Raw genomic sequence first — 44112 nt, 5'->3', positions numbered from 1 at the left:
AATCAGAGAGGACTGAAGTCCTGACTACAAACTTTATAACCGGTTCGTAGTGAGGAATTTAGTCCTTTTCAAATCAGAGAGGACTGAAGTCCTGACTACAAACTTTATAACCGGTTCGTAGTGAGGAATTTAGTCCTTTTCAAATCAGAGAGGACTGAAGTCCTCACTACAAACTTTATAACCGGTTCGTAGTGAGGACTTTAGTCCTTTTCAAATCAGAGAGGACTGAAGTCCTGACTACAAACTTTATAACCGGTTCGTAGTGAGGAATTTAGTCCTTTTCAAATCAGAGAGGACTGAAGTCCTGACTACAAACTTTATAACCGGTTCGTAGTGAGGACTTTAGTCCTTTTCAAATCAGAGAGGACTGAAGTCCTCACTACAAACTTTATAACCGGTTCGTAGTGAGGACTTTAGTCCTTTTCAAATCAGAGAGGACTGAAGTCCTCACTACAAACTTTATAACAGGTTCGATCGTGAGGACTTCAGTCCTCTTCAAATCAGAGAGGACTGAAGTCCTCACTACAAACTTTATAACACGTTCGATCGTTCGGACTTCAGTCCTCTTCAAATCAGAGAGGACTGAAGTCCTCACTACAAACTTTATAAGGGTTATTTTATGATATAATCTGCGACAATCGCAAATTGGGAATTAGCTACACTTCAATAAACTCAACTGTAGTTAATATGCTTAATTCCCCATTCGTGCATAGTATCAATAATCGGTTTGAGACTTTCGCCCAAAGGCGTGAGCGAATATTCAACTTTCGGCGGAACTTGCAGGTAAATTTCTCGGTGAACAATCCCATCTGACTCCATCTCCCGCAACTGCTGCGTCAGCATCTTTTGAGTAATGCCGTTGACAGCTCGTTGCAGCTCGTTAAAACGCTTCACTCCTTGAAAGAGCTCCCGGAGGATTAAGACTTTCCAGCGCCCGCCAATCACCTCTAAAGTTCTTTCTACCGGGCAATTTGCGCGCTCAATAGTTCCTTCTTTAGCTTGCATAGTATCTTTTTGGTAACTACCGCACTTTGAAGTGCGTACTTCCCATAATAGCTTGACTTGGTTTAAAGTAGAAACATCGGAGAAATACCCGAAGTTATTCCCAAATCTAAAATCTAAAATCGAAGGAGGATTGAGAAAATGATTGCAGTCAGAAAAAGTGAAGCAAGAGGACACGCTAATCATGGTTGGCTCGACAGTTATCACACATTTTCCTTTGCCAACTATTACGATCGCAATTATATGAATTTTCGCTCGTTGCGGGTAATCAACGAGGATGTCGTTAACCCCGGCAAAGGTTTCGGCACTCACGGGCACAGCGACATGGAAATCATTACCTATGTACTGGAAGGAGCGTTAGAACACAAAGACAGTTTAGGTACCGGCGCAGTAATCAAACCCGGTGAAGTGCAGCGAATGAGTGCAGGTACGGGCATCCAACACAGCGAGTTCAATCCCTCGCAAACTGACCGAGTTCATTTGCTGCAAATCTGGCTGTTGCCCGATACCAATGGCTTAGAGCCGAGTTACGAACAGCGGGATTTTCCCCTAACAGAAAGGCGCGGGAAACTGCGATTAGTGGCGGCGCGAGATGCGAGAGATGGTGCGGTAAAAGTGCATCAAGATGTCGATTTGTATGCAGCAGTTTTGGATAAAAACTCGCGGGTTTCTCATGTTTTGCAGCCAAATCGCCATGCTTGGATACAAGTTGCTCGCGGTGCTGTTTTGCTCAACGGCTTGACTTTAGAAAAGGGTGACGGTGCGGCGGTTAGTGATGAGGCTGAGTTGGTTATTGAAGCGGCACAAGATGCGGAGTTTTTGCTGTTCGATCTCGCATAAAATTTAAGGCGAAATCCCCGAACTTTTTGAGAAGCCGGGGATTTTAGTCGCTGACATCTGACAGCTAATAAATTGATTTCAAGAATTAACGGAAATATTCTTTTTAGGTCGCCCGCCTTTTTTGCCATTTTGCCTTGCTGCTGCTGATTTAGAGGTTGAAGTTGTCTTTCCTCCCTTCCTACCTAATTCAGCCATCCAAGATTTTGTCCCAAAAATACCTGCGATAAGTTCGGGAATGCCAAAATCAACATCTAAGGTTTCCCAGTGTACGCTGCTACCGGAAGGCGGCAGCCAAACATCAGCAAGTTGTTCTGGCGAAGCATTTTCTAAGCCTTGTGCCAGTTGTGGAGGAAAAGCAAAAATAGCACCGCTTTTCAGTTTGATCGTAATTAAATCTTCAGACCGATCGTACTTTACAGATTCGGCACGGGGCTCTGTCGCCTCGGCTTGTTTCCATGCTTCTTTGGCTTTGGCTATTTGCTCTACAAGATTTTCTTCCGTTAATTCTAGATCCCAATTTTTAAATGCCATGTATTTCTTTCCATTTGCTTAAGAGCATTTCTTGATTGATAGCTATAAGTTTAAGTGCATTTAGGATGTCTTTCTTCTTTATTAGATCGTGAGCATAAACTAAAGTAGGAGGTGCCTCTTCACTGCCAATATTAATCTTGAGTTCCATCTGATTAGCGTCATTTTTTCTACCTTTAAAGACGTGGACATGAGCGGGGATATGGTCGTTAGTATATATGTAAACAAATAAATTATTTTTGATGTCTTCTATAACTTTGCCCATAGTTTTATCGTGAATTGTAAAAAATTTTATTATATTACTACAATAACCCAAGCGTTTGGTTTTGTCAAGTGCACCCTAGTATTGATATTTTGCACCTGCCGTTACAGCCCGCAAGGGACTTAAGTCCCTTGCTCAAAGCTGAAGTCCTCTTCAGAAGACTGAAGAAGTTTATGTTACATTGACACAATCATGAACTACAGCAGAACAATTCCGGCTATTTTGAGTGCTACGATCGCCCTAAGCGCGATCGCCCTCATCCCACTCACCTCACCTCCCATCGCCCTAGCCTTAACCGCCGACGCAGTTAAAACCGTCGCCAAACAAATCACGGTACGCATCCAAGGTACAAAAGGCGGTTCCGGAGTAATTTTAGAAAAACAAGGTAGCACGTACTATATACTCACCAACTGGCACGTAGTCGATAAACCTGGCGATTACGAGGTTGTAACTCCCGACGGTAAAGCTCACTCTGTATCATACGGCCTGGTGCGGCGAATGCCCGGTGCGGATGTCGCGATCGTCCCTATCAGCAGCCCTCAAAGCTATCCCCTCGCCCAATTAGCTAATTCCCCAGCAACTCCCGGAAAAAGAGCCTATGTGGCTGGTTGGCCAATATCCGGCGGTTCCCTGAGACAACCGATTTTCATCGCTACGGAAGGTCAATTTACCGGCCGCCAAACTCCATTAAATGGCTATACTTTGGTATACAACAACTTAGTTAGGGCGGGAATGAGCGGCGGCCCAGTGCTTGATGATGGGGGAAAAGTTGTCGCAATTAACGGCATTGTCAAGTTAGAAGACAATTCGGATAAAATCGTGGCGGCGGGAGTAGAAATCAATAATATCATGAAATGGCGATCGACTATTTCGCTACCAGTCCTTCCCCAATCGCCAACAGCCGCCAATCCGAAAACTCCTGTCAATAATCCGCCTCAGAAGCCCGGAAGTGCGATCGCCTTTGCCACCACAAATACCCTCAAAGCCCCTTCAGAAGTTGTTAGTTCCCTTGCCCTAGCTTCCACTGCTTTTACCACAGGAAATAGTAACGGCACAATCTCTGTTTGGAACTTCCCCAGCGGGCAATTAAAAACTACGCTGCAAGGACACGCGGAAGCCGTAAATTCCCTGGCATCGAGTGCGGATGGAAACGTGTTAGCTAGCGGCAGCGATGACAAAACGGTAAAAATTTGGAATTTGGAAACAGGCGCGGTTGTCCGCACTTTGAGCGGGCATTCCGGTGCTGTTTCGAGTGTTGCCATCAGTCCCGACGGTCAATTTATTGCGAGCGGCAGTTGGGACAAAACGATTAAGATTTGGAATGCGAAAACAGGGGCATTGCTGCGGACTTTAACCGGGCATTCTGGATTAGTGAATGCTGTAGCAATTAGTCCCGATCGCCAAACTTTAGCTAGCGGCAGCAAAGATGGTTCAATTAGGTTGTGGAATTTAACTACAGGTCAAGCAATTCGCACGATTAGCGGCAAAAATTTGTCTGTTTTGTCCCTAGCGTTTACTCCCGATGGCAAAACTTTGGCCGCCGGCAACAGCAACGGCACCGTTGGTTTGTGGAATGTCGGAAACGGTCAATTAATTCGGCGTTTGAGCGGACACACCGATGGAGTTTGGTCGCTAGCAATCAGTCGGGATGGGAGTATACTGGTTACTGGGAGTTGGGATAAGAGCGTAAAACTGTGGGATGTGCGATCGGGCGAATTGAGAGGTAATTTGAGCGGACATTCTGGCTATGTTACTGCTGTCGGAATTAGCGCCGATTCAAAGACTATTGTGAGTGCGGGTTGGTTGGGGGAAATTAAGATTTGGAAAAGAAGTTAAGATTTTTTTAATTAACCGCAGAGGGGCAGTGAATCGGCTATTCAAGCAGTTCGTAGTGCGGACTTCAGTCCGCTTTCCGGTGGCGGACTGAAGTCCGCACTACGAACGAACTAAATTACAGTCAACTGAACAGGGATAATGTCAATAGCCGATCGCGCGCGCAGTTTCGGTGCGACTGGGATTAAGCGTTACGGCTTAAAGCTTTCAGGGTTCACCCAATACAACAGAAGAGCTTTTATCAATGCTATAATTGGGCTGACACTTGCACTCTACTGCACTCAACACCAAAACCACGATCGCGATCGCCCTTGAATTTGCATTCAGCACAATGTTCAGGCATACTGCATAATTAAAAAGCTTTATTTTTAGTCCATAACCCCAAACCATGAGAAGTTACTACTGCGGCGAACTGCGAAGCGAACACATCGGAGAGACTGTCACCCTTTACGGCTGGGTGGATCGCCGCCGCGATCATGGCGGGGTGATTTTTCTCGATGTGCGCGATCGATCGGGTATTGTGCAAATTGTCAGCGATCCGCAGCGCACCCCCGACTCCTATCACGGCGCTGAGGCTTTGCGCGGCGAATACGTGGTGAAAATTATCGGTAGAGTCACCAGCCGCCCGGAAGATTCCCTCAACCCTAAATTGCCTACGGGTGAAGTAGAAATTTATGCTGATGAGATTGAATTGTTGAATGCGGTTCGCAAACAGTTACCGTTTCAGGTGGCGACGGCGGAAAATGAAAATGTGCGGGAAGATTTGCGCCTGAAATATCGGTATTTGGACTTGCGGCGCGATCGTATGAGTCGCAATTTACAACTTCGCCACCAAGTTGTCAAAGCCATGCGCCGCCACCTGGAAGATGCGGAAGGTTTCATGGAAATTGAAACCCCAATTTTAACTCGTGCAACTCCCGAAGGTGCGAGAGATTATTTAGTTCCCAGCCGCGTCAATCCCGGTACGTGGTATGCTTTACCGCAATCACCACAGTTGTTCAAACAATTGTTAATGGTGTCTGGTTTTGACAGATATTATCAAATTGCCCGCTGCTTCCGCGATGAAGATTTGCGCGCCGACAGACAACCGGAATTCACGCAATTGGACATGGAAATGAGTTTCATGTCTGTGGAAGAAGTCATCAAATTAAATGAAGGTTTAGTCTGCAATATTTTCAAAAGTGTGAAAGGCGTCGAATTACCTTGTCCTTTCCCGCGCTTGACTTACGCCGAAGCGATGGATCGCTACGGTAGCGACAAACCGGATACTCGCTTCGGTTTGGAATTAGTCGATGTTTCCGATTTGATGAAAGACTCGGGATTTAAGGTGTTTTCCGGTGCGATCGCTGCGGGCGGAATCGTGAAAGTTTTGCCGATTCCCGGCGGGAATGAGGCTTTTTCTAACGAGCGAATTAAAAAAGGCGATGTGTTTAAAGAAGCCACCGAAGCCGGTGCAAAAGGCTTGGCTTTCATTCGCGTGCGGGAAAATGGGGAAATTGATACGATCGGCGCAATTAAGGATAATTTAACTGAGGCGCAAAAACAGGAATTGCTCGATCGCACCGGCGCGCAACCCGGATATTTGTTATTATTCGCAGCAGCCGAGGCGCCAACTGTCAATAAGATTTTGGATAGATTGCGTTTGTTCGTCGGTAACGACTTGGGATTGATTGACAAAGACAAGATGAATCTGCTGTGGGTGACGGATTTCCCGATGTTTGAATGGAACGCCGACGAGAAGCGTTTGGAAGCATTGCACCACCCGTTTACAGCGCCGCATCCCGACGATATTGCCGATTTAAAAACAGCCAGAGCTCAAGCCTACGATTTGGTATTAAACGGTACAGAAGTCGGCGGCGGTTCCCTGCGGATTTACCAGCGGGAAGTTCAGGAAAAGGTGTTCGAGGCGATCGGCTTATCCACAGAAGAAGCTTACAACAAATTCGGCTTTTTGTTGGATGCCTTTGAGTACGGAACACCTCCCCACGGCGGCATAGCCTACGGTTTGGATCGGTTGGTAATGCTGTTAGCCGGCGAGGAGTCGATTCGCGATGTCATGGCATTTCCGAAGACGCAGCAAGCGGGTTGTTTGCTGACAAATGCGCCGTCTAGCGTGGATGAGAAGCAGTTGAAGGAGTTGCAAGTGCGATCGACCTATGTACCTAAATCATAGGCTGATAAAACACCTTCAATGAATAGTGGATGGGTGGCGAGAAACCGGGTTTTTCCAGAATATAGCCGTTATCAGAAAGATGAGGTACGTTGTTGGGCTTCAGCCCTCTTAGTTTAAGCGGTTATGTAAGCTGTCAGTTATACCCGATCTTTTTGAGAAAAGCTATACTTCGCCACAAACCAAAGAAACTGCGAAAAACCCGGTTTCTTTGGTTTGCGGGCAATCAGAAACCGGGTTTTTCCCAGAATACTCGTCACACATCGTAGAAACTGCGAAAAACCCGGTTTCTTTGGTTTACGAATGGCCAGATAACCCAGGTTACGGCAAGGCAGCGGGGATATTTAAATGGTTATTCAAACATCTATTGCCGATCGGAAGCCAAATATCGAGCAAATTATTTCAGTCATTACCAAACCGATGATCGGAGAAATTTGTCATCAGGTTATATTTAGTTATGGGGATGAATTACGGCTAGATTTCGGTGAGATGTCTGCCTACACTCACCCAAAATTAGCACATCTATCCAAAGGTAGTTGGCAATTTGGCACGAGGGCAACACCTTGGGTTTTCAAGCAAGGCGATCGCATTTTAACTTCTTCCTTGCCAGTAGATATAGATGGAGAAATAGATGAGGTAGAAATAGATGCTGTCAAAAAAGTTTTGCAGCAATTGGAAAATAAAGAATTGATTGATTTTGCGATCGATGCTGATAATATTAGTCTCACTCTAGTTTTTGAGGGCGATTATCAACTAATTTTACAGGCAGATTTGCAAGATGATTCTGGACTTCCCTATTGGGAATTGTTCATGCCAACAGAACAAGTTTTGACGGTTGGGCCTGGATTCTTTTGGGAATGTAAATCAAGTGTTATTTGAGAATTTGGAAGATTCGATCGCGACTGACTGTTTCAGTATTTTCACCTTCTTTAATAGCATTTTCCATCCCTATATCTTCTAGGGTTTCTGTAAAAACAGTTGATTTACTGTTTAATACTTCTTTTTCCAGTTCTTGACATAACTGCAATTTTTCTGGATAAGGCAGTTGTTTGACTAGGGCTAAAATTTGTTCAAAGTTTAGGGAAAGTTGATAGTTAGCTAGAGTCATTGTTCGTTATGTTGAGGGCTTGTCAATATTTTATCTCAAATCGCGGGTGGCCAGAAACCGGGTTTTTTCGAGAATACTTCGCCACACCTCGTAGAATCTGCGAAAAACCCGGTTTCTTTGCTTCTCGCGAGTGCCCAGAAACCGGGTTTTTTCGAGAACACTTCGCCACACATCGTAGAATCTGCGAAAAACCCGGTTTCTTAGATTTACGGGTGCCCAGAAACCGGGTTTTTGCGAGAATACTTCGCCACACCTCGTAAAAACTGCGAAAAACCCGGTTTCTTTGCTTGTCGCGGGGCCAGAAACCGGGTTTTTTCGAGAATTATTCGCTGCGCCTCGTAGAAGTTGCCAAAAACCCGGTTTCTTCAAGACTCTAAATGAACTCTTTCGAGCCAATTTACAACACTTTGAACCAAATCCGAGTCATGGGGCGAGAAGGTTTGCAGGGGTGGGTGAGGCGTGTCTGCGATGAGACAGATTGTACCGTCGAAGCGGGTAAGCGCATTGAGGAAAGTAGGGCTCAAACCTTGGGCGGCGGGGGATGTGGGGCCTTCGTAAAAGATGAGGATGAGGTGTTTGTCGCTGTCGCGGCAGAGTTGATTCCAGTAGGATTTGAGTTGGGCGAGTTTTTCGGGTTCGCGGTTGGGATGTTGGGGAAAGTTTTTGTCGAGGAATTGTCCGTAGATATCGAGGGCGGGGTTATCGGAGTCGATGAATTTGCTGGTGTCGATGCAAATTAGCTGTACGGATTCGATTAATTGTGTGTCTGCAAGTCTGGCATCAAGGATGTTGGGTAAGTCTGCTAAATTGAGGCTTTGGGTGAAGGGGGTTGAACCGACTCCTGTTGTTTCTGGGACTTCTGGATGGGGTGTGGTGAGTTGATGGTGCCATGCTTGATAGAAAGTTGGGTAAGGCAGATTTTGGGCGCAGTTCCAGATGATTTCAAAGCTGTTTTCGTAGAGGGCATAATTGGTTTCATAGGTTGAATCGTCCTGGAATTGTTGCAAAGCTGAGACAACTGAAGGCATCTGGTCATTTTGCACAATTTTATTCAAAATGTCAGCGACTGTCCCAGGGGTATTATACTCATCATTAGTCGTTGAGATAATTCTGATTAAAGCAGCGAGTGCCTCTGGGTTCCCTCTAGCAGCAATTTCACCCAAAAGTTCAGGTACTCTCAAACGGATATGTGCATCATCAGTAACTGAAAAAATTTCGATTAAAGCAGCGATAGCCTCGGGGTTTCCTGTGGCAATTTCACCCAAAATTTCAGGAATATTCCAACAAATATATTTATCATTAGTCTCTGAAAAAATTCCAATTAAAGCAGCGAGAAACTCTGAGTTTCCTGTCGCAATTTTACGCAAATTATAAGCCACGTTCAGACGGGTATCGTAATCATTATTGGTTGAAAAGATTTCGATTAAAGCAGCGATCGCCTCTGAGTTGCCTGTGGCAATTTTACTCAAAATGTTAGCGACTTTCCGACGGGTATCCTCATCATTAGTCATTGATATAATTCTGATTAAAGCAGCGATCGCCTCTGGGTTTCCTGTGGTGATTTCACCCAAAATGTCAGCGACATTCCAACGAATATATTCATCAGTCGTCGCTGACCTAATGCTGATCAAAGCAGCAATCGCCTCTGGGTTTCCTGTCGCAATTATACCCAAAACGTCAACGACTCTCCGACGGATATCTTCATCATTAGTCGCTGAGAGAATTCCGATTAAAACATCTATGGCTTGTGGGTTTCCTGTCGCAATTTTACTCAAAGTTTCAGCGACTTGCCGACGGGTATCCTTATCATTAGTTGTTGAAATAATTCCGATTAAAGCAGCGATAACTTCCGGGTTTCCTGTCGCATTTTCACCTAAAGTTTCAGCGACTTCCCAACGGATATACTTATCATTAGTTGTTGAGACAATTCCGATTAAAGCATCGATTACCTCTGTGTTTTTTGTGGCAATTTTACCCAAGATTTCAGCAACAATTTTACGGGTATACCAATCATTAGCAGCTGATAAAATTCCAATTAAAGCATCGATTACCTCTGGGTTTTCTGTGGTTAGTTTACCCAAAATTTTAGCAACCATCTGACGGGTATACTCATAATTAGTCCCTAACATAATTTCGATCAAAGCAGCTATCGCCTCTGAGTTTCCTGGGTCAATTTTACCCAAACTTTCAGCGACCTTCTGACGGGTAAACTCATTAGTAGTAGCTAATAGAATTTCGATTAAAGCAGCGATCGCATCTGGGTTGCCTGAGTCGATTTGACCCAAACTGTCAGCCACACTCCAACGGGTATCCTCATCATTAGTCGCTGAGAGAATTTTGATTAAAGCACTGATCGCTTCTCGGTTGCCTGGGTCAATTTTACCCAAAATTTCAGCGACACTCCGACGGAAAAACTCATCATTAGTAGCTGAGAGACTTCCGATTAAAGCAGTGATTACCTCTGGATTGCCTGGGTCAATTTTACCTAAAATTTCAGCGACACTCGGACCGAAAAACTTATCTTGAGTATTATTTTTCAGTAAATCAATGAGTTGGTTGACCACGATACTATAGTTAGTCTGTAACAGTGCTGCTCTTGCTCCCTCTGCAAGTGGATCGAGTAATGTCTGCCACTTTTGTTTTTCACTGTTAAAATAACCAAAACCCCACTTAATAATTGTTGCTACTATTTCATCAGCCCGCGAACAACCTTTAAACTCACCTATCCCCGCAGCAGCTAGAAAATATGCTCGATATCCATAAAAATCATCGCACCCATCCTCAAACTCTAACAACTCCTCAATAAACTCCTCCTTCTGCTTCCTATTCACACCCTCCAGCCCCAACCACAGCAAAATCACCTGCTTCCACTGCGCTTCAAAAATCCGATATTCCTTCCCCACCACCGGAAAATCAACATGATTCCGAGGTAAAAAATAATCCCAATCGTCCACCGCCAAGGCCGCAAAATACTCCTGAAACGTCGCATGATAAAACCCATAAACAGATTCTTCCGGTTCATCAAAATCCCTGCCAACCCGATTCAACCATCCCAGAGATAACGCCAATGATAATAAAGACGTTTCATCGCTTCGATCTCCCAAATACTCACTAACTAACCGATAGGACAAGCGAAAACGACTCGATTTTCCATCAATTGCAGCTTTTGCTAATTCTCCTAACCCTTCATGTAAAAGTCTCTGACACTCACCATGACTTTTGCCACATAGCTTTGCATAGATTTTGATAATCTGCTCTTTCCAGCCATAGAAATACTTAATAAAACTGGCATATAATTTAGCCTGAGTATCCGGTAAAGTTCCGTCTCTCGAACTCCAAATTTGACACAACATCCACAACCGCAACGGATTCTGAATCAACTCTTTCAGACGGGAATTCTCCAACTCTGCTAATTCCGCCTCCAAACTTTCCCCCGTCGCAGCATCCCCCATCTCCGCAAACCAACGGCGAATATACTCCGTCACTTGTTCCGCATTAAACTCCAAATTGCGAAACACATCAAACCCCGAAAAAGCATTTTTATCCGCCTCCCAAACATTCACCCGACAAGTCACCACCACCCGCGCCGCCTGCACCCATGTCCTTAACAAATCTTTCCCCAACTGCTGCATTCCTTGAGTGTCGGCCATTTCATCCACACCATCCAGCAACAACCAAACCCGACTCATTTGTGGTTCTAAATCACCGCGCGTCACTCCTCCCGGACACCCATACAACCACACTTTTTCCAAATGCTCGCAGATACTTTGCGCGCCTAATTCAGCTAAATCTATCCAAACCGGCAACCCCAAATCTTGCTCTAAAATCCAATCGGCAATCTTCTGCAACCGCGTGGTTTTCCCCGCACCCGGTTCGCCAATAATCGCTATTTTTCGCCCTTGACTGATGTCGCTTTTCCCTTGTCGCAACACATCCTCAAAAAACCGTTCTTCAGCAATGGGAATCAGTTTTTCTGTTTCCTTTTCCTTTTCTTCCTGCTGATTCCTGGGCTGAGGTTTGGGTTTTTGGCGTTCGACAATGGCTAAGGGAACATAAACGCCATCCAGTTGCGGAGTCATCCCGCTGGCGTTGGTGAAGAGGTTGGTGGTGAGTTCTTTTTGTAATGCGAGGTTTTGGCGGCAAATTTCTTGCCAGTTTATGGTTTCTTCTTTAGGTTTAGGAGTTTCATGGGATACCTCGAATGTGACTGACCCAAATTTAACCTTCCACTTTTCCTCAATTACTTCTAAATTCTTTTTAGACTTAGTTTGATGATCCAGTATCAGGTGAAATTTCCAAAAACCTTGATTTCTTGGACTATCTTTGAGTTCAAGTATACCTAAGTCTTTCAGACAGTCGAAAACATCCTGGATTGCCTCTCCTCTTCTCTGGGCGTAATCGACATTCTTTTCATCCTTGGGTTGAGAAAGTTCTAACGCCTTTCCAAAACATTCCACCAAAGCCCATAAATCATCCTTAGTTATCCCTTTGTCAACAGTTTGGGTTCTGTTGTTGCGTTTTTGCTGAATTTTCCCGGATACCAGCAACTCATCTTCCTTTACCCATTCCACGTTGAAGGTAGCTTTCAGCTTATCTCCCGGCACGGCAATTTCCCCATCCGCGAGGGCGAGTAACGCCTCAACCAGTGTTAAGACGTTGTTTTTTGTGGTGGCGTTTTTCCCGTATTTTCGTGCCATCGCTACCTTTTGAATAAAATTTATCCTCGCTTGGGCAACTTTGCCCGAACGAGTCGGTTTGCCCAAGCGTATAACGTTGATTATACAAGGGTTTGAGAATTTTTGGGGTTTGCTTGCGTGGGGAAAAGCCCAAAAAAATAATTTACCTCATAAGCACAAAACGAGGTGAATTATGGCTACCCAGGAAGATAGAATCAAGCAACGCGAAGCATTGGAAGATATCCATGATAACTTTGTGCAACCGCATATCGATCGGTTGATTGAAGTCAACGCGCAGCCTTCACCCAATATTGATGTTGCGCTTCCTGGGTTTTGCTACGTGTCGGGATGGTTGGTTTTGGTTGTATTTTATTGTTTTTGGACGCGCTATCGGATGTCATTGGAATAGCCTGTATTATTCGGCGGTTGAAACCGCGTCTACAGAAACGAAGTCTGCCTCCGCAGACTAAGATCTAAAATGATAGTCGTGGAGGCAGAAACTGGTTTTTTTCCGAAATATTGCATTAGAGTTGCTTCTGTTTTTCGGCTTGTTTAGCTTTAGCTTCAGACCATTTTTGGTATTTAGCCGTATTAGCCGATATCATTTGACACATTTCTCTAGCTTTCTGTTCGGTGTCTCTGGTTAATTCCAAAATTTCTAGCAATTCCGTGTCATCTAGTTCTTTTTGTGTCATTGTAAATTCTCCAAACGGGCTTTAACACTACTGACTCTTATTTTAGTTTCCAGCACTCGGCCTAGCTCCATTGCCAAGTCTTCCCCCACCTCTTCTATTCTATCATTTGTCAGGACTTCAACTGCTGATAGATATTCTATGCGTTCCTGAATCTGTATTTTCGACGTGTTTGCGAAAAATATACAGGTGTTTAAAAATCCCGAAAGCTGAATCACGGTAAAATTGTTTGGAAAGCTCTCTAGGATAGCTCTACAAATATTTAGTCCCTCACCTGCTTCCTGCTCAATTTGAGTTAGCTCCTGCTTTATACGCTCAACTAGAACGGTTATTTCTGAGGGAATTGACATATGATACGACTTACTATTGATTGTAGTCTTTTTCAAAAAAAAGAAGTTATTTCAGCTTGACAAATAGCGATCGCCCTTCAAGACACAAAAAGCCGATCGCACTTAACGCAAAAAGTGCGATCGACCTTAAAGACTATTCTTTCCAGTAACGAGTTAAAATCCGCATCACTTCACCCGCTAGAGGCGAAGGTAAAGGCGGGCTCCATTCCCCAACTTGTGCAAAACCTAAAACGTGCAGCAGATTAACGATGCTTTCTACCGCTTTCGGAACGCCGCAAATGAGCAAACGAATCGGTTGTTTGCCTTGAGGTACGTCGGGAACTTCTTCCCGAAGCAGCTCGGGAACAGATTTTGGCTGTGATATCATATGGTTTCTCCTGAATATGGGAGTTCAAGCCCCCACCGAACGATCGTGAGTCTGAGCGGTGGGGGCTTGGTTTTTGGTTGTTAGATTAGTATAGCACAAGCTAGATTGCGGTGTGCTACTTTGGCTCAAAAAAGCTCTAAAAAATTTGCAGTCAGCTAAAATGACATGGTGAACACGCTACCCCCAAACAATGTGAGTCCAGCAAAATCTCCTAGAGTTGCTTTTTACCCCCCGCCTGAAGTTAAGGAGAAGTTAGAGAAACTGGCGAGTATTGAGCGTCGTTCGATTTCCCAAATGGCACTACTTTTGGTGGAGGAAGGGCTCGAAAGAGCACAGAAGGAAGGTAAGTTCAATGAATCCAAAGACGATTAAACCGCTAACTCTACCCTCACTGCCACTTGCCGATCGCTCTCAATTGCCTGTGTGTCCTGCCGTATACTTTGTTTGGGACGGCAATCCAAAAGAGTGTCAAGGTTGCAGAATGGTAACATCAGCTTGCAAAGTTATGAGTACCAGTTGAGCATCCGAAGTGATCCGTTGGAAATTGGCAGTTTTGACATACTCCCCGGCTTAAAAGCGCGGAGATTCTTTACGCTTCACTGACTGATGCAACCGAAATTGTCTTACTCTGTCTCTGCGTACATTTAGAGTCGTGGCAATGCCCTATCCCGACTTTTACTATATTTCTGGCGGCATTCAAATCCCTATCTGCTTTGCCGCCGCAGTTGAGGCAAATTAACTCCCGAATAGAAAGGTCTAACTTGCCCCACTTAAACCCGCAATCTGCACAAATTTGGCTGGTCGGTTCCCAGCGGCTGATGACTTTGAACTCTCTACCAAACTTTTCAGATTTAGCCTCGCACAGCACCCTAAATTCGTACCATCCTTGCTGGCTAATAGCTCTTGAAAGTTTGCGGTTTTTGACCATGCCAGACACGTTCAAATCTTCCAAAACAATTACTTGGTTTTCGCTAACTACTTTGGTTGAAAGTTTGTGTAGAAAATCCTTGCGGGTATCGGCAATTTGGTTGTGCAGTTTGGCAATCTGAATCCGAGTTTTGTTCCGGCTTTTTGAGTCTTTGGGTTGCCTTGCTAACTTGCGTTGCAGTCTGCGGATTTTCCGGTCTAATTGTTTGTAGTTTGGGCTTTGGGCTGCTGTTCCGTCGCTCATTGCTGCAAAGGTTTTAATGCCCAAATCGATGCCGATGCTGTGGTTTTTAGCTTCGACAATTTCGGGATTAATTTCTAGAACAAAGCTCAAAAAATAGCGGTTGGCACAGTCTTTGACGATCGTGACAGAGCTGGGTTCTGACGGCAGTTGTCTAGACCAGATCGGCTTGACAATGCCGATCTTAGCCAAGTAAACCCCATCTCCCTTGATTGAAAACCCCCCGCGAGTTAACCTTGCAGATTGACTGTTTGTACGCTTTTTGAACTTGGGATAGCCGACTTTGCGCCCTTTTCTTTTTCCCTTACAGGACTCGAAAAAGTTCTTAAAAGCTGTTTCTAAATCTGCTACAGACTGCTGCAACGAGATTGCCGAAACTTCACTCAACCACGCTCTTTCCTCAGTTTGCTTTGCCTGAGTGATTACTACTTTTTGAAGTTCGGCGGATTTGGGTTTTTTCTCTTGTTGCTTGCACAAAGCAAGAGCATCGTTCCAAACTACACGCACGCAACCAAACAACCGAGCTAAACTCTGTTGTTGTTGGTTGGTTGGGTAGAATCTGTATTGGAATCTTGCTTTCATTTTTGGCTGATTATCACTTGCTCTATTATACTACCAGTTGCTAACAAGATCCGGAATAAAAGCCGTCCTTATAGGACGGGGCTTTAAACCCATTTCTTTGGTAATGGCCGATCGCAATATCAGCAATAAAGAATTGGCTGCTTTAATTGGGATGCACCCCACTTCCGTGTCTAAAATCAAAACCCGTCGCCGACTCACCAGAATCGACGAAGCAACTCTCAGCGCTTTGTGCAAAGCACTGAATTGTCAGCCCGGGGATTTAATGGTTTATGAGGAGGACGAACCCGATCGCGAAAAATGACATTATTGTTTAGTGTTATTTCAGAATTCTTAAACCGCAGAGAACACAGAGGAAGAGAAGAGAGAGAGATGAATAATGAAGACACAATTATTCCCAATTTCCACCTAACTCTCTTTTCCCTCTACACTCTGCGCCCTCTGCGCCCTCTGTGGTTAATAAAAACAAATCCCAGTGTCACAGCCAAGCATCTGCGTTAACCTAGTTAACTACAGCTCTCCCCAACAAAATTCATGCTTGCCCGCATCCAAGAAATAGCCGCCACCCTCGCACCCCGCCTGATCGAAATTCGCCGCCACATCCACTCGCACCCCGAACTCAGCGGCCAAGAATATCAAACCGCCGCCTACGTAGCCGGAGTTCTCGCATCCAGCGGAGTCCGCGCCACGGAAGGAATCGGCAAAACCGGAGTCCTCGGCGAACTCAAAGCTAACAGCAGCGAGTCCCGGTGGCTGGCAATTCGTACCGATATGGACGCTTTGCCAATTCAAGAGCGCACTCACCTAGAATTTGCCTCGCGCAACGAGGGAGTGATGCACGCCTGCGGCCACGACATCCACACTACGGTTGGTTTGGGCGCAGCGATGATATTGTCTGAGTTAAAAGAAAAATTTTCTGGTAACGTCCGTTTCTTGTTTCAGCCGGCGGAAGAGATTGCCCAAGGTGCTCGCTGGATGATTGCAGATGGGGCGATGCAAGATGTTGACGGCATCCTTGGATTGCACGTTTTTCCGACGATTCCGGGCGGTTGTATTGGTATCCGCCACGGGGCACTGACGGCGGCGGCAGATGACCTAGAATTGATTGTCATCGGCGAATCCGGCCACGGCGCGCGTCCCCACGAGGCGATCGATGCAATTTGGATAGCTTCGCAGATTATTACTACTTTGCAGCAGGCGATTAGTCGCACGCAAAATCCTTTGAGGCCTGTGGTTTTGACGATCGGACAAATTAGCGGCGGACGAGCACCGAATGTGATTGCCGATCGCGTAAAATTATTGGGCACCGTGCGATCGCTACATCCTGAAACGCACCAAAAACTGCCTGCTTGGATCGAACAAATTGTTTCTAGCGTTTGCGCGACTTACGGCGCTAAGTACGAACTCACCTACAAGCGCGGCGTGCCGGGAGTCCAAAACGATCCCAAACTGACGCAATTAGTCGAAACTGCGGCTTTAGAAGCTTTAGGGCGATCGCGCGTTCAAATTTTACCAGAACCATCCCTCGGCGCGGAGGATTTTTCGATGTATTTAGAACACGCACCGGGAACAATGTTTCGCTTGGGAGTCGGGCTTGCTGACAAACCGAATTATCCCCTGCATCACCCGCAATTTGAGGTGGATGAAGCCTCTATTGTCACCGGCGCTGTCACCTTGGCCTATGCTGCTTGTCAATATTGGAAACAAAAATAAGAGTCATTAGTCATTAGTCATTAGTTATAGCGCTTCTCAGAAAGATGAGGTACGTTGTTGGGCTTCAGCCCTCTTAATTTAGTGGTTATGTAAAGATTCAATTATACCTCATCTTTTTGTTTGAGAAAGGCTATATTTATCTAATCATCTCATCTCCGGTAAAATAGACATAATTTCTGTAGGGGCGGGTTCACCAACAATACCTGCCAATAATTAACAATCTCAAAAACCCGCCCCCACCCCACTAGATAGCTCAATATAATTAGTTTAAAAATTTTATGACCCTAGATTTTAATAGATTCTGCGATGCCTGCAACCCCGCTAACTCCCTCATGTTAGGAAATCCCGAAGATGAGCGCTACTACATTGATTTTGCGGAGGTACGCGGCGGCAAAATTATTAACATCCTCAAACGCACAATTACCCGCGTGTCACCAGATAAACGGACTTGCCAATTATTCACCGGACATATTGGTTGCGGCAAGTCTACGGAATTGTCGCGACTCCAAAAAGAGTTGACAGAGGAGGGATTTCATGTAGTCTACTTCGAGTCAACCAAAGACCTCGATGAAATGGATCTCGATTTGACAGATATCATGTTGGCGATCGCACGGCGAGTCACCCAAAGCCTGGAAGAGGACAAAATCTCGTTGCAGCCCCAAGGTTTTAAAGAATTCTTAAAAAACAGTTGGAATTTTTTACAGAGTCCTGTGAGTTTAGAAGCTGAAGGAGAACTTTTTGGGAACAAAATCAAGGGTAACACAGACGGAAATGTGGAAGTTTCTCTGCCTTTGGGTATCGCCAAAATCACTGCCAAAATCAAAAGCAATCCCGACTTGCGATCGAAACTGAGACAGTACATGGAACCGCAAGCCAATAAAATGTTAGAACTGCTCAATCAAGAAATTATTGATGTTGCAATTAACCAGCTTAAGCAGGAGGGTAAAAAAGGATTGGTGGTGATTGTTGATAACTTAGACCGGATAGTTTCTCGACCCAATGCAGCGGGGCGAGGGTTGCCAGAATATATCTTTATTGACAGAGGAGATCAGTTGCGGCAACTGAACTGTCATTTGGTTTATACGCTACCTTTGGGATTGATTTTTGGCAATGAAAGTGAAATTTTGAAAAATCGGTTGGGAGGCGGAGTTGACCCGAAAGTTTTGCCAATGGTGCCAGTAAAGAATAGAGACGGTAGTGAATGTATTGAGGGGATGAATTTGCTGCGACGCATGGTGATGTCGCGGGCTTTTCCTGATGTGTTAACCGAGGAACAGATCGCATTAATTACCGAAGTTTTTGACAGTCCTGACACTTTAGATGAATTGTGCCGAGTCAGCGGAGGTCATCTCCGAAATTTGATGGGGATGTTGTTTGGTTGCTTGCAGCAAGATGACCCTCCAATTTCTCAAGATGTTTTGAAATCAGTGATTCGCAGTTCCCGCGATAGTCTGAGTCGCGGTATTGATAATGATGAGTGGGAATTACTTTTTAAAGTGGTGAAAGAACAAACCATTAATGGAGATAAAGAATACCAAGATTTGCTGCGAAACCTGTGGGTTTTTGAATATGTAGATAATGAAAAAACTTGGTTTGCGTTAAATCCGCTGTTGATGGAAACTGAAAAATTTAAGCTGTGGCAACAGCAAAATTGTTAAAACTATGTTAGTTCGATTTTGCCCTAGTCTCGATCCCCCTAAATCCCTCTTAGGTCTGGGGGCTTTGAGTGCATGAGATTCCTCTGTTATTTCCGAGTCCCGATCCCCCTAAATCCCCCTTAAGAAGGGGGACTTTGAGTGCTTCTAGTCCCCTGTTAAGAAGGGAGACTTTGACTGGTTCCAGTCCCCCCCTTCTTAAGGGGGGCTAGGGGGGATCCAGTACCAAATACTCCTTAAATATCCTCTTTATTTCTAATATTATGGTAAACTCAAATCGCGCCGAAGATGTTGCAGCAGAAAACGAGCGATCGCTTTCTACTTTGGTACGGACGATCGCCCGCTTGCAAGGAAAATTTTCTTTAACTTTAGTCTGCTGCAATTATGCTAGCTTGCGTTATGCTATGCTGCAAAAATTGCGCGATCGCTCTACAGTTGAATATCAAGAATTAGTCCTCGAACCTGCTACCAAAACACTTTATCAAACCATTCTCAATGCCGTCCAAGAGCAACCACCAAAAGCTTTAATAGTTGTGGGGATAGAATCGGTGGTTGCTCTTGATGACCTGTTAGCGGGGGCTAATCGAGCGCGTGACCAATTCAAGCAAGATTTTGCTTTTCCTGTGATTTTGTGGGTGACGGATGCTGTACTGGCTAAATTTAGTCGATCGGCTAACGATCTGAAGTCTTGGGTTCCTACTCCAATTCAGTTTACTATCCCGCCCGATGATTTGATGAATTTGTTGCAACAAAAAGCAAGTCAAGCTTTTGCTGATGTTAAAAATTTCAAATTAGATGAGTGTGAAATTGAGTCGTTGGAAAATGACCTGCTAAATTTGTCAGCAGGATTAGACCCGGAATTGCAAGCTAGTTGGCAATTTATTCTGGGTTTAGTGCAATCTCAGAAAAATCAAATAGATTTAGCACTCGCACATTATCAGCAAAGTTTAGCATTTTGGCAGCAAAATCACCAGCTAGAAAGACAAGGAATTGTCTACCAAAAAATTGCTCAAGCTTACAACCGCAAAGCTGAGTTGCACCCGGCAGGAAATCAAGGTTATTGGCAAGAATCTAGAAAGTATTTACAGCAATCTCTAGAGAGTTTTGAGGAAGCAAAGAAAAATAATTTAGCAGCTAAATGTATTAGCGAACTCGGCGAAGTGCTGCGACTTTTAGAAGCTTGGGAAGAGTTGGAAAAATTAGCTGCTGAAAAAGCCTTAAAAATGCACATAGATTGGGGTACTCCGAGTCAAATAGCTGAAGATTGGGGCTTTTTAGCTGAGGTGGCGCTGCACAATTCGGATTGGCAAAAAGCTTGCCAAGTAGCTAAATTAGCATTAGCTGTTTTGGAACAAACAGGAATATCTCAACAAGAAAGTGGTTTGTATCGGTTACTTTTGGCAAAAGCGCAGCGCAATCTCAGTCAACAGTCCGAGTCAATTAATAACTTAGAATCAGCCAAAGAAAATACCCACTCTCAAAATGATGTGCAGCTTTATCTGAGAATTTTAGAAGAGTTGAGAACTATCTATTTTGAGCAAAGCGAATATTTAAAAGCCTTTCATATCAAACTCGAACAACAAGCAGTTAAAAGCAAATATGGATTGCAAGCTTTTAGCGGTGCCACTCGCTTGCAGCCGCCACAACAAATAATTGATATCGGTGTAGCATCCGGTCAGTCAAAAACTGAAATTGTTGAGAAGATTCAGGCTGATTCCGGGCGATCGCAAGATGTTAAATGGATAATTCAACGGATAGATAGATCTGATTGTAAGCTAACAATTATTCACGGACAATCTGGAGTAGGAAAAAGTTCGATAATTCAAGCGGGGTTAGTTCCAGCTCTGCAACTTACGCCTTTGAAAGCGCGGGATGTATTACCTGTTTTATTGCAGTCTTATCACGATTGGGCGAGGGATTGCGGTCAGTGTTTGAAAGCTGGAATTGAAAAAATCAAAGGTGAGAGTTTATCTACTCCTATTGAGACTCCAACAGCTATTTTAGAACAGTTGCGACTGAATCAAGACCGTAATTTATTAACTGTATTAATCTTTGACCAGTTTGAAGAATTTTTCTTTGCTTATCCAGACCAAACTAGCCGGAGAGAGTTGTATAATTTTTTGGCTGAATGCGTAAACAATGAAAAAAATATCGGACTCAAAATTATACTTTCGCTACGAGAAGATTATCTTTATTACTTGTTTGAATGGAATCGCAAGACTAATTTGTTCATGATTAATAATGATATTCTCACTAAAGATATCTGTTATTACTTGGGTAACTTTTCGATACCTGATGCTAAAAGGGTTCTCCAGAACTTAACAAAACGCTCTCAATTTGAGTTGTCAGAGGATTTGGTAAACGCATTGGTAGAAGATTTAGCAGGTGAAGAGCGGGAAGTACGACCAATTGAGTTGCAAATTGTGGGAATGCAACTCGAAAAACGGCACATTACTCAACTGAGTGAATATCAGCAACTTGGCGATCGGGCAAAGCTCACACTGGTTGAGGGATTTTTAGCAGAAGTAATCGCAGACTGCGGTCAGGAAAATAAAGAGATTGCCGAACTTGTTTTGTACTTGCTGACGGATGAAAACAATACTCGTCCTCAGAAAACTTTGGCTGAATTAGCAGCAGCAGATTTAGGAACCGTGTCAAAAAGACTATTAAAGTTAGTTATCCAGATTGTTGTTCAATCAGGATTGGTATTAGAAGTGCCACCAGCCCCGATTGAACGCTACCAACTTGTCCACGATTATTTAGTTCCTTTTATCCGCAAACTGCAAGGTGCAGAATCACTCAAAAAAAATCAGCAGGAAAAAGCTGAATTACTCAAAATAAACCAGCAAGAAAAAGCTGAGCGACTGAGGTTAGTTGCAGAAAATCAGATATTAAAAAAATCGGAACGAAAATTAGTAAAAGCAAAGGAAAAAGCCGAAAATTTGTTAGTAAAAACAATGGGGGCAGCAATAATACTAATTTTTTTGGGTGGATTAGGATTGGGGAGTTTTTTATTGTTTGCAGGAACTTATTTGATAGTGGCGCGCGAGGAAGTAAGAGTAGTTGATAAGCAACTGAAAAATGTTAAAAAAATTAGGCAATTAGAACGTTCTTCTAGTGATGTTTTGACGAAATTCAAGTCGAGCAATGTACAACAAATAGAAACTTTAATAGAAATCGTAAAAATCGGAGAAGAACTCAATAATATTGATTCAATTAAAGATGAGTTTTTAACCGATACACCAATAGCGCTAAGCCGGATTCTTGAGAATATTCAAGAACGAAATCGCTTGACAGGACATAAGGACGTGGTAGCAAGCGTCAGTTTTAGTCCTGATGGTCAGTATATAGCTACTGGCTCCTGGGACACAACTGCCAGATTATGGGATCTAAAAGGCCATCTTGTACAAGAGTTTAGAGGACATACAGATCAGGTATTAAGCGTCAGTTTTAGCCCTGATGGTCAGCATATAGCCACTGGAGCATCGGACAAAACTGCCAGATTATGGGATTTAAAAGGTAATACGCTACAGGAGTTTAAAGAACATAAAGATGTGGTAGTAAGCGTTAGTTTCAGCCCTGATGGCAAGTCGATCGCTACGTCATCAGGTGACAGAACTGCCCGATTATGGGATCTAAAAGGTAATCTTCTACAAATGTTTGTAGGACATCAGGCTGAGGTAGTAAGCATTCGTTTTCATCCAGATGGCAAACGCATAGGTACGGCATCAGGTGATGGAACTGCTAGGTTATGGGATTTCCAGGGTAATCTGCTACAGCAGTTTAAAGGACATAAAGATAGGGTAATAAGCGTTAGTTTTAGTCCTGATGGTGAGTATATAGCTACTGCATCTTCGGATAAGAGCGCTCGGTTATGGGATTTACAGGGCAATTTCCTAAAAGAGTTTAGAGAACATCAACATCAAGACTCAGTGTATGATGTTACTTTTAGTCCTAATAGCACATACCTAGCTACTGCGTCAGCAGATAGTATTGCTCGATTATGGGATTTACAGGGCAATTTACTACATAAATTTAAAGGACACCAGGATACGGTTTTAAAGCTCAATTTTAGTCCTGACAACAAGTATCTAGCTACTGCATCAGCAGATAAAACTGCTCGCTTATGGGAAGTGCGGAATAATCCGCAACAGCAGTTAAAAATGTATTCAAGTGAAGAATCAACTGTTGCCAAATCAGTGCCTAATCAAGATCTACAGGAAATGCTAGTGAAGAGTTGTAACTGGCTGCATGACTATTTGGAGAATAATGCTGATGAAAGCGACAAGCACCTATGTGATGGGATTACTCCTCGAAAAGATGAGATTAGTCCTCGAAAAAAATGATTACTCATTTATTCTGCCGATTCAGGGCTTCACATGGGAGGCTAGAAACCGGGTTTCTACGAAATTTTGCGTTTAGTAGCGAGAAATCTACGCAGAAATCCGGTTTCTGAGGACACAACTATTTTGCTAGGTGCGTCGCTACTCGAAAAGTCCCTCTTGTTTAGGGATTTATCGCAGGATCCACACCCTACGACTGGCATATCTTCCGCAATTCCGCTGTACCAGCAGCCAAATGTGCTAACGTACGATCGCAAATCCCCAAATTTCAACTATCGGGAGATACACAACCGTGTTCGCTCAAGCACCTCCAACTCCCAATTACAAATGGTTTAGCTGCATTTCTAGCACTGTTTTCACCGCCTTGTGCCTGTTGCCCCTTTCCAACGCTGCTGGATACGCCCAAACTCCCCAAAATAGACCCATCAAAGTCGGCGTGGTACAGCGGTTTGGCATTAAACCTACCGATAAACTAACGCTGAAAGCTTTACCTGGTGACAGCTTAAAATTAAGTTACAAAACTCCCCAAGGTATAGAAACTAAAACTACCGCCAGCATCAAGCTAGAAATCGCCAATAGAATCCTAGAAACGCCGTTGGTAGAAGAACGAGTTGTTCTGAGTTCCCACCGCAGTTTTGAGAGTGCAGAAGATAGCGCCAATCAGTGGCGCGCTAAGGGTATTGATGTGGAAATTGCTCAACCTTTGCGCTGGCAAGTTTGGGCGAAAAGAGATACTTACAATTCTCCTTTGGTGCGGCGCTGGCTGTTGCAAAGTTTGCAAGCTCAAGGTAACAAAACAGCTTTTTTAGATACGAAAGTTTTTAAACAAATACCTCAGGCTTTTTGGCTGTTAAATGGATTTCGTTTCAACCGCAATGAGTTGGATGTCACGGCTGGGAAAAATGTAATTGAGGTATTTGAACAAACTACCCAAGAGGCGACAGCTATTGAACCAGAAAAAGCAATTGCACAAACTCGCCGTTACGGCGGCAGTTTGCACTTGCAAAAAAATTCTTACGGCACTTATACTTTAGTCAATAATGTGCCGACTGAAACTTATTTGCGGGGTGTTGTTCCTCACGAAATTGGTGCTTTTGCGCCCTACGCTTCGATTGTCGCTCAAACTATTTTGGCGAGAACTTACGCCCTCAGAAATTTGCGCCGCTTTGCTGTCGATAATTACGAGTTGTGCGCTGATGTTAACTGTCAAGTTTATAAAGGTTTGACAGAGGTTTTCCCGCAAAGTGATAAGGCGATCGCCCAAACAGCAGGTTTAGTCCTAACTTACGAAAATCAGCTCGTAGACGCGCTCTATTCCGCATCTAGCGGTGGCGTGACGGCAACTTTTGGCGATGTGTGGCACGGCCCGGAACGTCCATATTTGCGATCGATCGTCGATTCCCCCAAGAACCTCTGGGATTTGACAAAGCAAAGCTTGTCTGACGAAACCAACTTCCGCCGCTTTATGAGTCTCAAAGCAGGGTTTAATGAGGAAAAAGAAGAAACCTTCCGCTGGCGCGAAGATGTCTCGCTGACATCGATTGGTGGATTTCTGCGACAGTATCTTCAGAAGAAAAAGCACCCGCTAGCTAATTTTAAAACTCTCACAAAAGTTGAAGTGCTGGAAAGATCGGCCGCTGGTAGAGTTTTGCAGATGAAGGTACAAACTGATTTGGGCGCGATTAATATCGACAAAGATGAGATTCGCAATGCTTTTTTACCGCCGATTAGCACGCTGTTTTACCTCGATCCAATTTACAATCCAGACAAAACTCTCAACGGTTATGCTTTTGTCGGAGGCGGTTTCGGACACGGCGTGGGAATGAGTCAAACTGGTTCTTACAATTTAGCTAATTTGGGCTGGAGTGGCGATCGCATTTTGAGTTTCTATTTTCCCGGCGCTCAAGTCGTTCCCCTCAACGATTCCATTACATTTTGGCGGGAATAGTTTATCAGACAATACGCTTGGGCTAAGAGAGATCCCTCTTAAAAAGCAGGGCGGTTTTATTGTCATCAGACACATTAGGTACGTAGTTGCGCTTCAGCGCTCTTTATAATCTAAGGAAAGAGCGCTAAAGCGCAACTACGTACCTTAGCCCGATCGCGAATCCACCTTTCAATACAAAAACCCAGTTTCTTAACGTAATTAAGCCCAAACAGCTCAATTACGAAAACAAGAAACCGGGTTAATTAGCGCACCGCGCCTGTGAATCCTTTCTTAGTAGAGAGATTCTTCTTGGTGAGTTTCGATCGTACAATCAGACTTAGGATAAGCGACGCAGGTCAGAACAAATCCGGCTTCGATTTGGTCGTCATCCAAGAAAGATTGGTCAGATTGGTCAATTTCGCCAGCAGTAATTTTGCCAGCGCAGGTGGAGCAAGCTCCAGCGCGGCAAGAATACGGGAGGTCGAGTCCTGCTTCTTCGGCAGCATCAAGAATGTAAGTATCGTCATCAACGTCAATGGTCTGGTTGATTCCTTCGGCTTCGCTGATGAGGGTAACTTTGTAAGTTGCCATGCACTAATCCTCTCAAAAATTCAACAATATTGATAAGCTTTCCTAATGCAAACTTCAAGGCTCTATTAGCTTTAAGGTTAGCTCTTAGGTTCGTTCCCTTTATGATAGTAGGGGAAAGAAGGGAGGTTGCAACACTTATTTACAAAAGATTTGAATGGGATTAGTTATAACTTTTTCTAATTTCATCTTGATTACTTATACCTATCTTGGGCTCAGCCTTGTGATACTGTTGCCGCAAGACTTACGCCAAATAACCCGGTTGCGGAAAAAAATCCTGTTTTGAGCCCGACAACTAAAAAATCCGATTTTTGCTATGCGGTGTGCGATCGACTTTGGGCTAGACTTGCTGAAATTTGTCCCCCAGCCCCGGATAGGTTGTCAGTTGACAGTTGACAGTTGACAGTTGACAGTTGACAGTCAGCGAATTTGAAGGGTTGCAAAGTCGATAGCTTGTCAGTCAGCGAAGTCGAAGGGTTGCACAGCGGAAAGTTGCACGGTACGGGCATCAAACCATTTATGCTTAACGGGTATCGGCTTTGTTCGTGACATTATTTATGTCCGCGCTTTCAGGTGGGGTTGCGACATACCGCACCTGACTTGGGTGCAAGTCTTTAAATATACTAAAATCTAAAATCTAAAATCTAAAATCCTATGACTCAAATTAATACTGGCATTGGTTTTACAGTAAATTCTCCTATTCGCGTGGGGATTGTGGGTACTGGTTTTGCGGCTAAGTTGAGGGCCGAGACGTTGGTAGCTGACGCCCGATCGAATTTAGTAGCAGTCGCGGGCCGCAATCCAGATAAAACCGCAGCATTTTGTCAAACATTCGGGGCGGAAGCTGCGGTTTCTTGGCGCAAGCTGGTAGAAAGAGACGATTTAGATTTGGTAATTGTCTGTACTGTGAACCGCGATCACGGGGCAATTGTCCTGGCGGCGTTGGAAAATGACAAGCACGTTGTGGTCGAATATCCTCTATCTTTAGACGTGTCTGAGGCCGAAAGGGCGATCGCCCTTGCCGCCCAAAAGCAAAAACTCCTCCACATCGAACACATCGAACTGTTAGGCGGTTTGCACTCCTCAATCAAAGAATCCTTACCATTAATCGGTAAAGTTTTTTATGCCCGCTACGTTACTATTACCCCTCAGCGTACCGTACCGCAGCGCTGGACTTTTCAGCATTCCCTATTTGGTTTTCCCTTAATTGGGGCAATTTCTCGACTGCACCGATTTACTGATTTGTTCGGAGAAGTCGGAACCGTTAACTGTCAAACTCAATTTTGGGACACTCAACCGGATTTCTACAAAGCTTGTTTGTGCAACGCACAGTTACGCTTTACCAATGGTGTTGTCGCTGAAGCTGTTTATGGAAAAGGAGAGACTTTTTGGCAGTCAGAAAACATTTTTACTATCTACGGAGAAGCCGGAACCCTGATTTTTACTCCCGAATCCGGTCAATTGATTCAGGGAGAAAATCGGCAGGCGATCGCCGTAGGAACGCGGCGCGGTTTGTTTGCTAAGGATACGGATATGGTGTTAGACTGTTTGTTAAACGGTACGCCGTTGTACGTCAAGAATACCAGTAGTTTGTACGCTTTGAAATTAGCCGATGCTGCCAGGCGATCGAGCGAGACTAGGCAAAAATTGGCGATCGACAATTCATATAGCAGTTCGATCGAAAGATGAGTTCATTTAGTTGACAGTTGACAGTTGACCTCTACCTGGAAGTCCGAGGATTTGAGTAATGAATCGTCTGTTTTAAATTTCTCCCGATCGGGCGGGCGGGCTTTCAACCAATTTTTCCTGGTAAGCTTGAGGAATAGGTAATGAAAAAAGGTAATCGGCAATCACCGAAAAGCTTGCGGTTCAAAAGATTTCCTCCCATTAGCCATTAGCCATTACCAGACATATAGCGGTTCTCAAAAAAGTAAGGTATGCGTTATGCCCGATTCCCGATGCGCTATGCCCGATTCCCGATGCCCGATCCCCATGAGTACCTAATCTATCTAAAAAAGGCTAGATATTTTTGCAATAAAATGGCAGTAACTACACATCAACTGATTCAGTGGAAACAGCAAGGGCGTCGAATTGTGGCGCTGACCGGTTATGATTATGCGATCGCCCAACTACTCGATCGAGCAGGCACTGACATCATCCTAGTCGGCGATTCCCTCGCCATGCCAATATTGGGCTACGAAACTACGCTACCGCTAACCCTCGATGAAATACTGCACCACGCTAAAGCAGTCCGTCGCGGCGTCAAGCAAGCATTAGTTGTTGTGGATTTGCCGTTTTTGACTTACCAAGAAAGTCCCCAGCAAGCCATGCACTCGGCCGGGAGAGTTTTGAAAGAAACTGGCGCTCAAGCTGTAAAATTGGAGGGCGGATATCCAGCAATGGCGGCTACCGTTTGGCAGCTAACATCCGCCGGCATTCCGGTGATGGGTCACGTTGGTTTAACTCCCCAGTCGGTACACCAACTCGGTTACAAAAAACAAGGCAAAACAGCCGAATCTGCCGATCGCATCCTAGCAGAGTCGATCGCACTTCAAGAATCAGGTGCCTTTGCGATCGTCCTAGAACACATTCCCCCAGACTTAGCGGCTCAAATTACCCAAAAATTAACTATTCCCACCATTGGTATCGGCGCGGGGCCCCACTGCGACGGACAAGTTTTGGTTACTTCCGATTTGTTGGGACTTTCCGAAAAACAACCGCCTTTTGCGAAAGCTTACGTCAATTTGCGATCGACAATTACCCAAGCTGTCCAAGATTATTCCCTAGAAGTTAGAGAACGAAAATTTCCCGAAGAGTAAACCATAAATCGAACTGACTCGCGAGCGAGCAGATTGAATACTACCTAGCGGGTTGTTGACTCGCCTTGTATGAGTTCGCGCGCCTAGCAGCATCTGTTTTGCCGATCGCGATCGCCCGCAATTACCGCTAAAATTGAAAAATCTCTATTCCAATTATCCCTTGACAGTCTTCTGTCTCAAGTCGCTAGAGAACTCTCTAGTTTGGATGTTAGTTTGAGTGCAAGCCTACAGCCTATTGACTCGATCTCAAATGTCAAATCTCAAATCAAAAATCAAAAATCTACAATCCAGATCCCAAAATGTGATAAAAATCACTGACAGCACGCATCACCTAAATGTAGAAAATGGTGGCGACCAACAACTAGCTTCAAAACGGGCAGCGAAGTGGCGGTTAAGCTAAAAAAAATTGTAGTTCCGTTCAAAACAAATTGAAGTCATCGCTCGAACGTGTCAAGGAGGCTAATTGATGGTATATGCAGAAAATTGGTCGCAGCCGTCTATCTTAGAGCTAGCGCGATCGGGCAACTTTCAGGCCCTGAATTATTGGATTGACAGCTTGCTGCGACCCGAGGGGATTTATGCCCGCGTCGAACAGGCTCAAGCCGGCTGCGTCCAAATCCTAGTAGAATTCCAACGCGGATTTGCGCCAGAGAATACATTACTGGGGAGCACTCTCCGCGAAGGCTTAGTTAAATTTATTTGTCACCAACTCTGGAGACTCAACTCGCCAGCAGTAGAAGGAGTGCGAATTCACGCGCGCTTGGCTGGGGAACCAGAGATTCTCTGGAAACAGTCAGTACGAATTGTGACTCCAGCAAACCGCAACCAGCGGCGTTACCGTTCCCTATTAGTCGTCGATTGGGTTAAATTTAAAACATATCGTTCTCTACTGCTAGTGGGCTCGGCACTGGCATCATTTATATTAGGGTGTTGGGTTAGCTACCACGAGGCTGTAGCCCTACGTCTAATGTCCCCAGTCTCCGCTTACCAGCAAGCTGCGGTAATGTCGGGGCCGCCTCCCAAACGTCCGGATGCGGTGCAAGCAGCCTTAGAATTAGTACCTGTAGTGCAACAAAAGCAGGTTGCTAATCCCTACGACCCCACCGTAACGCTGATGTTCGGAGGAAATGTGAATCTATCTGATGCGATTTCCGCATCAGGAGGCAACGATTACCATTGGGCTTTTGCCAATATGGACGAGTATCGGCAAGCAGATGTATCGATGGTTAATCTAGAAAACCCCCTGACTCGCTCTACCTTGGGTTCTGGCAAAAAACAATTAAATTTTAAAGCCGATCCAGAATCGGTGAAAGTATTAACAGCAGGAGGAGTGGATATTGTCAATCTGGCAAACAGCCACGCTATGGATTACGAGGAACCGGGGCTGGTGGAAACTATAAATACTCTAAATAATGCTGGTATAGGGCATCTCGGAGCCGGTAGAGATATTAAAGAAGCAAGGCGTCCAGATATTATTGAGGTTAAGGGTCAGCGGATCGCGTACCTCGGTTATTACGATGCAGACCTTCATGCTGCCGACCAAGGTAAGGCTGGTACCAACCCCCGCCGTAACAATCGGGTGGCTGAGGATATTCGAGCTCTCAAAGGTCAGGTAGACTGGATTATTGTTAATTACCACTGGGGAGTTGAATTGGCAGATTATCCGGGGGACTGGCAGATAGATTTGGCTCGGTTCACGATCGATCAAGGTGCAGATTTGGTAGTGGGACACCATCCCCATGTCCTTCAAGGTGCCGAAGTTTACAAGGGTCGCCCGATTGTTTACTCGTTGGGTAATTTTATATTCGGGGGGAATGCTCGCAGCGATTACGATACCGCAGTCCTGAAAGTATCGCTCAAAAACAGGAATATGAAGGTAGAATTTTTGCCTGTAGAGGTGAAACAGTTTCAGCCCAAGGTGGTGAATGGAGCAGCGGGCGATCGCATCCTCAAACGCGTCGAACAAATTTCTAGTATATTCGATCGACCGATGCGCTCTTCTGTGGTTCTAGAAGCCCCAATCAACCCCGGATTGGCACCAAAGACTCCAAATTCGACCTTGCCAGGAGCACCCAAAAGCGGTACCTACGGGCCCGGGTCGGCTTCCCCAGTCCCCCTGACAGGAGAAACCAATCTGCCAGGCCCAGGACAACCCAAACCTACTCCGATTTTGCCCGCTGTACCGGCTTTGCCCAAACAGCCGGACAACTCCTCAGTTTTCCAGAACGGGGCAGGGCCTGCTATGGAGTCGAACCCGCCTAGAAGTCAAGATTTGCCATCGCGCGTCAATCGCACTAAACCTGAAAAACCTAGCCGGGAACCAGATCCGTTTACCAAAGAACCATTCATCAAAGAACCGTTTATTTCGCCACCATCTCCGAGTTCGGGAGGGGTACTCAGTCCCCAAAGCTATCTTCCCCCAACTGGCGATGTATCTTTCAAAGTCGCACTCAAAGAGCAGCCGACAAACAGGGTCGTTCCCGGCAAAAGCAGCGATCGCGGCTCGTTGCGGCTCGCCCTGCCTCCTATAGCTGCGAACGTGGGGACGGCCAGTGGGAGTCCGAGGGAGGATACAGGGGCAGCAAAAGGGAGTTCAACATTTGACAGTTGACAGTTGACCGCTTGACAGTTTGAGAGCGACCTCTACCTAGAAGGAAGAGGATTGGAGTAATGAATAGTCTGATTTTAATTTCTCCCTCGAAGGCGGGCGGGCTTTCAACCAATTCTTTCTGGTAATGGGCGAAAATCAACTACCAGCGACCAATTATTAACGACCGATTTACTAACAACCAATGATCGACGACCTACTAACAATGACAAATGTGTTTGCGATCGCGCTGAAGCAAAAGCAGTACAAAACCTATATCCTCTCCGACGAAACCGCAAACTCTACCCTAGAAGTTGTGCCGGAACGGGGCGGTATTGCCACTAGCTGGCTGGTTGAAGGCAAAGAAATGTTCTACTTGGACGCGGAACGGTTCGCCAATCCCGATCTAACTGTACGCGGCGGGATTCCCATCTTGTTTCCCATCTGTGGCAATCTCCCCGACAACACTTATACCCACAAGGGAGTGGAGCGGCAGCTCAAACAGCACGGCTTTGCTCGCGACTTGCCTTGGACGCCGACGAAACAATTTACGGAGGGTTGTGCGGCTCTTACCCTAGTCCTCAACAGCAGCGAGAAAACCCAGACTGTTTATCCCTTTGATTTCGAATTAGCTTTTACTTATCAAATTAAAGGCAATTCTTTGGAAATTGTGCAGGAATACACCAATCTTGGTGACGAACCAATGCCCTTTGCTAGCGGCTTGCATCCTTACTTTTTAGCTCCCGACAAGACAAATCTGCGCTTTGAGATTCCCGGGATGCAGTACAGAGATCACCACACTCACAAAAAAGGTTATTTCACAGGGGTTTTTGACCCGACTCTCGACGAAATAGATGTTTCCTTTGACGAACTGACCGGTCTTGCTGCTACTGTCACTGACCCGACGCGAGGCTTGCGGCTCACCGTCAGTTATAACTCCAGCTATGGGAAGTTGGTTTTCTGGACTTTGAAAGGCAAGGATTTTTACTGTTTGGAACCTTGGACGGCTCCTAGAAATGCCCTCAATACTCGCGAACACTTGATTTATTTGCCCCCCGGCGCGACTTGCGAGATGCTGGTTCGCATGACTGCAACTTTTTTTTGAAAAACACTTGCTATTTGAAATGATGGGTGCTACTATTAGAAATTGTGTGCGGTAACAATGTTTTCGCGGGTCGCTAGCTCAGCGGTAGAGCATTCGGCTTTTAACCGATTGGTCTCGGGTTCAAATCCCGGGCGACCCATTTTTTCAGGCAGAAGGTACAAAGTAGAAAGCAGAATAAATTCTAGCTTTCATCAGGAATTCAGGGCAAGCCCAGCGGGACTGCCCTGAATTTAGTCTTGGGCAATGTGGATTTTTTGAGCCTAAATTGAAATCTAGAAACATAATGCGCGATCGGCAACAAATTGTCTTAAGATTATCGTAAGAATTGAGCTTGTTCAAAATCCACTGCCCAGAAACACAAATAATTAGGAGGAATATCTATGGCGCTTGTACCTATGCGACTGCTGCTCGACCACGCGGCTGAAAATGGTTACGGCCTACCGGCTTACAACGTCAACAACATGGAGCAAATCCAAGCGATCATGCGCGCTGCTGACGAAACCAACAGCCCTGTGATCCTGCAAGCTTCTCGCGGCGCTCGTTCCTACGCTGGAGAAAATTTCCTGCGCCACTTGATTTTGGCAGCAGTTGAAACCTATCCTCACATCCCCATTTCCATGCACCAAGACCACGGCAATGCCCCCGGCACTTGCTATTCTGCCATGCGCCAAGGTTTCACCAGCGTGATGATGGACGGTTCTTTGGAAGCGGATGCTAAAACTCCCGCTAGCTACGAGTACAACGTTGCAGTTACTCGCGAAGTTGTAAAAGTTGCTCATTCGATCGGCGTTAGCGTTGAAGGCGAACTGGGTTGCTTGGGTTCTCTGGAAACAGGGATGGGCGAAGCAGAAGACGGCCACGGCTTTGAAGGCGCGCTTTCCCACGATCAATTGCTGACAGATCCTGAAGAAGCTGTTAATTTCGTCGAGCAAACCGGCGTTGATGCTCTCGCAGTGGCGATCGGCACTTCCCACGGCGCTTACAAATTCACCCGCAAGCCAACTGGCGAAATTTTGGCAATCAGCCGCATTGAAGAAATTCACCGCCGCTTGCCAAATACTCACTTGGTAATGCACGGTTCTTCTTCTGTACCCCAAGAATTGCTGGAAATCATTAACAGCAACGGCGGCACTATCCGCGAAACCTACGGCGTACCTGTGGAAGAAATCCAAAAAGGCATCAAGTGCGGCGTTCGCAAGATCAACATCGACACTGACAACCGTTTGGCGATTACCGCTGCGGTGCGCGAAGCTTTGTTTGCCAAGCCAGATGAATTCGATCCGCGCCACTTCTTGAAGCCGTCGATCAAGTATATGCAGAAGGTTTGTAGCGATCGCTACAACTCTTTTGGTTGCGCCGGTCAAGGTACAAAGATCAAGCAAATGTCTTTGGATGATTTTGCAGCTAAGTATGCAAAGGGCGAATTGAGCGCTTCTGCTAAGAAGACTGTCGCTGTTTAATAATTTGAGGTTGAAGATTTTAGATTTATCTGAAGTCTAAAGTTTAGATTGCCGGGTAGCTGTGAAGTTGCCCGGTTTTTGTGTGTGGGGAGTAGCCCCTAAAAGGGATATCATGTCTGGTCGATTACTATAACAAAAAACTGTTCGTAGTGCGGACTTTAGTCCGCAATATTCTGCGGACTGAAGTCCGCACTACGAACGAATATTATCGCGGTCAATCGACCGGACACTATATGATATCCATTTTCCTAGCTGCTGAAGTCAAATTATTAATACTATTAGCAATGTTCGAGAGTGCGATCGCCCTTTTATGAAAAATCAAGCTTTTGAAATAACTCGGCAACCGCCAAAGTAAAGCCGGGGACGATATCTTCGCCATCAAGGGAGTCGGCAGACTTGAGCAGGCGATCGGGTTCCTGGGCCGATCGATATACCAACACATATTGTTCTTTAGGATGAATCACCCAAACTAAACGCGAGCCATTGTCGAAATATTCTACGAGTTTGTTGTGAATTTCTTCGACTGTATTGCTAGGAGACAGGATTTCTACAGCCAAATCCGGTGCACCCTCTAGAAAGCCATCGGGGAGGTCATCTAGCCCTTGCAAACGTTCTTTTGCCATAAAAGAAACATCGGGCGATCGCTTATTCCCTGATTTCATCTTAAAAGCAGTGCTGGAATCGAACATAGCACCTAATTTTTGAAGGCGGACATAGCCACCAAGCAAAATCATCAAAATGCTACAAACATAACCGTGTTTTGCACCCGAGTTTCCCATATCAATTAGTTCTCCATTTACAAGTTCATAGCGGTGTCCATCTCGGTTGAGTGCCATGAATTCGGCATCAGTCCAAATTTTTTGTTCCGGTGGGGTTTCAAGTTGGTTTTGCCCTGGATGTTTAATTAGAGTAACCATAGCTTTCTCCTAAATTTATATTTCTAGTTAAATATGATTCATTTCAAACTTGAAAAAATCGCCCTTAAAGACTAATCCGGCGGTAGACTTGGGCCATCGGCAGTTCTATATTTAAGCTGTGGAGGACGATCGCCTTTTCCATCCCATCGTACACTTGCCATTGCCAGCGATCGCCCGACGGGCGATCGAGGTTGTGATATTGTTCAATATATGGTTCAGCTTGACTAACCAGCAGATATTCACAGAAACTAGGAAGAGAGCGATATTTTCGGAACTTTTCACCTCGATCGTAGGCTTCGGTAGACGGCGAAAGAACCTCGACAATCAGTAAAGGATTGAGAATTTCATCCGTGCGAGATCCATGGAATTCCGGTTCTCCATCAATTACCATAACATCGGCATAAGTTCCGTGATTGAAGCTAGGAATCCAAATTCGTAAATCGCCGTTATAGGTTTGAAAATTGGTGTCTCGGAGAGCCACATTCAGAAAAGTCGTAGTGTCTACGGCAATACGGCTGTGAGCGGGTGAACCTCCGGGCATAGCAATAATCTCTCCGTTACAATATTCGTGATGTTCTTCGGCGGTTTCCTCCATCGCCCGGTATTCATCAGGAGTGAAGCTAGTCTTTGTTGCATCTGAAGCAAGGTTTGGCGGGTTGGTTTGAGCAATGACCACGATCGCACCTCCTAAATAATTAGACCTACAATAATTATGACTTACAGCTAGATAATTGTCCTAACCCAGAGGCGTTTTTCTGGATTAGCTTCAAATTCTATCAAGGACTCTCCATGCTTTTGTCTGTTGCTGCTTCACAAGCCCTAAATTCTAGCTTTACTTTTACCTTTCACGCTCAACTGCTTAGTGATTGATGTGTAATAATGCAAAGCAAACACCATATTTATGCCAAAGAATACCAAGGTTAAAACAAATACAAAAAAAGACGTAAACGACAGCGCATAAATCATCGTAAACATCGCCAAAATGATTGAGCAAAAACCAAAACCGGAAGCAAAAGAACTTAAAACCAGCAACCGCACCTTAGACATAGTTTAATGTAAAAAATTTCAGTAAAATGCACTCTTGGCACCTAAAGATGAGTGCCAAATGATACTTATTACTATATAGCCAAATTACTCAGTTCCGCTAAGGGCAGAACGGCTATTTTCCTAAAAAGGTTTGAATTCTACGAAAAAATACAGCCCGCGCTCTTGCCAACTCCTCTCGCCCGATTTGATGCCAATCAAAGGAATGCCCCAGCCGAACCGATAATTCTACCTCTCGCCGTACTGCCACCGCAAGCCTAATCCCGCTGATAGCAGAGTATTTGCTTCCAGAGCCACCCTTCCCCGCTATTCCAAACATTGCCAGCATCCACAAACGGCGTCACCTGCAAAATACCTTTTTTGTCCCCGGTACGCAAAATCGGATACCGCAACTCGGCGGAAGCAAAAAGTCCGCTATCCGCCACCAAAGCATCCTGACGGTAGCCCCGCACTGTATCCGGGCCGCCCAAACCAAATTGTTCGATCGGCAAAAGCTCACCCCCAGCCAACTGCGCCTGGGATCTCACAACCAGCAGCGTCTGGGGAGCCAACAACCGCACGTACTGCAATTGACCCCGCCACGTCAAAAATTGACCGTCAGGCTCGCTGTTGCTCGCGGTAGCACCAAATGCTGAGACTCCCAGATTGAAGTGCGATCGCGCCACCAAGACATCCCTCTCTCCCCGCTGAGTAAAATCCTCCAACAGTCTCAGCGCCGAAACCCGAGTTTTACCGCGAGCATCCGCCCCGGGCGATAGTAGTTCGGCGAAAGTCAGCGGGCGACCTACAAAGTTTTTGAGTGCAGCATCTAATTCTTGTTTGCTAAAGACGGTACTGCCAACTACTTCAAATCGATCGACCGTTATTGTACCCGGAATATTCGGCAATTCTTCAGTCCGTCTCGGTACGGGGACGGGTAGCAAAAGCTGTTCTATCGGAGGTAGGGGCGTTCTTGGCGCGGGTTCTGGGAGGTGAGTCGAATTTGGCAGTACAGGATTGGGAATCGGAATTTCTTGTCGGTTGTCTCCTCGGTTGGGCAATTGGGCGAGAGTTTCAGGTTCCTGACTTGGCGCTGCTGCTGCAAATTCCGGGATGTCGGTTTCTGGCTCTTTACTGCTATCTAATTCTGAGCCTGAGTATAAATCGCCAGAAAGTCGATCGCGATAGTCTGCTGTTTCTGGATTAAGTTTTAATTGAGACTGTAAATTGTTATTAACAAAGGGCAATCGCCCGCCTGATTCACCAGTAACGATCGGATCGCCAACACTTTGAGCTGCTGACGATGCGAAGCAAATAGCTGTAATTGAACAACCAAGTGCTATTGCGCTAAAAAACTTGATTTTACAAAACCCTCTGGAATGTGGTAGGGCCATCATTGATTAACAATAATTGATAGTTATTTACACTTACGAGCAGGATTTGCCGGCGCAATTGCAAAGATTAAAGTAACTTTATCACTTTTGTTTAAGACTTAAGTCGTTAAATTAAAGATAAATATACTTGACAAAAAATGTTTTTTGTGGTGAGCTCAAAAATCTATGAAAAAGCTCCGACTTCCCCAAGCTAGCGCTGTAGGTAGGCGGAGCATTCTATCAAAGTTGTCAGTCGATTTTAGATTTTGGATTTTAGATTTTAGATTTTAGATTTACTCTCTCATGCAATTTGGGAGCTTGAACCTTAGTCTAAAATTTTGAACTCGACCCTAAATGAGGGTCGGGGGCTGGTACCCATTTTTGGGCGGGGTTATCTGAGAAATCGGTGAATTTTGATAGAAATTACTACATTTTATTGAGCTGCGATCGCAATTCTTCCAACTCCGCGTCAATCACCGGACTCGACTCCGAGCTACTAGGAGCCGCAGCAGTTTTACCCGCAGCCGGCAATTGACCTTGAGACACAGAACCTCCGCTCAGTTGAGCCTTCATCTGAGCTAACTCGTCGTCAACATCGCCACCACTTTCAAGCAAGCGGAACTGTTCCTCTAAATTGCTGCCGCCAGCCGCCAGCTCTGCGGAAGCTCCCGCGCGGGCTTCTATCTGCAAAACTTTTTCTTCCATGCGATCGAAAGCTGCCATTGAACTGCCAGTATTGAGAGAGCCAATGGTATTGTTGAGCTGTTCCTGAGCCTTAGCAGCAGAAATCCTCGCCTTGAGCATATCCTTCTTAGTCTTGGCTTCGGAAATCTTGCTCTCCAAACCGATCAAGTTGCGTTTGAGGCTTTCCACTTGACCCGATTGCTGTTCCAGACTCGCTTTCAGCGTAGCAGCCGTTTCAGCGTGAGACTTTTTGCGTACTAGAGCTTCGCGGGCTAAAGTCTCGTCTCCTTTTTGCAGGGCGAGTTGAGCGCGCTGCTGCCACTGGTTAGACTGGGATTCAGCTTGATTGTACTGAGTCTGGGTGCGCTTTTGGGTGGCGATCGCGCTGGCAACGGCTTGACGCAACTGCACCAAGTCTTCCTGCATATCGGTAACGGATTGTTCTAAAATCTTTTCCGGGTCTTCAGCTTTGTTGACCATATCGTTAAGATTGGCTCTGACGACTCGGCTAATGCGGTCAAATAATCCCATAATGCTATTTTTCCTGGGTGAGGTGTACGAAGTAGGCCCAAAGCAGGCTGATAGCGTTAGCCCGCGATGGTGAGACTCAGTTGGTCAGATTTTTAGTGCGATCGAGCTTTTGGCAATTTGGCAAACATATAAATACAGTTTAAAGCGATCGAGTCAGTGGTGCAGCCAAGCTAATTGATGCACCTATATATTGAGTTTAACTTCGATCCGGGAATTCCCCAATATGCTGGTTGGCCATCTCTAGCTGCATAGTTGAGAAGTTTGGCCGACTATCCCAAATATTGTTCTGTTGACTGGGGTTCAGGATGTGGGAGGCTCGCCCGACGGCAATTTTGGTGTATTCTTGCCCGGAAGCATTTGTGTTTTCATCGCCGCCAACTCAGCATCGACATCGCCAGCAGCTTCGAGAGAGAGAAACTTCTTTTCTAAATCGTTTGTTCCAAGTTCTGCGATGGCTTCGGAGCGAGCTTCTAGCTGCATGACTTTCTCTTCCATTTTTTCAAAAGCACTCAAAGCACTGCCGGTACTGAGATTTCCCATCATTTCTTGCAGCCTTTCCGAGGATGCGGCCGATCGAGCTCGGGCAATGTACATATCTTTTTTTGATTTTGCCTCAGAAATTTTACTTTCGAGCGATCGCATATTTTCTTTAAGTTGAGCCACCACAGCGTTTTGCTGTCCGAGACTGGCTTTCATCGCCGTTGCCGTTTCTTGATAGGATTTCTTGCGCGTCAGAGCTTCCCGCGCCAAATTTTCCTCGCCTTTTTGCAAAGCTAGCTGCGCCCGCTGGTACCATTCTGTTGCTGTGGACTCAGCTTGGGAACACTGGCGTTCGGTGCGTTTTTGAGCGGCAATGGCTCCTGCTACGGCTTGTCTGAGCCCGATTAAATCTTCCTGCATATCCATTACAGCTTGTTCCAGAATTTTTTCTGGATCTTCGGCCGCTCCGACCAAACTGTTAACATTGGCTCGAATCACTCGCCACAGGCGATCGAATAATCCCATTTTACCTATCTCCCGATTTTCTTAAATTTTAGATTTAGGACTGAAAATTAATACTATTATTTGCCATTTTCGATCTATCTTGTGTGCGATCGATTAACCACAGTAAGATTAGTTCGTAGTGTGGACTTTAGTCCGCAGCTTTTTGCCGACTGAAGTCCGCACTACAAACCGTTTTTGTTATGGTAATCGACGGCACATGATATGACCATCCCAAAAATAGGTACAAGCCCCCAACGCGAGCGTCAGGGTCGATTCCCAAATTTTAGACTAAGGAATGAGAATTAAATAACTTACAATTTTTATTGTTCTTGTGGGATGGGCGTCCCGCCCGTCCCTTGATGACGGGCGGGACGCCCATCCCACAATTATGTGTAAATTATTTAATTTGCGAGCCCAAGATTTGCATTCTGTCTAAGAAGTTGTCTGAGTAAAAAAACAATTTTGTGTTAGACAAAACATTCATCGTTATCTAGCTTTGTCTAACAATTTAGTTGAATTTTTCGATCGTTTGCCGAGTTTACGGCTGATAGAATTGCGGCTTCACCCCTTTTGCTTGGAGTTCCTTTGCCAAACGTTCTGCTGAGGCAGCATCGTTCAAAGCCCCCATTTGAATTTTGACACCCTTTGAGAAGTTCCGCACGTAGGCATCGGGAACTGCGGTTCTGGCTTGTTGCAGCGCTTTTTCATTGGTGTAATCGGTGACAACGTAATAAAAGCCGTCGCTAGCCCGTGTCGGTCTTCCTAGCGGGGCTGCTGCGGCCGGGGCTGCTGTGGCTGTCGGGGGTGCTGCTGTCGGGGCTGCTGCTGGCTGGGCTGGGGAGGGTGTGGGAGGCAGTGTCGGCAGTGTCGGGACTGTCTGGGCGGCGCTGGGGCTGGGACTGGGAAGTAAAGCGCTACTGATATTGTTGAGTCCTTGTTCCCTACCTCTGGCCGGGTTGCCGTCTTCTGTCGGAATTGGGACAGCGCCGATGGGGGCAGGAGGTGCTGGCGGATTGGGAGGGATTGATGCTTTGGGCGATGGGGAAGCAATGGGGCTGGTTGTGGGATTGACGTTGCTGAGAGTGTTCAAATCTAGCTCGACAAATTCTTTGGATGCCAAATTTGGAGCTTTCGGCAGTTCCTTGCTGCTATCTACCGTTGTAGCTGCCGGACTTTCCTTAGTAGAGGGGGTTGTGCTTGTACGATCGAGAAAACGGTTCAAACCTGTCATTTTAACCAGACTTGACGGGTGCATCACTGCGTAACCCAAAGCTGTGCACGACAACAGAAACAGCAACATCGAACTCAGTCCCAAGGGAGTTAACAGACTCGCGGCCAAACTCCGTTCTTCCGCAGGCTCAGCTTTTGCTGCGTCCAAACTCTCGATCAGTTTTTCGCTGGATTCGAGATAATTGTTGGGTGCAAAGGTATTGCTAGATATTTTTGTCCCACCCACGGTAGTTGCTAGCGGGGAATCGCCCTGGACGCCGCCAAGGGATAGGGGCAGCGACAGCGGTTGCTGGGCTTCCTCCGCAGCCTGCGGTAGGTTTTGGCTTTTTTGTGGCTCTGTTGTGGCTGTTGGCTGGCCGCTGCGAACTGATGGCGACACCCACTGTTCGGCGCGCCGCCTGTGTCTTCTGTATGTTGTCAGTTCTGCTTCCAGGTTGACATCCAAACACCCCAGGACTGCTTGCAAAGCAGGTTTGATTGGGGTTGATGAGGATTGACTTGGGGATTCCACTGAAGAACGCTTACTCATTAGCAAAACTCCTACCGCCTCTGAATTGATTTTAATGTTTTGATTCTAAAGTTGACACTCTCAGCGCTCTTGGCGACTGAGATTCTTAAGAAATTTCGTTCTTAATATCCCTATTACTAGGGTTCTTGGGCGCAATCCTCTTGCCAAAAAATGGTGGGCTGCTATCCTTGCCTTTCAGCAAGCTCCTCAAGCGTTTAAGGGGCTTAGCCCTTGGTTCCGTGGAGTCCCCGCGTACCTTGAATATATGGTAGGCATTTGCTTCCCAGGTTTACACCTGTGTATCCATCCCAACAATAGAGTGTAACGGCAAAAGCCCTTTTTGCACTGCTAAAAATTTTAAAAATCAAGAAAGATTCACGGCGGTTCAAACCGCCCGTGCCGCTTTCATCGAGCGGTATAAAGACTCGCTCGTTTTCCGCTTGCCGAACTTTTTTTATCAACAAGAAGCTTTAAAACTTGCTTATTCTAGGATTAGCTGCTTTTGGTGTCAAGGCAACTGCTGCCTTTGGGCCCCAAGTGTCGATCGCCATTTGCTCTGTTTTCATTTTCGTTTGACAACTTAATTCTTGCTGTGTCCCGGAGCCTGCTTACCAGAAAGAATTGGTTGAAAGCCCGCCCGCCTTCGAGGGAGAAATTAAAATCAGACTATTCATTACTCCAATCCTCGGACTGAAGGGTAGAGGTAGCTCTCGAACGGTCAACGGTCAAATGTCAAGCGGTCAACTGTCAACTGTTGAATAGACTCTCAGCAGATTTTGGCATGGGAGCAATCGTTTATTTAGAATATCTCATAGTCGTTCCGTATTTGTTCTTTTGCTTGATCCCTGACCCTTTATAAACTTTTAACCTGTCTTTTTCGCTACAAAATGAGGAAGGACTGAGGTGATTGTTTCTATATATAACAAGATTATAAATAAATCATTAAGGTTGATTGTGCTTCGGGGATCGCTATAACCCAGACAGGATAAGGGCTGGGATGCTCTAAAACCTCCTAGCTCTACACAGGAGAATTAGAGATGAAACTGATTTCCGCCAACACTTTTATGAAAACCCCATTAATTTCTGCTTGTCGTCACTGCCGCCACTATACCCCTGAGGGGAGACGCGGAGGAATTTGCGATCTGTTGAGCGCGCCGGTGCAAAGTCAGTGGAAAGCTTGTTCTTTGGCGGTTTCGCCTTTTGGGGCATCTTGGGAAAACATCACAGAAATTGAACTGTGGCAAGAACAGACTGCGACTCCGCATGAGACCGCTGTTACTGTTTCTGAACGTAATGCCTGCCAGTTGACAGGCACAACATTAACCGAAAAATCAGCAGCAGTCTCGGTTTAGTCCGTCCGCAACAGGACAGATTGTATCATTTTCGATTGGCGATTGGGAAATCACTGATAACTATTATGATTTGGATCTGGCAAAGCAGTTTCATTCTTTTTGGGAAGTGGTATCCATACTGATACTTTTGGACGATCGACTAAACTCGGTCATTCAACTCACAGCAATCAATGGTATGTGTAACTTGAATGAGGGAATCCCAAAACTCATTTCTCGATCGAGCTACGGCAGCCAAGGATATTGACTAAAGTCGGGTTCCCGTTTTTCCAAAAAGGCTTGTTTGCCTTCGGCACCTTCCTGGGTCATATAATACAGCAAAGTGGCATTTCCAGCCAGTTCTTGGAGACCGGCTTGACCGTCACAGTCGGCATTAAAAGCGGATTTTAAACAGCGGATCGCGATCGGACTTTTTTCGAGAATTTCCTGGGCCCACTGCATTCCTTCGAGTTCGAGTTGTTCGACGGGTACGACGCAATTGACTAAACCCATTTCTAGAGCTTGCTGGGCGCTGTACTGACGGCACAAAAACCAAATTTCTCGGGCTTTTTTCTGGCCGACAACTCTGGCGAGATAGCTGGCCCCGAAACCGCCGTCGAAACTGCCGACTTTGGGGCCAGTTTGCCCGAAAATAGCATTGTCAGCAGCGATCGTCAAGTCGCAGATTAAGTGTAAAACGTGACCGCCGCCGATCGCATATCCTGCAACCAAAGCAATCACAACTTTGGGCATCGATCGAATCAACTTCTGCAAGTCGAGCACGTTCAACCGCGGTATGCCACCTTCATCTACATATCCCGCAGAACCTCGCACGCTTTGGTCGCCGCCGGCACAAAAAGCGTATTTGCCGTCTGTATGAGGCCCCGCACCGGTGAACAGGACAACGCCGATTTTTGTGTCTTCACGGGCATCAGTAAAGGCATCGCACAATTCCTGCACGGTTTTGGGACGGAAAGCGTTCCGTTTGTGAGGTCGATTGATGGTAATTTTGGCGGTGCCGCCACTTTTTTGATACAGAATGTCTTCGTAGGTTTTGGCGGTTTGCCATTCAATTTGCATAATCAATCAGTCGATTTTAGATTTTAGATTTTAGATTTTATAGCCTTTCTTAGTAACATCAGATACTCATTGGGCATTGGGCATTGGGCATTGGGCATTGGGCATTGGACTGAAGAACATACCTCACTTATTGGAGAACCGCTATAGATTTTAGATTTACTCGGCAATTGAATTACCTGAGTAGGAACTTTGGTCTAAATTTGGGGGAGCATCCACTCACTCAACAGCGTCGGGGGCTTGTACCCGTTGATTCGGGGTTAAGTTGAGATTTGAGAGCGAGCTGGGGCGATCGAGGCAGGAATAATGCGCTTTTAGATTTTATACGGATTCGGTTCAATGGGATAGAAAGGTCGATCGACTCTTGGGAAAAAAAATTAAGCGGGACTCGTGGCCCAAACCGACTTGTTCGCCCAAATAAACTGTGAAGCGCTCTTGTTGCCGGTTAAACAACCCGGTTTTTAACAATTCGCCGGGAACTCCCCCACCTCGCGTAATGAAGGAACAGCGAAGGGCTTTCGGTCATGTAGCAGGTGGGGGATGAGAGGCTCTTGGATGCAGCGAAGCAGAATCCACAAACAATCACGGCGTACTGTCAAAAGCACATTTACCACTTTCTTGGATTTATGTTAAATTAGAAATATGAAAAAAGCGGCCAAAGTACGAATTTATCCAGACAACACAC

Annotated in this window: 39 protein-coding genes and 1 tRNA gene; 22 read left to right on the top strand and 18 right to left on the bottom strand. The window is 45.6% G+C overall.

Annotation, left to right across the window (positions count from 1 at the left end; all coding sequences use genetic code 11):
• Positions 1-672: 672 nt before the first annotated feature.
• Entirely contained in the window at positions 673-1005 is a 333-nt protein-coding gene (locus QZ918_RS16140; RefSeq protein ID WP_293252426.1) for a winged helix-turn-helix transcriptional regulator, read from the bottom strand.
• A gap of 138 nt (positions 1006-1143) precedes the next feature.
• Between QZ918_RS16140 and QZ918_RS16135 the strand changes: the two genes are divergently transcribed.
• Positions 1144-1842, top strand: a complete 699-nt coding sequence (locus QZ918_RS16135; protein WP_293336696.1) for a pirin family protein — start codon at positions 1144-1146, stop codon at positions 1840-1842.
• 78 nt (positions 1843-1920) lie between these two features.
• On the opposite strand, the gene QZ918_RS16130 is transcribed toward QZ918_RS16135, so the two are convergent.
• Together QZ918_RS16130 and QZ918_RS16125 are read right to left on the bottom strand one after the other, a co-directional pair.
• The gene (locus tag QZ918_RS16130) at positions 1921-2373 is read right to left on the bottom strand and encodes a DUF2442 domain-containing protein (RefSeq protein ID WP_293277042.1); all 453 of its coding nucleotides are present in this window, start codon (positions 2371-2373) and stop codon (positions 1921-1923) included.
• Positions 2363-2635: a DUF4160 domain-containing protein gene (locus tag QZ918_RS16125; RefSeq protein ID WP_293277043.1), complete on the bottom strand. Its 273-nt coding sequence runs from the start codon at positions 2633-2635 to the stop codon at positions 2363-2365. The genes QZ918_RS16130 and QZ918_RS16125 overlap by 11 nt, the downstream gene beginning before the upstream one ends.
• Positions 2636-2824: 189 nt before the next feature.
• Here QZ918_RS16125 and QZ918_RS16120 point away from each other — a divergent pair, with 189 nt between their 5' ends.
• The 4 genes from QZ918_RS16120 (at position 2825) to QZ918_RS16105 (ending at position 7514) form a co-directional block, all read left to right on the top strand.
• Positions 2825-4468, top strand: coding sequence for a WD40 domain-containing protein (locus QZ918_RS16120; RefSeq protein ID WP_293336694.1), 1644 nt, complete (start codon positions 2825-2827; stop codon positions 4466-4468).
• Positions 4469-4606: 138 nt separating this feature from the next.
• Positions 4607-4780, top strand: a complete 174-nt coding sequence (locus QZ918_RS16115; RefSeq protein WP_293336692.1) for a hypothetical protein — start codon at positions 4607-4609, stop codon at positions 4778-4780.
• A gap of 73 nt (positions 4781-4853) precedes the next feature.
• Positions 4854-6638 (top strand): aspartate--tRNA ligase, encoded by a 1785-nt coding sequence (aspS, locus tag QZ918_RS16110; protein ID WP_293336690.1) that lies wholly within the window; start codon positions 4854-4856, stop codon positions 6636-6638.
• 345 nt (positions 6639-6983) lie between these two features.
• The gene (locus QZ918_RS16105) at positions 6984-7514 is read left to right on the top strand and encodes a hypothetical protein (RefSeq protein WP_293336688.1); all 531 of its coding nucleotides are present in this window, start codon (positions 6984-6986) and stop codon (positions 7512-7514) included.
• Here the strand turns inward: QZ918_RS16105 and QZ918_RS16100 are convergent.
• A complete protein-coding gene (locus tag QZ918_RS16100) occupies positions 7507-7743 on the bottom strand; it encodes a hypothetical protein (protein WP_293336686.1) in 237 nt (78 codons plus the stop codon). The genes QZ918_RS16105 and QZ918_RS16100 overlap by 8 nt on opposite strands.
• 365 nt (positions 7744-8108) lie before the next feature.
• Positions 8109-12440: a HEAT repeat domain-containing protein gene (locus QZ918_RS16095; protein WP_293336684.1), complete on the bottom strand. Its 4332-nt coding sequence runs from the start codon at positions 12438-12440 to the stop codon at positions 8109-8111.
• A 172-nt stretch (positions 12441-12612) separates the two neighbouring features.
• Between QZ918_RS16095 and QZ918_RS16090 the strand changes: the two genes are divergently transcribed.
• Positions 12613-12828 carry a hypothetical protein gene (locus QZ918_RS16090; RefSeq protein ID WP_293336682.1) on the top strand — a complete coding sequence of 72 codons (216 nt, stop codon included), beginning with the start codon at positions 12613-12615 and terminating at the stop codon, positions 12826-12828.
• A gap of 115 nt (positions 12829-12943) precedes the next feature.
• Here QZ918_RS16090 and QZ918_RS16085 read toward each other — a convergent pair whose 3' ends face one another.
• The 3 genes from QZ918_RS16085 to QZ918_RS16075 form a co-directional block, all read right to left on the bottom strand.
• Positions 12944-13114 (bottom strand): hypothetical protein, encoded by a 171-nt coding sequence (locus tag QZ918_RS16085; protein WP_293336680.1) that lies wholly within the window; start codon positions 13112-13114, stop codon positions 12944-12946.
• Positions 13111-13461: a hypothetical protein gene (locus QZ918_RS16080; RefSeq protein ID WP_293336678.1), complete on the bottom strand. Its 351-nt coding sequence runs from the start codon at positions 13459-13461 to the stop codon at positions 13111-13113. Before QZ918_RS16080 ends, QZ918_RS16085 begins: the two co-directional genes overlap by 4 nt.
• A 133-nt stretch (positions 13462-13594) precedes the next feature.
• Positions 13595-13828: a hypothetical protein gene (locus QZ918_RS16075; RefSeq protein ID WP_293336676.1), complete on the bottom strand. Its 234-nt coding sequence runs from the start codon at positions 13826-13828 to the stop codon at positions 13595-13597.
• 165 nt (positions 13829-13993) lie between these two features.
• Between QZ918_RS16075 and QZ918_RS16070 the strand changes: the two genes are divergently transcribed.
• Complete coding sequence (locus QZ918_RS16070; RefSeq protein WP_293336674.1) at positions 13994-14200, top strand: ribbon-helix-helix domain-containing protein; 207 nt, start codon at positions 13994-13996, stop codon at positions 14198-14200.
• Positions 14181-14348 carry a hypothetical protein gene (locus tag QZ918_RS16065; RefSeq protein ID WP_293336672.1) on the top strand — a complete coding sequence of 56 codons (168 nt, stop codon included), beginning with the start codon at positions 14181-14183 and terminating at the stop codon, positions 14346-14348. The genes QZ918_RS16070 and QZ918_RS16065 overlap by 20 nt, the downstream gene beginning before the upstream one ends.
• A gap of 69 nt (positions 14349-14417) precedes the next feature.
• Here QZ918_RS16065 and QZ918_RS16060 read toward each other — a convergent pair whose 3' ends face one another.
• Positions 14418-15578, bottom strand: a complete 1161-nt coding sequence (locus QZ918_RS16060; RefSeq protein ID WP_293336670.1) for an RNA-guided endonuclease InsQ/TnpB family protein — start codon at positions 15576-15578, stop codon at positions 14418-14420.
• 103 nt (positions 15579-15681) lie between these two features.
• On the opposite strand from QZ918_RS16060, the gene QZ918_RS16055 reads away from it, so the two are divergent.
• The 5 genes from QZ918_RS16055 (at position 15682) to QZ918_RS16035 (ending at position 25234) form a co-directional block, all read left to right on the top strand.
• Entirely contained in the window at positions 15682-15879 is a 198-nt protein-coding gene (locus QZ918_RS16055; protein WP_293336668.1) for a helix-turn-helix domain-containing protein, read from the top strand.
• Positions 15880-16109: 230 nt separating this feature from the next.
• A complete protein-coding gene (locus tag QZ918_RS16050) occupies positions 16110-17288 on the top strand; it encodes a M20 family metallopeptidase (RefSeq protein WP_293336666.1) in 1179 nt (392 codons plus the stop codon).
• Positions 17289-17566: 278 nt separating this feature from the next.
• Complete coding sequence (locus QZ918_RS16045) at positions 17567-18946, top strand: ATP-binding protein (protein ID WP_293336664.1); 1380 nt, start codon at positions 17567-17569, stop codon at positions 18944-18946.
• A gap of 260 nt (positions 18947-19206) precedes the next feature.
• The gene (locus QZ918_RS16040) at positions 19207-23289 is read left to right on the top strand and encodes an nSTAND1 domain-containing NTPase (RefSeq protein WP_293336662.1); all 4083 of its coding nucleotides are present in this window, start codon (positions 19207-19209) and stop codon (positions 23287-23289) included.
• 289 nt (positions 23290-23578) lie between these two features.
• On the top strand, positions 23579-25234 hold the full coding sequence (locus QZ918_RS16035; protein ID WP_293336660.1) for a SpoIID/LytB domain-containing protein: 1656 nt from the start codon (positions 23579-23581) through the stop codon (positions 25232-25234).
• A 270-nt stretch (positions 25235-25504) separates the two neighbouring features.
• Here the strand turns inward: QZ918_RS16035 and QZ918_RS16030 are convergent, their stop codons facing one another.
• A complete protein-coding gene (locus QZ918_RS16030) occupies positions 25505-25804 on the bottom strand; it encodes a ferredoxin (RefSeq protein ID WP_293129326.1) in 300 nt (99 codons plus the stop codon).
• Between the two features lie 311 nt (positions 25805-26115).
• Positions 26116-26310, bottom strand: a complete 195-nt coding sequence (locus tag QZ918_RS16025) for a hypothetical protein (protein WP_293336658.1) — start codon at positions 26308-26310, stop codon at positions 26116-26118.
• A gap of 145 nt (positions 26311-26455) precedes the next feature.
• Here QZ918_RS16025 and QZ918_RS16020 point away from each other — a divergent pair, with 145 nt between their 5' ends.
• From QZ918_RS16020 to QZ918_RS15990, 7 genes are all read left to right on the top strand, one after another.
• Complete coding sequence (locus QZ918_RS16020; RefSeq protein WP_293336656.1) at positions 26456-27490, top strand: Gfo/Idh/MocA family protein; 1035 nt, start codon at positions 26456-26458, stop codon at positions 27488-27490.
• Between the two features lie 350 nt (positions 27491-27840).
• The gene (panB, locus tag QZ918_RS16015; protein WP_293336654.1) at positions 27841-28620 is read left to right on the top strand and encodes a 3-methyl-2-oxobutanoate hydroxymethyltransferase; all 780 of its coding nucleotides are present in this window, start codon (positions 27841-27843) and stop codon (positions 28618-28620) included.
• A gap of 466 nt (positions 28621-29086) precedes the next feature.
• Positions 29087-31231 carry a CapA family protein gene (locus tag QZ918_RS16010; RefSeq protein ID WP_293336652.1) on the top strand — a complete coding sequence of 715 codons (2145 nt, stop codon included), beginning with the start codon at positions 29087-29089 and terminating at the stop codon, positions 31229-31231.
• Positions 31232-31442: 211 nt separating this feature from the next.
• Entirely contained in the window at positions 31443-32312 is an 870-nt protein-coding gene (locus QZ918_RS16005; RefSeq protein WP_527250408.1) for an aldose epimerase family protein, read from the top strand.
• A 67-nt stretch (positions 32313-32379) separates the two neighbouring features.
• Positions 32380-32451: transfer RNA gene (locus tag QZ918_RS16000), tRNA-Lys, on the top strand.
• A 241-nt stretch (positions 32452-32692) separates the two neighbouring features.
• On the top strand, positions 32693-33772 hold the full coding sequence (fba, locus tag QZ918_RS15995; RefSeq protein WP_293336648.1) for a class II fructose-bisphosphate aldolase: 1080 nt from the start codon (positions 32693-32695) through the stop codon (positions 33770-33772).
• Between the two features lie 149 nt (positions 33773-33921).
• On the top strand, positions 33922-34086 hold the full coding sequence (locus QZ918_RS15990; protein WP_293146807.1) for a hypothetical protein: 165 nt from the start codon (positions 33922-33924) through the stop codon (positions 34084-34086).
• On the opposite strand, the gene QZ918_RS15985 is transcribed toward QZ918_RS15990, so the two are convergent.
• The 6 genes from QZ918_RS15985 to QZ918_RS15960 form a co-directional block, all read right to left on the bottom strand.
• Positions 34081-34689 carry a Uma2 family endonuclease gene (locus QZ918_RS15985; RefSeq protein ID WP_293336646.1) on the bottom strand — a complete coding sequence of 203 codons (609 nt, stop codon included), beginning with the start codon at positions 34687-34689 and terminating at the stop codon, positions 34081-34083. The two genes, QZ918_RS15990 and QZ918_RS15985, sit on opposite strands and share 6 nt — an antisense overlap.
• A 64-nt stretch (positions 34690-34753) precedes the next feature.
• A complete protein-coding gene (locus tag QZ918_RS15980) occupies positions 34754-35365 on the bottom strand; it encodes a Uma2 family endonuclease (protein ID WP_293336644.1) in 612 nt (203 codons plus the stop codon).
• 625 nt (positions 35366-35990) lie between these two features.
• Positions 35991-37109, bottom strand: a complete 1119-nt coding sequence (locus QZ918_RS15975; protein WP_293336642.1) for a ShlB/FhaC/HecB family hemolysin secretion/activation protein — start codon at positions 37107-37109, stop codon at positions 35991-35993.
• A 402-nt stretch (positions 37110-37511) separates the two neighbouring features.
• A complete protein-coding gene (locus tag QZ918_RS15970) occupies positions 37512-38300 on the bottom strand; it encodes a PspA/IM30 family protein (RefSeq protein WP_293146803.1) in 789 nt (262 codons plus the stop codon).
• A 300-nt stretch (positions 38301-38600) separates the two neighbouring features.
• Positions 38601-39305 carry a PspA/IM30 family protein gene (locus QZ918_RS15965; protein WP_293336640.1) on the bottom strand — a complete coding sequence of 235 codons (705 nt, stop codon included), beginning with the start codon at positions 39303-39305 and terminating at the stop codon, positions 38601-38603.
• 517 nt (positions 39306-39822) lie between these two features.
• On the bottom strand, positions 39823-41043 hold the full coding sequence (locus QZ918_RS15960) for an SPOR domain-containing protein (RefSeq protein WP_293336638.1): 1221 nt from the start codon (positions 41041-41043) through the stop codon (positions 39823-39825).
• A 600-nt stretch (positions 41044-41643) separates the two neighbouring features.
• Between QZ918_RS15960 and QZ918_RS15955 the strand changes: the two genes are divergently transcribed.
• Together QZ918_RS15955 and QZ918_RS15950 are read left to right on the top strand one after the other, a co-directional pair.
• Positions 41644-41784 carry a hypothetical protein gene (locus QZ918_RS15955; protein ID WP_293336636.1) on the top strand — a complete coding sequence of 47 codons (141 nt, stop codon included), beginning with the start codon at positions 41644-41646 and terminating at the stop codon, positions 41782-41784.
• A 275-nt stretch (positions 41785-42059) separates the two neighbouring features.
• On the top strand, positions 42060-42374 hold the full coding sequence (locus QZ918_RS15950) for a hypothetical protein (RefSeq protein ID WP_293336634.1): 315 nt from the start codon (positions 42060-42062) through the stop codon (positions 42372-42374).
• 222 nt (positions 42375-42596) lie between these two features.
• On the opposite strand, the gene menB is transcribed toward QZ918_RS15950, so the two are convergent.
• On the bottom strand, positions 42597-43430 hold the full coding sequence (menB, locus tag QZ918_RS15945; protein WP_293177178.1) for a 1,4-dihydroxy-2-naphthoyl-CoA synthase: 834 nt from the start codon (positions 43428-43430) through the stop codon (positions 42597-42599).
• Positions 43431-44112 lie beyond the last annotated feature (682 nt).

It is taken from the genome of Microcoleus sp. CAWBG58 (genome assembly GCF_020883045.1).
Taxonomy (GTDB): domain Bacteria; phylum Cyanobacteriota; class Cyanobacteriia; order Cyanobacteriales; family Microcoleaceae; genus Microcoleus.
Note: the sequence above shows the minus strand (reverse complement) of the source record. Positions and strands in the feature narration are given on the sequence as shown.

What these genes read in the sequence shown, in the direction of transcription:
- QZ918_RS16140 (WP_293252426.1), bottom strand. Translation starts at nt 1,005, where the DNA reads ATGCAAGCTAAAGAAGGAACTATTGAGCGCGCAAATTGCCCGGTAGAA.
- QZ918_RS16135 (WP_293336696.1), top strand. Translation starts at nt 1,144, where the DNA reads ATGATTGCAGTCAGAAAAAGTGAAGCAAGAGGACACGCTAATCATGGT.
- QZ918_RS16130 (WP_293277042.1), bottom strand. Translation starts at nt 2,373, where the DNA reads ATGGCATTTAAAAATTGGGATCTAGAATTAACGGAAGAAAATCTTGTA.
- QZ918_RS16125 (WP_293277043.1), bottom strand. Translation starts at nt 2,635, where the DNA reads ATGGGCAAAGTTATAGAAGACATCAAAAATAATTTATTTGTTTACATA.
- QZ918_RS16120 (WP_293336694.1), top strand. Translation starts at nt 2,825, where the DNA reads ATGAACTACAGCAGAACAATTCCGGCTATTTTGAGTGCTACGATCGCC.
- QZ918_RS16115 (WP_293336692.1), top strand. Translation starts at nt 4,607, where the DNA reads ATGTCAATAGCCGATCGCGCGCGCAGTTTCGGTGCGACTGGGATTAAG.
- aspS (WP_293336690.1), top strand. Translation starts at nt 4,854, where the DNA reads ATGAGAAGTTACTACTGCGGCGAACTGCGAAGCGAACACATCGGAGAG.
- QZ918_RS16105 (WP_293336688.1), top strand. Translation starts at nt 6,984, where the DNA reads ATGGTTATTCAAACATCTATTGCCGATCGGAAGCCAAATATCGAGCAA.
- QZ918_RS16100 (WP_293336686.1), bottom strand. Translation starts at nt 7,743, where the DNA reads ATGACTCTAGCTAACTATCAACTTTCCCTAAACTTTGAACAAATTTTA.
- QZ918_RS16095 (WP_293336684.1), bottom strand. Translation starts at nt 12,440, where the DNA reads ATGGCACGAAAATACGGGAAAAACGCCACCACAAAAAACAACGTCTTA.
- QZ918_RS16090 (WP_293336682.1), top strand. Translation starts at nt 12,613, where the DNA reads ATGGCTACCCAGGAAGATAGAATCAAGCAACGCGAAGCATTGGAAGAT.
- QZ918_RS16085 (WP_293336680.1), bottom strand. Translation starts at nt 13,114, where the DNA reads ATGACACAAAAAGAACTAGATGACACGGAATTGCTAGAAATTTTGGAA.
- QZ918_RS16080 (WP_293336678.1), bottom strand. Translation starts at nt 13,461, where the DNA reads ATGTCAATTCCCTCAGAAATAACCGTTCTAGTTGAGCGTATAAAGCAG.
- QZ918_RS16075 (WP_293336676.1), bottom strand. Translation starts at nt 13,828, where the DNA reads ATGATATCACAGCCAAAATCTGTTCCCGAGCTGCTTCGGGAAGAAGTT.
- QZ918_RS16070 (WP_293336674.1), top strand. Translation starts at nt 13,994, where the DNA reads ATGGTGAACACGCTACCCCCAAACAATGTGAGTCCAGCAAAATCTCCT.
- QZ918_RS16065 (WP_293336672.1), top strand. Translation starts at nt 14,181, where the DNA reads ATGAATCCAAAGACGATTAAACCGCTAACTCTACCCTCACTGCCACTT.
- QZ918_RS16060 (WP_293336670.1), bottom strand. Translation starts at nt 15,578, where the DNA reads ATGAAAGCAAGATTCCAATACAGATTCTACCCAACCAACCAACAACAA.
- QZ918_RS16055 (WP_293336668.1), top strand. Translation starts at nt 15,682, where the DNA reads ATGGCCGATCGCAATATCAGCAATAAAGAATTGGCTGCTTTAATTGGG.
- QZ918_RS16050 (WP_293336666.1), top strand. Translation starts at nt 16,110, where the DNA reads ATGCTTGCCCGCATCCAAGAAATAGCCGCCACCCTCGCACCCCGCCTG.
- QZ918_RS16045 (WP_293336664.1), top strand. Translation starts at nt 17,567, where the DNA reads ATGACCCTAGATTTTAATAGATTCTGCGATGCCTGCAACCCCGCTAAC.
- QZ918_RS16040 (WP_293336662.1), top strand. Translation starts at nt 19,207, where the DNA reads ATGGTAAACTCAAATCGCGCCGAAGATGTTGCAGCAGAAAACGAGCGA.
- QZ918_RS16030 (WP_293129326.1), bottom strand. Translation starts at nt 25,804, where the DNA reads ATGGCAACTTACAAAGTTACCCTCATCAGCGAAGCCGAAGGAATCAAC.
- QZ918_RS16025 (WP_293336658.1), bottom strand. Translation starts at nt 26,310, where the DNA reads ATGCCCGTACCGTGCAACTTTCCGCTGTGCAACCCTTCGACTTCGCTG.
- QZ918_RS16020 (WP_293336656.1), top strand. Translation starts at nt 26,456, where the DNA reads ATGACTCAAATTAATACTGGCATTGGTTTTACAGTAAATTCTCCTATT.
- panB (WP_293336654.1), top strand. Translation starts at nt 27,841, where the DNA reads ATGGCAGTAACTACACATCAACTGATTCAGTGGAAACAGCAAGGGCGT.
- QZ918_RS16010 (WP_293336652.1), top strand. Translation starts at nt 29,087, where the DNA reads ATGGTATATGCAGAAAATTGGTCGCAGCCGTCTATCTTAGAGCTAGCG.
- fba (WP_293336648.1), top strand. Translation starts at nt 32,693, where the DNA reads ATGGCGCTTGTACCTATGCGACTGCTGCTCGACCACGCGGCTGAAAAT.
- QZ918_RS15985 (WP_293336646.1), bottom strand. Translation starts at nt 34,689, where the DNA reads ATGGTTACTCTAATTAAACATCCAGGGCAAAACCAACTTGAAACCCCA.
- QZ918_RS15975 (WP_293336642.1), bottom strand. Translation starts at nt 37,109, where the DNA reads ATGATGGCCCTACCACATTCCAGAGGGTTTTGTAAAATCAAGTTTTTT.
- QZ918_RS15970 (WP_293146803.1), bottom strand. Translation starts at nt 38,300, where the DNA reads ATGGGATTATTTGACCGCATTAGCCGAGTCGTCAGAGCCAATCTTAAC.
- QZ918_RS15965 (WP_293336640.1), bottom strand. Translation starts at nt 39,305, where the DNA reads ATGGGATTATTCGATCGCCTGTGGCGAGTGATTCGAGCCAATGTTAAC.
- QZ918_RS15960 (WP_293336638.1), bottom strand. Translation starts at nt 41,043, where the DNA reads ATGAGTAAGCGTTCTTCAGTGGAATCCCCAAGTCAATCCTCATCAACC.
- QZ918_RS15950 (WP_293336634.1), top strand. Translation starts at nt 42,060, where the DNA reads ATGAAACTGATTTCCGCCAACACTTTTATGAAAACCCCATTAATTTCT.
- menB (WP_293177178.1), bottom strand. Translation starts at nt 43,430, where the DNA reads ATGCAAATTGAATGGCAAACCGCCAAAACCTACGAAGACATTCTGTAT.